We start from the raw sequence: 57,671 nt of genomic DNA, 5'->3' as shown, positions 1-57,671 counted from the left end.
CGTTGCTTCAATTTCAAATATATCTCGGCTGAATAAGCTGTTTCGCGTCTAAATTGTATTTTTCGGGCGGGCTTTCTGGCCCACCCCACAGAACTTTTTTTAAACTTGACTATACAATTTAAATGCACTTCAGCTTGTCTTGCTCGAATGTAACGATCGCCAATTGTAGGAAAACGGTACACCGTCGTGTCCTGACTGTGGGTAATCTCAAATCCGGTGGCATCGGATTTGAGATTAGCTGTGGAAAAACCTGTGGACAAATCACCGTAAGTTTGTGGAAAATATCACGGATGCTTTTAACCTGGACATTCTTCGATATCATCGACACCCTAAAGATCCTTAACTCTCTGGCTGAAAAAAGTTTTTGAGGATCGAGGGGCGGGCGATCGACTTTTTCCAGCTTTTCCACAAGTTTTCCACAGGCAAAAAGCAACTACAAGCCTTTTCAGACAAGCATTTAATTTTGTTTTCCACAGTTTACACAGAGCGAACCCCAGAAAAATAATTCAACAAATTAAAAATGAATCTGGTGCTGTGTGCACACCTACACACAGAAAAACCGAGCCACCGACTTTCTGTGATACGATTTGTTTCTATCTCAAATCCGGTTAATTAACCTTCATCTCATGAAATTGGTTTGCACCCAAAGTGACCTCAACGCCAACCTCTCGTTGGTAAGTCGGGCCGTTCCCTCCCGCCCGACACATCCCGTACTAGCCAACGTGCTCTTAGTAGCGGATGAGGAAAATCAGCGGGTTAGCTTAACAGCTTTCGATCTCAGTTTGGGTATTCGCACCAGCTTTGCAGCAGAAGTGACTGGCGGCGGTAGTTTTACCATACCCGCGAAATTGCTCAACGATATAGTTTCCAGACTCCCAAATGGAGAGATTACTTTAGAAGACGAAGCCGGAGATACCGTCGCTTGTCTCACTTGCAGTTCTGGCAGCTATCAAGTCAGAGGCATGGGCCCCGAAGAATTCCCAGAATTGCCGGCAATCGAAGCAGGAACAATCCTGAAATTGCCGCCCGAAGCCTTGATAGAAGGACTCAAAGGAACTTTATTTGCTACTAGCCCCGACGAAGCAAAACAGGTACTGGCAGGCGTGCATTTAAAGGTACTGAAAGATTGCCTAGAATTTGCAGCTACAGACGGCCACAGATTGGCAGTAGTTCAAACTGCCAACGAAAAAGCAGAAGGTGAAGAAACCGAAGAAGAATTTGAGGTGACTGTACCCGCTAAAGCATTGCGGGAAGTAGAAAGAATGCTGGTGATGCGACAGTGGACTGAACCAGTCACCCTACATTTTGAACACGGTCAAGTAGTGTTTGAATGGGCCGAGCAGCGCCTGACAACCCGCACCTTGGAAGGGCAATATCCCGCCTACCGACAGTTGATTCCGCCCTCTTTTGAGCGGCAAATTACTCTTGAGCGGCGATCGCTCTTAGCCGCAGTCGAAAGAATTGCTGTTTTTGCAGATCAAAAAAATAATATCCTCAAATGTAGCATCGACGAGGAAAATCAGGAAATTACTTTGTCAGTAGACGCCAAAGATGTCGGCTGCGGTAAAGAGTCAATGGCGGCACAGATTTCGGGAGAAAGCATAGATATTGCTTTCAACGTGAAATACTTAGTTGACATTTTGAAAACGGCTCAATCTCCCGAAATTCAACTGCAATTAAACGGTGCTCTTGCCCCTGTAATTTTTCAGCCTTTGGGCGGAGTCAATGCCACATTCTTAGTAATGCCTGTTCAGCTTCGACCTTAATTGCTGGAAGAAGATAGGATCCGGCGGTTGGAAACCGCGTCTACACAAACGATGTCCGCCTCCGCGGACTGAAGAATAAAACGTAATTTTAACAACTCGTTCTTCAACCCGCGGAGGCGGGTTTTGGTTGTATAGACGCGGTTTCAACCGCCGGGTATTCTTCATCCTCAACTGCCTTCAAATTAATGGCAACAATATCTCAAATTCCGTACCAGTACCGGGCGTTGAATGCAAGTTCAACTTACCTTTATGCTTCTCCGTAACAATTTGATGAGTAATTGCCAAACCCAAACCAGTACCTTTCCCCGCTGGTTTAGTAGTGAAAAATGTCTCAAAAATCCGCCGCTGAATTTCGGGCGCAATTCCCGGCCCGTTATCGGCAATTCTGATTGCTATCCAAGCATTATTGGGATTTTTTCCCGCTGCTTCTGGGCTGAAGTCTCCATTTTGGCTGGCGGACGATCGCAATTTTGCATTTTGTCGTAGCTTGCGGGGCGGGACGCCATCGCCCAAAACATAATTTTGCATTAATTCTGAACTTACGCAGTCTCCGTCAGCACTGTTTATTACCTCAGTTTGAATAGTAATCGCAGGTACAAAACCTTTGGTTCCTTTTAGCTCTTCCAAGGCGTCCATCGCATTGCTGACAATATTCATAAATACCTGGCTTAACTGACCAGAATAACACTTCACCAAAGGCAAATTTCCATAGCTTTTAACTACTTTAAACCCGTACTTGAGACGGTTTTTCATAATTAGTAGCGTACTGTCAATACACTCGTGGATATTAGATTCTTTCAAGTGGGTTTCGTCCATGTGAGAGAAGGTGTGCAGGCTGGTGACAAGTTCCGTCAGTCTCTCGGATGAAACCTTCATACTTTTGAGAATTTCCGCCCAATCTTCTTGTAAGAAATCAAATTCTATGTCTTCTTTGAGTTCGTCAATTTGTGCGCTAGGGCCGACAATTTGTTCGTAAGCAGTCAGCAATTGCAAGATGTCTTTTGAGTAGTTTGACAAAAAACCGAGATTTCCGCTGATGCAGGTGACGGGGTTTCTAATTTCGTGGGCAACTCCAGCAACCATCTGCCCCAAACTGGCTAGTTTTTCGGTTTGAATTAGTTGAGATTGAGTTTGCTGTCTCAGTAATTTTGTTGCTAGTTCGTGAATATTAGATTGGGCTACTAGCAGTTCGTGTACGTCTACCAAACTATAATTTTGAGGCGACACTTGAACGACAATTGGTTCATAAAGCAGTTCTTTCGATCGCAGCAGCGACTTCCGGGCTGCATCCACGATTAAAGTATTGCTGGGGAAAATTAAAGTCTCAGTTTGGGCAAAGCGGTACAAAGCCCTCACAGGTCGCTTTAAAAATAATTCTCGCCCAAAAGGACGGCTGAGAAATTCTAAAAATCTCCGCCTGGAAATCATCCCCGCAAATTCACCTCGATCGGTTAAAATGACTCCCGGTAACAGCGGATTGGCTTCTAACATCTGGGAAATTTGCATTCCCAAATCCGTAGCTTCTACGTTAAAAGCGTAAAGCGACAATTCCACGAGAGTAGAATCTAAAGAAAGTTCTCCTAAGTCAGCCTGGGAGAGCGGTTGGACTGGTCTTTCTATGCAGGAGGTATTTAACATAAATTCATCAGCACGCTTTTTTGGGGTTATATTTGCCAACAGATATTTAGCCACCAAAGCTCAGTCGATGAGTAGCTGAGTGCTTTGGCCGACATTCTCCTGGGAAACGGAATTTTAAATTACACAAAAAACTTACGGTGGTAAATGAGATTTTACCACTTCCAGTATTAGGCAAGTTCGAGTATGACCGAGATAGATGCGCCCTGGCAATTATGCCTGACTTTATTTTATATTGGCTTGAGGGGTATTAACGCTTTGTTCGAGTATTTAACTCTTAATTAACCTTGAGTTATAGTCTTAACCTATTGTTAACAATAACCTGAGAGGGCTGAAAAATAATTAATTAAATATGGGAACATAGAGATTGTAGGCGAGCATCTGTAGGGAAACGGCACTGCCGTGTCCTTACCAGAATCTGGAAATTCTAATGATTGCTATAAGATTGAGGACGATCGCAAAAAAGTTTTAACTGAATCTTAACTTAGCGCTGTGAAGAAGGTATGATCTACAGGGGCTCAGCCAAATACGTGTAACGAGATAGCAATTTACCAGTAGGCGATCGATGCAACCAGTCCTAACGAATCAGTTAAACAATGCTTTTACCCTGTTTCTCAGCTTGTTAGTAGAAGCAATACCTTTTCTGCTGCTGGGAGTTTTATTCTCAGGTTTGCTGCTGGGTTTTGTAGACGAACGCAAACTCGTATCCCGCATCCCGCGAAACCCGCTGCTGGCGGCTTTGATGGGTAGTTCGATCGGCTTTTTGTTTCCGGTGTGCGAGTGCGGTAACGTCCCCGTAGCCCGCAGGTTGCTAATGCAGGGAGTTCCCGCACCAGCCGCGATCGGCTTTTTACTCGCGGCCCCCACCATCAATCCCGTGGTAATTTGGGCGACTTGGACGGCATTTCGCGATCAGCCCGAAATTGTAGTTTTGCGGGTAGTCTTTTCTCTCTTGATAGCCACAATTATCGGCTGGGTGTTCAGCGTCCAAACAGATTTGCGACCTCTGTTACACCCTTCTGTAGCCCGCGCGATTCCTCTCCCAAAACCAGAGTTGTCCGAAACAGAACTCGCCCCAGCCGACACTCCGCTACTGTTGCAGTCGGGAACTTTTATGCTAGGTCAGGGCGGTGCAGTGCCGATCGAATCTTTGCTACAAGACCAGCGACAGCCCTTAAAAACAGGCAAAACTGACAAAACCTCGAAACGTTCCTCGATGTTCCACCGCGTTTCTAAAGAGCGTCTGCGCCTGCTTTTAGATACTATGGTACAGGAGTTGCGGGAATTGGGAGGAGTGTTGGTTGTCGGAAGTGCGATCGCCGCCATCATTCAAGTTGGCGCACCCCGCGAACTAATTCTCAACCTCGGCCAAGGCCCTGTTTCTTCGATTCTGGCGATGCTGCTATTAGGGGCAGTCGTATCGATTTGTTCTACAGTAGATGCTTTTTTTGCCCTTTCTTTTGCTTCCACATTTACCAGCGGTTCGCTGTTAGCATTTCTCATTTTCGGCCCGATGATTGACCTCAAAGGCATCGGTTTAATGCTATCTATTTTTAAAGGTCGCTCTGTAATTTACTTAATGGTCTTGGCAGCTCAGTTAACATTTTTAATGACCCTCGCTGTCAATTTGTATCTAGGTTAATAAATGAGCCTAGACGGAAAAATAACTAGAGATTCCCAATGACCAATAAACAATGACCAATAACCAATGACTAATGACCAATGACTAATGACCAATGACTAATGACTAATGACCAATGACTAATGACTCTTAAAAAATGAATTTCAAGAAAATTAGCCCCTGGCTGGACGCCCTAGCTATCTTAGCGTGGGGAATATTACTCCTCAAATATTGGATCACCGGGAAATTAAGCATTCTCATTCACCCGAATTACTTTGGGTTGACTGTAGCGGGAGGAATCGGCTTAATGATTATTGGCGGGTTAAAAACTTGGGAACTCTTAAAGGTCGATCGCGCCAAAAAGCAATCCCGGACATCGCCAGCAAATAAATCTCTCAGAAGTACAGAAGTTGAACACATTACTTTATTTCCCCCCAGTATCGGCAGCACCTTAATGTTGAGCGTCGCATTGATCGGTTTAGCAGTAACGCCACGCACATTTACCAGCCAGACAGCACTCGAACGAGGCCTCACCGAATCCCTGCCCATCACCAGACTGCAACCCCAAGAATTTCGCAATACTACAAAACCCGAAAGGCGATCGCTCATCGAATGGGTGCGGCTGTTAAATTTCAATCCCGAACCCGATACATATAGAGGTCAAAAAGTCAAGGTTCAAGGATTTGTGATTCACCCGCCCAAGGTAGCAGAACAATATATGTGGATCGGGCGTTTTATCATTACCTGCTGCGCGGCGGACGCCTATCCGATCGGGTTGCCGGTAAAATTACCGATCGGTCAAAGTCGCACCGCCTTCGCCCCAGACAGTTGGCTAGAAATAGAAGGAGAGACGATCGTAGAAGAACTGCAAGGCAAGCGCAAATTAATTATTCAAGCATCCTCCCTCCGATCGATTCCCGAGCCTAAAAACCCTTATGATTATTAGACAGCCAGCAAGTTGGAGATTAAATTTTACCTTGGCGATCGCGAGATGGGCATCCCGCCAGTGGGCAACTTTAATCTCGCGACTTGAAATCTGTTGTATTTGAGATTGTGGCATGGGCCAGAAGAGCCCGTCCTCCGTAGGACAATTAACATCAAGTAAAGTCAGCTATAAAAGTAGCAGCAACATCCTGTAGCAGTTGCCAACAGGAAATTCAGCAACTAGACTCGTAATTAGAAAATAAGTTCTCCCTATATGTCATCTGAATATGTCATCTGAAAAAAAATTAGCGCTTAAAGGTGCTTTCTGGACGATCGCCAGCTATGGAAGCAGTCAAATTATCCGATTCGGCAGCAACCTAATCCTGACGCGCCTGCTGTTACCAGAACTATTTGGTCTAATGGGTCTAGCCTACGTTTTTATCACAGGTGTCCACCTATTTACAGACATAGGTCTTGGCCCAAGTATCATCCAAAACAAGCGTGGAGAAGAACCAGAATTTCTCAACACCGCTTGGACAATGCAAGTTATTCGCAGTGTTTTTATTTGGTTTTGTTTAATTTTAATCACCTGGCCAGTCGCTACTTTTTATGGAGAACCCCGTCTCCTGTGGTTGATTCCGGTCATAAGTCTAACTACTCTCATAGGAGGATTTAAATCTACTTCCGTATCCATTCTCGAACGCAAAATGACAGTTAAGAACGTAGTAATGTTTGAATTGGCCATACAGGTCATTTCTACTACAGTCATGATTGTTTGGGCATGGTTCGATCGCAGTATCTGGGCTATCCTCGCAGGGGGTTTCGTAGGCTCTGTAGTGGAATTAGTATGGAGCCATTTTTTGATTCGCGGTCATAAAAACCGCTTTGCTTGGGAGCGAGAGGCAGTTAAAGAAATATTTTCGTATGGAAAATGGATATTTTTGTCTACAATTTTATATTTTCTGTGTTCTCAAGCCGATCGCCTAGTTCTCGGAAAAATATTTAGTTTAACAATGTTGGGCATTTACGGCATTGCTTTTACCCTCGGCGATATGCCCCGTCAAGTAATGATAGCCCTCGCAGGTAGGGTAATTTTTCCCTCGATTTCGATGCTAGCAGACTTACCTCGCGAGGAATTGCGCGCCAAAATCCTCAAAAACCGCAACTTGATTCTGATCCCTTTAGCCCTAGGCTTAGCAATTTTTGTGAGCTTTGGAGATCAGATAATTTTAACACTGTACAGGAAAGAGTATATGGCAGCATCTTGGATGATGCCAATCTTGGCTTTAGGTATTTGGCACACGACTATCCACAATTTGATGGGTTCTTGTTTGTTAGCTATCGGAAAATCTCAGTACGCAGCTATGGGCAATCTGGCAACTTTCTTGAGTATCGCTATCGGCATCCCAGTAGGATATCATTTTATGGGTAATTTAGGTGCTGTGATTGCTGTAGCTGTCGGTGACATTCCTACTTATTTAGTAGTTACCTACGGTCTTAGGAAAGAAGGGCTAACTTGTTTTTGGGAGGACATGAAGTTGACAGCAATGTTTTTAGGGACACTAGCAATCATACTTTTGGTGAGAAAGTCTCTGGGTGGCGGACTACCTATCGATAAAATATCACCCGAGGATCTGGTACGAACTCATGACATATTTAAATATAGGTAGATTTTTCATAGGTCTATTTTATTCAGTCCAAGACACACCACAACTTTCAAAAATGAGTTTTTTCTAACCAAAAAGAAGTAGCAGCCATTACTGTTGGTGAAAAAAATAGCTTTCTAAGAGTTGGAAGCGCGTCCTGGCCTGAATGAAATAGAAAAAATGGGCGGTTAATTTTACAGCAGGAAAAGGAGAGAAACATTTGTGAGTATTTTTAACAAAAAAATTAATCCTTCATCCTTCGCTATTGGGCAATTCAAACAGCCGATCGACCGGGTAGCGATTTTCCTCATCCTACTGCTGAGCGTCTTAATGGGACTGCTGCTGCTGAGTGGCGATCGCACAGCGCCCAGAGTGCGAGATTTTACTTGGGAGAACAAACAAATCGGCGCCGCAGATACCGGCTTTATTCTCAACTTCTTTCGGCCGATGAACCACTCCACCGTCGAGGAAAACTTAAAACTAGAACCGCCCCTCCCAGGTAAATTCAGTTGGGCCGGCAGGCGGATGGCTTACACCCTCAAAGATCCAGCACCCTACGGTGTTACCTACACCTTAAAACTCGCCGGCGCCACCGACAAGTATTTTGGAGAAAACAACCAAAACAAAGGAACGCCAATTCAACCGTTTAGCAGTTCCTTCCGCAGCCGCGATCGAGCTTTTGTTTACATCGGCGTTCAAGGCGAAACAGAAAGCAGATTAATGCTAGTCAATCTCAGCAGCAGCAACTCGAAACCGATACCGCTGACTCCCAAAGATTTAGTTGTCACCGATTTTAAACCGTATCCCGAGGGCGATCGCATTTTATTCTCCGCCACAGATCGATCGATCGCCCGCACAGGCGGCACCCTAAATCAAGAACTATTTACAGTCACCACCGGCCTCAATCCACAATCCCCCGGATCCCAAGCCCAACCAGCACAACCAGCAGGTAGAATCGACAAACTCTTAGACTCCAAAGACTACCAAAACCTCAAATTCGACCTCTCAGCCGACGGAAAAATCATCATTATCCAGCGCGTCAACCGCCGCAATCCCGGCGATTTCAGTCCTTGGATTTTGGAAGAAAAAGTCGCGCCCAAACCCTTGGAGAACCAACAAGGCGGAGATTTTATGATTCGCCCCGACAGCAAATCGATGGTAATATCTCAAAAACAAGGATTAGCGATCGTCCCCCTCAAACCAGAAGCAGATCCAGTAGAATTTTTGCCGAAATACGAACAAGTATTGGGGATGGCCCGCGACAACTCCGCCGCCGCCTACGTTAAATACAACAGCGACTACACTCGATCGCTCTTTATTTTAGACAACCAAGGCGCAGAACAAGAAATACTGCGGATTCCCGGTAGCATCATCGCCGTTTATTTCGATCCGCGCAAAGACAAAGACAACCAATTCCAGCGTCTCTACTGCTTGCTAGCCGAACGCCTCAAAACCGCAAGCTACAAAGAACAGCCTTTCATCGCCGCCATCGACCTCAAAAAAGAGGGCACTCGTTTGGTAGGAACCATCAAACCGCTGCTGGTTTTGCCAAACCAACTAGATACCCAAATCAGTTTATCTCCCGACGGGCTGGCATTAATTTTCGACCAATCAGTCACAACAGCAAAACCCACAGCAGCAGACACTCCCCGCAACGATAGCGGACAGTCGATCGCCACCAGTCGCCTCTGGCTGCTACCCTTATTAGAAATACCCGCAGACAACTCTCCCGCAAAAGTACAGCCAGAAGAACTTCCCTTTGCCGGCTATCACCCCCGCTGGCTGCCGTAAACAGATTTTAGATTTTAGATTTTAGATTTTAGATTCACTTGATACTAAGCCATACTTGAAGTATGTGGTAAACATCAAAAACTTTAAAAAGAACTCCCCAGCCTACAATCTCAAAGCTAAAATCTAAAATTACCATGACTCCCGAAGAAATTAGTAATACCCTTAAAGACTTATTTGGCGAAAATGTTGAGACGCCTGCTGCCACTTCTTGGCAAGTCCAAACCCCTAAATTTCGGCTTTTAGTCCTGCTTTCAGAAGACGGAAGTTGGTTGCGGATTTTGCTACCCATCGCCGATGCCCAAGAAGCTCAACCGTTTTTCGAGAAACTGCTAGAAGCTAACTTTGACACCACCCTCGAAACTCGCTACGCCATACATCAAAACGTTTTGTGGGGAGTGTTTCAGCACAGTTGCGCTACACTCGCCGCCGCCGATTTCTCGGCCGCCATCACCAGACTGCTAGCTTTGCAAGAACAAGGTTTGTCCGACTTTTTCGGCGGTTTAATCGAAAGCCGCATCCGTCAAATCATCAAAGCAGCCAAGATGCAGGGACAATCCATAGAAACCACCCTTCAGACTTTAGATCGTTTTTACGCAGAGGGATTGATGGGCGAAATGGAACTCGGGCGAGAGTCTCGCGAACAGACTCTCGGCGCTTGGCGCTATCAGCTAGAACGCCTCTGGCCCGAGGTGGAACCCTGAGAGGATTTTAGATTTTAGATTTTAGATTTTAGATTGCAGATTGCAGATTGCAGATTGCAGATTGTAAATTGCAAAAAATAAACGGTAGTAAGACGGTAATCGGAGTTGGGAAGTTCCCTAAAGTTGCATTTATTTAGAGTGGTAGGGCAGCAACGCCCGACGGTTAGGACTTTCTTAATTCCTGAAACCCTTGCATTTGATTGCTTCTTGTTTCTGGCTGATTCCGATTTTACCTTTGCCCTTAGGGCGCGGATTGGACGATCGCCATCCGCCCCCTAGATCCCTCGATCCATGCCCGTATATTCACCAATTGCCCGCTATCGCTGCTCTCCAATTCCCTACCATCACCCAAAAATGGTATAACGCATAACCAAAGTGCCTTAATGATTTTTTAAGATTTCCCAAAACAGGCGATCGCATGGTATATCATGGTAAAAAGTTAATAACAAAGCTCCGTAAGTTCCACAAAAGCTTCGATCGTTTAACATTGATTCAGAAACCAAATCTTTATAGCAATCCTAAATGATTCAGATAAATTTGTAGGGGTAGTGCCCCCGTGCATACCCCCTATCTATCGGGCAACCGGGATCTTAAAGATCCCCTACAAAAATTATGCAAATGATTTAGGATTGCTATAGCAGACAATGCCAGGGCGATCGAGTTTTCCCATCCGGTGCTGCTGTAATTTTTTAAATTAATAATTACCCACCACCAATTACCAGTTACCAATAAATAGCAACTAAAGTTATCCATCATACAAAATTTAACAGGAGTTTCATCTATGTTGGCTGTGCATCAGATTAGCTCGGAGTTATCAGTGTTACACATACCTGCAATTTGTACTTGGAACATCTCCTTAGAATCAACTCTCCTCGACTTGCCTCTCTACAACTGCCAAATAGAATTAACTCAACAGGCAAAAGAAGTAGCCCAGGCTTTTGAAGAAAATTCCATGCTTCCAGGCGTCATGTTGACAAATATGGGTACTTTTGTCGGCATCATATCCAGGCGTCAATTTTTTGAAAAAGTTAACCGTCGCTACGGGTTAGAAATGTTTTTCAAGCGACCGATAGAGGTATTGTACAGATTTTCCAGGCAAGAGCTACTGGTGCTTCCTAGCAGTAAATTAATAGTAGAAGCCGCCCAGGAATCGCTTTACAGATCAGTAGAATTAGTTTACGAACCTGTAGTAGTCGAAGTGGCACCCCAGACCTACAGACTGTTAGACGTACACCAATTAATGGTTGCTCAATCAATAATTCATCAATTGACAAATAAATTGCTCCACGAACAAACCCAAGCCAAACTTATCCAAACCGAAAAGATGGCGAGTCTGGGGAGGATTGTAGCAGGTGTAGCCCACGAAATTAGAAATCCGCTCAACTGTATTTGGGGAAATTTTACTTTTCTGCTGTCCTATTTTGAAAACTTGCTTCAGCTAATCTCGGTTTATGAAGCAGAATATCCGGAACCGTGTCCCCGAATTGATGCCCTCAAAGAAGAAATAGAATTTGATTTTTTACAAGAAGATTTGCCAGTCACCTTAGAAGGCATGAAGTGGGGAGCCTCACAATTACTAAAAATAGTCAACGGTTTGCACCACTTCTCTCACATGGATGAGACAAAGCCAGTAGAAATAGACATTCACGAATGCGTGGAGATTACAATGTTAATTCTGAAAAATCGCTTTAAAAATGGCATAGAAGTGGTAAGAAAATACGGCGAACTGCCGCTAGTTAACGGTTACTCGGGTCAATTGAGTCAGGTGTTTTTGAATTTGTTAGTTAACGCTCTAGACGCCGTGACAGAGTATGCAGCCGATCGCGAACTAGATACAGAGTGCGCGGATAACTGGCAGCCCCAAATCCAAATTACGACTAAAGTGGTAGAAACCGCAGAGGGCAAGTGGGCCGCCATTGGGATCGCCGATAACGGGCCCGGCGTTACCCCAGAAAATCAGCAGCACATATTTGACACATTTTTTACCACTAAACCAGCAGGCAAAGGCAGCGGTATGGGGCTGGCAATCAGCCATCAAATCATCACAGAAAAGCACGGCGGCAAACTAAAATTGCGATCGCAGCCCGGCCAGCACACCGAATTTGAAATACTCCTGCCGATCGTTGGCAAAACATGATTAACTCAAGAACAGCCTTCAGGTTCGGCCATCCAAGTTAAGCGCGATCGGCTAGCTTAGTAGTTAAGTCCTCATTTTGCTTTAAGAGCGTGTTTCGGCAACTAAAAGTTTCAGTGGCAAATACATTAAGTCCCAAACTCCTCGGCCCTTCACTCTCCGAAGGCAGCCATCAAGATCTTTCCCTAGAGTCTACCCTCCAAGATTTGCCCCTGTATCAATTTCAGGTTAAATCGAGCTGCTTGGCCGTAGTAGTTGCCGAAATCTTTGAACAGAATCGCCCAATCCCGGGAGCCGTATTGATAGAAGCAGGAAAATTGGTCGGGATGATATCCCGCAGACAACTGCTGGAATATTTGCTCAAACCCCAAGGCCCCGAGCTATTTTTGCACTTACCGCTGAAGGTTCTCTACAGTTACGCTCGCGTCGAAATATTATTGCTTGCAGAGAGTACAACCATTTTGGCAGCGGCTCAACAAGCTCTGCGTCGATCGCCCGAATTGCAGTCAGAACCAATCGTAGTCCAAATCGACTCCCAATCTTACCGGCTCTTAGATCCTCACGCACTAAACATCGCCTACTGGCAAATTCGTGGCATAGAAACTCAAGTCCGCTACGAAAGAGCCCAAACTCAAATGATTCAAAGCGAAAAAATGGCCAGCTTAGGTCGTTTAGTCACCGGAGTAGCCCACGAAATTTTAGATCCGGTAGGCTTCATTTGGGGCAATTTAACCTACATCAGCGAATACAGCAAAAACTTAATGCAGTTGCTCTCAGTTTACGACGCGCACTGTACCAATCCCCCGCCAGAAATAGCACAGCTAAAAGAAGATATAGACTATGACTTTTTGCAAAACGATTTCCTCCGAACAGTTACCAGCATCAAAGCCGGAGCCGAACGTTTGAGGAAATTAGCAAGCAGTTTGCAAAACTTTTGCCACATCGACGATGTTTATCCCAAACCAGCCGACTTGCACGCCAACATAGATAGCATACTTTTGCTGCTCAAAAGTCGTTTGACCAGGGAAATCAGAGTAGTCAAAAACTACGGATACCTGCCGCCAGTTCAGTGCTATGCAGGACAGCTAAACCAAGTATTTATGAATATCTTGACCAATTCTATTAATACATTAATTAACGCAGCAGTCGGTCAAGAATTGGCGAAAGAGTTCAAAGGTGGAGTAATAAAAGACTTCGAGCGCCAGCCTCAAATTGAAATCACAACTCAAGTCTGCTGTCCCGAACCTGCGAGTGATTTGGATAAATTACACGTTCGCTGGGTTTCGATTCGCATAGCAGATAACGGCCCAGGAATGTCACCTAACAAGTACAATAAAATCTTAGAATCCTTCTCTACCGAAAAACGCGCCCTCAAAGAAACGAGCTTAGCCGTTAGCTATCAAATAGTGACCGGCAAACACGGCGGCGCCTTCAGAATGCGATCGCAATTAGGCACCGGTACCGAATTTGAAATCTTGTTACCCTTAGCTTAAAGAAGTTATTAGTTATTAGTTATTAGTTATTAGTTATTGGTTATTGCTTGGTTCTAATAACCAATGCCCAAGGTCGGGAGCATCTCAGTTTTGTAAAAAGCATTTTTTTGATTATAGTGCGAGCGTCCCCGCTCGCGTATTATTATACAAATCGCGAGCGGGGACGCTCGCACTATGAATGCAAAACTGAGATGCTCCCACCAATGCCCAATGCCCAATGCCCAATGCCCAATGCCCAATGCCCCATTCGCAATTACCTCTTACCATTATCTAACTGAGTGCCGCATATTTTACAGAATTTAGCATTAGCATCATGTACAGACCAACCGCAACCCGTACAAACAGTTTCTACCTGATTAGCACTTTTAACTAACTGCTTGATCAAATCCCCCAATTGCCAAGGAATCAGAGCAATCCCCGTCACAATCATCAAAATAGTCAGAAAACGACCAGATTCCGAAATCGGAGTAACATCACCGAATCCCACCGTAGTCATCGTCACAACCGAGAAATAAACAGCGTCCAAAAAAGTCCCAAAACCTTCAGGATTTTCGGGATGTTCAACTTGATAAATCAAACCAGAATAAACAAAAATTATCGCCAGCAAAGTAAACAGAATTCTGGAAAAAATCACTCCATCTTCGCTGCTGATGCGAAAAACAGAATTTTTCAATTCCAGAAAGCGGATGAGTCTAAGAATTCTAAACCAGCGAAAAATCCGAATAAAACTGACATTGACAAATCCAAAAAAGAATGGTAAAATCACCAGCAAATCGACGATAGAGAAAAAACTAAAAATAAACTTAATTTTATAGTCAGCGCACCAAAGTCGCAGTAAATACTCGACAGCAAAAACAACTAAAAGGGCGGTGTCGAGAGTTTGTAATTTGATTCTAACGGATTGGGAAATCGGATAAGTTTCAGCGATAAAGCTGGCGGAAGAGAGGAGAATTAGTCCGGTAATAATTAAACTAACGGTTCTCCCTGTGGGCGTTTCAATATCTTCTAGATAAAATGCAATTTGTTTCCGGTTTAACATAAATAATCTGTATTGTAGGCTGGGTAGGGACACAATATTGTTGTATCCTCTCTAACTAATAGCTTAAAATATTTAAAGCGCTAATTTCAAATATCAGGTAATTATTGAAGATGACTATCGAATTAACGAAGGGTGACAGATTTAATCTTTCTAAGGAAGCTCCTGATTTCAATAAAGTTGCGATCGCCCTGGGGTGGCAAGTCAGCCAGACAGCACAAAATTACGACATTGACGCATCTGTTTTCATGTTAGGCGCTGACGGTCGAATTCCCGACGAAAAATATTTTGTATTTTACAACAATTTGACATCCCCAGACGGTGCAGTGCGACATTCGGGAGACAGTGCGACTGGACAAATCGAGGGAGATGACGAGACGGTTTATGTGGATTTGAGTCTGATCGATGCTGCTGTTGAGGAAATTGTGTTTGTTGTTACCATTCACGAGGGACAGGCAAATAATCAAAATTTTAGTCAAGTCAGAAATTCGTTTATCCGGCTTTACAATCTCAAGACTGGTAGCGAACTGGTTCGGTATAATTTAAAAGAGGTTTTTTTGCAAGAAACGGCTTTAGAGTTTGGACGTTTGTACAGAAAGAATGGTGAATGGAGATTTCAGGCTGTAGGACAAGGATATAATGCTGGATTGCAAAGTTTTGTGGACAAGTATCATGTTGAGAATGCGGTTGATAAAAGCTCGAATGCTGGTGGGAAGGTTGATGATGCTGAGGTTTTGAGGCGTTTTTGCGATCGGGTGGATAAGCAATTGCAGGAAGTGGCTGCGGGAGAGTCTGTTGCTAATCCTGTGAATGCGGATAATGTGGAAGTAGATGGGGATGTAGATAGTTCAGTTCAAGAAAGTCAGGAACCGGCACTGACTGCTGAGGAATTTTGGCGGCGGTGTAGAGACGGAGAACGAGATTTTACAGGGATTAACTTAGCAGGAGTAGACTTGAGCGGAAAAACTCTGGAATCTCCCATTAGTTTCAGTCAAGCAAACCTGAGTAATGCCAACCTGAGTAATGCCAACCTAGTCAAGGCAAACTTGATTGGAGCTAACCTGCAAGAGTCAAACTTAAGCTCAACCAATCTGCAACAAGCTGATTTGATAGAGGCAAAGTTAAGCAGTGCGAATCTAACTAAGGCAAAATTGGAGTATGCAAAACTGATTCAAGCGAATCTCCGTCAAGCAATATTAAGCGATGCAAACTTCACAGGAGCAAACCTCACAGGGGCAAATCTCAGTGGAGCAAACTTAACAGGGGCAAATTTTGCGGCTGCTAACCTAACTGCTACCAATCTAAATAGTGCTAACCTAACTTCTGCCAATCTAAATAGTGCTAATTTGGCAGGAGCAGATTTAAGCAAATCAAATCTAAACAACGCAAGCCTAAGTGCTACTAATCTGACAGGCGTTGAATTGACAGGTGTAAGTTTTATGGGAGTAGACCTTACGAACGTTAACTTGAAGGTCGCTAACCTCACAGGTGTAAGCTTTGTTGGAGCTAACTTGAAGAGAGCTAACCTCAGAGGTCTTGACCTGAGAGGTGTTAATCTTATTGGGGTAAGTTTGGTCGGATTAACCCTAGATAGCATCAACTTGAGCGGGCAAAACTTAAGGTGGTTCAATCTATGTGGAACTAGCTTGAGTGGTGTCAATTTGAGTGAAGCCGATCTAACTTCAGCAGACTTGCGCGGGGCAAACTTGACAATGGCAAACCTAGAGAAAGCTAATCTGAAGGAGGCTAATTTGGCGGGAGCAAACTTAACAGGAGCAAAGATGGAAGGTGCAAAACTAACGGGCGCAATTATGCCAGACGGCAGAACTTACAAGAGAACTCGCAAATAAATTAATGTGTGTAATAAAAACTTCAATCCTTATATTTCTGGAGTGACGCATTGCGACTAAAGAAACCGGGTTTTTTGCCGAATCTGTCGCCCCAAACCCATATTTTCGCGAAAAAACCCGGTTTCTGGCCCCTGTACTGGATTTAAGCACTGCGACTCTGAGAAACCGGGTTTTTTGCCGAATCTGCGGGCTGAAACGAAATATCTCGAAAAAACCCGGTTTCTGGGCCCTGGCGCGCAAGTCGTTCTAGTTGCCTTGTTCCATTAGTTCGGTGAGAGTTGTAAAAATACGATCGCACTCTGAAGAAGCCTTGCGAACTTTCTCAGCATCCAACATTTCTAACAGCTTGGAAGCGTGCTGTATCTTTTGATATTCGCCTTTCGATTTTGTGTCGCGGGTAGCTGCTTTCATACTTGGTTCTAACAAATCCTTTTCAATCATCTCTACATTCCTATTTTTAGGAATCGCATTTTCTTTAAATCCCTGCCCCTAAAATCTTTTCAAAGTATCAATATCAGCAATCAACCAAGCTTCCATCGCTTGAACCATCAGATAGCAATGAGTGTCATCCACCCCAGGCGAATCCCAATTATCCCTCGACTTCAAATGCTCCCAAGGCGACTGCTTTACAGGTGCTTCTGAGTCAACTAAAAGGATGACAAAGGCATTTGGGTGATCTTCCAAAGCATTCTTAAAATTCCTGAAAGCATGATTCCTAGAACCGCAGAGAATGATCTGCCACTTGATTTTCTTGCTTTGGGCAACCTGCACCAGTTCTTTGAAAAAACTGCTAAATCCTTGTCGGAGCAATTGCTTTGTATTCTTGCCATCGCCGCCACCTTCGATGTAAATGCGAACCTCCTTTACCATCGGTTTCCCCCGATTTCTCCCATCCGCCAGAGGTCTCCCAAACTGTAATTCTCAAGCCATTTTTTTAGTCGTTCTGGATCGAGACGGTTCAGGTGACTTCCTCTATCATCTCGATCGCATATTAACACAGACTCAGGACTCAGCGCCGACACTAAAGCATCGGAATGAGTTGTCACAATCAATTGCGTGCGCTGTGAAGCTTCGATTAGCATTTCAGCAATCGCAGGCAAAATGTCGGGATGCAAGCCAATCTCCGGTTCTTCAATACAGATAAGTGGCGGTGGAGTTGGATCTAGGAGTAAAGCTATTAAAAATAAATAACGCAGCGTACCGTCTGATAAACGGGTTGCGGGAATTGGCTGAATCAATCCGGTTTCGCGGATAAATATCTGGACAGTACCGCCATAAATCTTGATACTCAGTTCTTCGGCTGCATCGTAAAATAGTTTTAATTTTTCAATAATCTGCCTGCTTCCTAATTGATACTGTAAGTTGTTTAAAACCAGTCCTAAGTTGCCACCATCTTCTAAAAGTGGATGTTCCGGCAAATCAGTTTGTTGAGCTTTTCTCGATACTGAATCTCTCCCTGTCTGCCAGTTACGATATAAACCTATTTGGGAAAATGTATTACCCAGATATGATAGCTCTGGATATTGTTCTGGATCTTTTCTTTGAGATAAGATTGATTGATCGGGAATGATGTCTTCTCGCCGCAGAGTCCGCAACTTTCTTGTTTGCTCGTTGTCCTCTGTAACGTTGATAACTGGGCGCCCCCAATTATTATGACGGTAATAAAAAAATGGCTCGCTTTCTGAACTATAGCGCGGTTCCATATCTTCTATAGCTTCGTCCACTACCTCAAGTCTCTGACCGGATGTGGTAAAACTAATCTGATAGCGCAGTGGCATCGCTCGTTCTGGGTAATCTAAAATAGCCTCAATTTTTGCTGTAGGAATACCTTTTTCACCTTTCCACAAAAAATCGCTGATGCCTCCGCCTTGACGGATCGGAGCAGGTAAGTCTGTAGGTGTTGCCTTCAACACTCCCATCGCTTCGATTAAGTTAGACTTGCCCGATGCGTTAGTACCGATCAACACGTTTAATGGTTGCAGTTCAATTGTTTCCCCCTCACTTCCATAGGAAAGGAAGTTTTGCAGTTGCAGGGAGTGAATAAATTTCTTGCCTTCCACCTTGTCCTCCTAGGCGAATTCTCAACTATTATACATTGCGAATGCTTTCGTTTTTAGTGTTGAATTAAGTAAGTCTCAAAACTAAAATGTTTGTAGTAAGGACTGAAGTCCTTAAAAATAGAAGGACTGAAGTCCTCACTACGAACCTGACTGCGAACATGAAAATACGATCGCCCTTCCCCCCTTTCCCCCTCTTCCCCTCTCTCTTCCTTCGCGACAAGAGTGCTTACGCGCGGCGCAAGCCTAACACGTCTTCGCGGTTCAATCCTCGTCATCCCAGTCCTTCGCGCATCTCTGTGCCATTACAATAGGTTCAGGAAAAAATCTTTACAAATAAGAACTCATGCAGCTCAAGTCCACCACCCGCCATATTCGCATATACACCGCCATCCTCGAAGACAACGAACTCGTACCCAGCAACGACCTTTTGACGATCGACATTGACCCAGATAACGAACTCAACTGGAACGACGAGTCAGTCAAACAGGTATATGCCAAATTTGACCAACTCGTAGACTCATACGAGGGCGAAGACTTGACGGAATACAACCTCCGCCGCATCGGTTCGGAATTGGAACACTTGGTGCGATCGTTCTTACAAAAAGGCCAAATCAGCTACAACCTCAACAGCCGCGCTGTCAACTACAGCATGGGACTTCCTCAAGTTGATGCCAAAATTCACCTCTAAGGGGAGACGGGGAGACGGGGAGACGGGGAGATTAAAAAAATCTTCCCTCTTCCTTCTTCCTAATGACTAATGACTGCTGACTAATGACAACTGACAACTGACAACTGACAACCGACAACTGACCGAAATCATCCAGGATACAAGCCCCCGGATTCATCCGTGGAGAAATAAAAAACCTGTATCCGATGAAACTTGCCCCCCGAATTTATCCGTGGGGTCAATGCTTCAATCTAAAATTCTTCAATCTAAAATCTAAAATCGATTGACCGAAGAAATGGGTACAAGCCCCGTCCTTCCTGGACGGCTTTCAAGTCTTAGTCAAGCAGAATCAAAAGCTTCATCGAGGATTCTGAATAAATACATATCCGTTTATTCAGAGGAAGGCTAGAATGGTTTTATGCTGAATTTAACCTACGAGTACAAACTCATTCCGACCGACGCGCAGCGCGAAACCTTCGACCAGTGGCTTGATATTTGCCGCAAGGTCTACAACTTTGCATTGCGTGAGCGAAAAGATTGGGTTAACTCCCGTAAGTGCGATGTTGATTCATGCAGCATCAAGCAGGAGTACATCATCACGAATGATGCACCCCGACCCACTTTTGCTCGTCAGTGCAAAACACTCTTCGAGGCAAAGAAATCAATCCCTGAATTGAAGCTGCCTCATACCCATGTCTTGCAGCAAGTGTTGCGTCAACTCGAAGCAGCGTTTGTCGCAATGTGGGAACGGGGTCACGGTTTCCCTAGATTCAAAAAAAGGATGAGATCGTTTGTCTTTCCGCAACTGAATTTAGAATCCGTGAAACGATTCGATGGTGAGGATTGGGTCAATCTTCCTAAGATTGGTTTGGTCAAAATGCACTTGTCGCGTCCCATTCCTGATGGCTTTGAGGTCAAGCAAATTCGTGTTGTGAAACGCGCATCTGGCTACTATGCGATGCTCACGTTGCAGTGCGATGTCGAAGTCCCTCAAGTTTCACCATCAGGTCACGGACTAGGCATTGATTTGGGGTTGGAACATTTTCTAGCAACGTCTGATGGTGAGTTGATTGATAGACCTCGATTCTTTGTGGATGGACAACGCAAGCTGAAATTGCTGCAACGTCAACGGTCGCGCAAGAAAAAGGGTTCTAGAAAATTTCGTCAACTCCAACATCAAATTGCTAATCATCACGAATACATCTCGAATAGCCGCAAGGACTTTCATTTCAAAACCGCTCATCATCTATGCGACCAAGCGCAGACTGTGTTTGCTGAGGACTTGAATCTCAAAGCGATGTCAGCCGGAATGCTCCGCAAGCACACTCTGGATGCAGGGTTTGGACAGTTCCTCAACCTCTTGAATCATGTTTGTTTCAAGAGGGGTGCATACTTTGCTAAGGTCAATCCTAATGGAACAAGTCAAACTTGTCCTAGATGCCAGACGCACACAGGCAAGAAGGAACTGTCTGAACGGATGCACAAATGCCCTGAGTGTGGGTTTGAAACGAATCGAGATGTAGCAGCCGCGCAAGTGGTTTTGCAACGTGGATATACAGCGGTGGGACACATCGCAGTGAATTTTGGGGAGGGCAAGTAGCATGAGCTATCCTGATGAACCAAGAATCCCCAAGCTGCAAGGCAGGGGAGTTGTCAATAGATCAATCTTCCTCACTCCCCACCGTTTCTGCGTCTTTCCCGCTCTTCTTGGGAGTTACCGCACAATTGGGATCGCGCTGCAAAAACTGTTTTACCGCAACTTGGCGGTTGGTCATAAACTGACCCCAAGCGCCCGGAAATAGCCCATCCAAGGTTTCCACCAGCGCCCATACCTCAAGATTCATCACTTGGTAATAAAAACCGTGAGAATGCTTAATCTTAGTCAGCATTTCGTCTACCTCGACGGTCGGGAGCAGCTTCGGATCGGGCAAATTCTCGGGAATGGTACTGGACTCTTGTACGGGCATGGTTAGTAACTCAACAGCTTGCAGAGGCCGATCGATTTTAAATTTGAGATTTTAGATTTTAGATTGATACCACAGATGAATCTGGGGGCTTGAACTAATATCTAATTTTTTGTGCTGCTTGCGACTCCTGTCGGGGGCTGGCATCGGTATGCGGGTAACGTTAAATTTAACTAGACAGGCGAAACTCAGGCACTAGGCACCGATCGCCCTTCGCGACAAAAGTGAGAATTGATACTTATTTATACCTGCTGGCTCAGGGGACTTCTACGTACCTGCATCCTAGCATTACAGTCAGTTCAAAGTCTCTATTCCCGCTCAAAGTCGCGATTGCTTCGTCCATTGGCACGATCGGGAATATGCTAAAAACATCGCGCCCTTCAGCTTCCTGACTTCGGTTCCGTCGCGCCTGAGTCAAGCTATGAAAGCCGATCGCCAGATTTATCCGAGCGCCCACAAAATGGTAGACTGTTTTTGTCAGTACAAGACATTAAAACTAACTGCTGGACTGGGGGAAAGTCACGCCTAAAACATTATCTGGAGAAATCACAGAGCACCGAAAAGTGCTAGCTTGGTGAGCCTAGGAACCTGAAAAATCAGGAGATTAGCACTGTAAAGTCTTAAGAGTCCCCGCGTGCTGAGAAAGCGGGGGTGTAAAATAATCGCCACGTATCAACCCATCGAGGTTCAAGCGCTAGAATAGTTCAGATCAGCACTGGGCCCAAAGGCGTCAGGAACCCTTATGCAAAACTCTGTGCCAAAACACTATTTGTGGGCTGTAGGTGAAGGGATCAAAGCTTGTAAGCCGGGCGATCTGATCGCGGGTCGCTATTTGCTCAAGCGCGATCGACTTCTTGTCGATACTCAACCGGAACAGTTGCCGGAAATGCCCGAAGAGATTCCGAGTTCGATCGCTCCTTATCTGAGACTGTTTGCCTATCAGTTGCACGTACCTCAAGTATACGGACTGGTATCGTCCCGGCTCAGCAAGCTCTCGGGAGATATCTGGCTGCTGGAAAACGCACCTATTTTAAAGGTGACGGAATCATTAATGCCGGAATTGGCGGACACCTGGAAAGGGGCCGCCGCCATGCGACAGCTCAATTGGCTGTGGCAAATTGCCAAAGTTTGGCAGCCGTTTATCGCTCAGGGCGTGGCTGCGACGCTGCTGACTCCGGAACTGCTACGGGTGGAAGGGCAATTAGTTCGGTTTTTGGAATTGCAGCCCGATCCCAAACCGCCTAGTTTGTCGCAATTGGGCAAATTGTGGCAGCAGTGGATCGATGATGCTCACCCCGCAATCGCCAATTTTTTGCGACAGCTTTGCCAGCAAATGGTGGCCGGTCAAGTGCGCCACGGCGAACAACTGATGGGCCAATTGGATAAAGCTTTGGCAAAATGCGGCCGATTTTACGATCGGACTGTGGAAATTGCCACGGGCACGGATGTCGGTAGAGCGCGGGCTCACAACGAAGATGCTTGCTATCCGCCCGATGGTACGGTGTTTGCCGGAATTCCGGGATCGGAAGCTTGTGCGATCGTCTGTGACGGTATCGGCGGACAAGACGGCGGCGAAGTCGCTTCGGAATTGGCGATTACTGTGCTGCGGGACAAGTTGCTGCAAATGCCCCTGCATCAAGCTAATTGGGACCCGCTGAGCCTGACTTCCAAGCTGGAACGGGCAGCTTGTGCTGCTAACGACAAAATAGCGGGTCGCAACGACACGGAACACCGCCAAGGCCGCCAGCGCATGGGTACTACCCTGGTGATGGCTTTAGCGCACATTCACGAGCTCTATGTCGCCCACGTGGGAGACAGTCGGGCTTACTGGATTACCCGCACCGGCTGCTATCAAGTTACTCTCGATGACGATGTGGCTTGCCGCGAGGTGCGTTTGGGCTACTCCCTCTACCGGGATGCTTTGGAACAAGTGGCCGCCGGAGCTCTGATTCAAGCTTTGGGCATTACTTCTTCCAACACTCTGCACCCGACGGTGCAACGTTTTCCGGTGGATGAGGATTGCGTTTTGCTGCTGTGCTCCGACGGTTTGAGCGATAAAGACCGGGTTGAGCAATGTTGGGAAGAGGAGATTTTGCCGATTCTCGACGGTAGCATTACTGTGGCGAAGGCGCGCGATCGACTGATCGAGATTGCTAATACTAGAAACGGTCACGATAATGTCACTGTAGCTTTGATTCACTGTCAAGCACATTTGAGGGAAGAAAGCAATACTTTGACAGAATTGTCTGTCGCACCTTTAGAAGTGCCGATGGAACTAATTGCTGACAGCGAGGATATGCCAACCGATTTGACGGAAAGCCCCAGCCTTAGCGATACGAATTCTGAAGTGAAAACGCAGTTAGTACGATCGCCCGACAAAGGCAAAAGTCTATTTACGCTGCTGGTAAAAATAGTATTTTTGTTGGGTTTGGGGGGTGTATTTGCTTATTTTTTCATTCCTCCGGTGGGTCGGGCGATCGATACTGCCGGGGAGTCGCTTTTCGGTAAACGCCGTTTAACTAATCCTATAAACGGGTCGGGGAAAATAGTTGAATCTGCACCTACTGCGAGCAAGTCTTTAGAAAAAGGCACGTTTATAGAGATTAAAAGTTCTGGGACTGGGGAATTGGATCCATTGGGCGATCGCTTGAATTTGCGAGTCGCCATCGGTGACTCGCCCATTAAGGGAACAGTCCCCGCGGGCAGCATTTTGCAGGTAACAAACAAACAGCTTACGCCTCAAGGCAACTGGCTGGAATTGAAAGTTTGTTCTATTCCTGAAATAGGGCGATCGAACTCTCCCAAGCCCAAGTTAAATAAGGATTTTTCTAATGTTTCAACACCAGCAGTCAGTCCATCTCCGGCGGTAGCAAGTTCCTCGCCATCTCCGGCGGTAGCAAGTTCCTCGCCATCTCCGGCGGTAGCAAGTTCCTCGCCATCTCCCACGGTTAAACCAACAGTGGGAGTAGAAAGCGCCAAATTGCAAGCGGGGGAAATCGGATGGATTCAAGAACAAGATGCTGTTTCTCAGATAGCAACTAATCCGAGTCCCAACCCGAATCAACAGGGGAAATGCGCTGTTGCTTCTGACTCAAATCCCAAAACTAATTAAACTGTTAAGGCTGGAGTTTCAGTTGACAGTTGACAGTTGACAGTTGACAGTTGACAGCTTGAGGGCTACCTCTCCATAAAAGGAAGAGGATTGAAATAGTGAATAATTTTGTTTTATTTCCCACCTAAAAGGAGGAGGCTTTAAACCCATTCTTCTTGGTAATCTTTTTCTAAAAGATGAGGTGTTCGACGGTAATGCTAAATAGTAATTGGTAATTCGTAATTCCTTGTGCCTGTTAGCTTTGTCAGTTTTCTGGAGATAAAGACGCTCTTCGTACTATCAACCAGTCACAAAAATTGTCATACTTCATGGAGAGTGAGAAAAGCTATGTGTTGAGCAGATTTGATGAAGTTACCAATAAATATTACATGGATCGAGCCGATTTCACTAACAATCTTTCATTGATATCCACAATATCTATAAAGCGCCCCCAGCGAGCGAAAAAACTTTCTAACAGGCAATTGAACCGACATGATATGAAATAATTTTAGATTTTAGATTTTAGATTTAATTATGCCAAATCTAAAATCTAAAATACTTTTAAACTTCTTATCCTAATTTCTTAGAGACTTCTGCAAGTTTAGTTACCATTTGGGCTACGGCTTTGTCAACTGCTGCGCTCAAAAGTCCATCTTCATTGCTACTCCCGGAATTGCCGCCAACGCCTCTGACAGAAAAACTCGAATCGCTTTGATCTGCTTCTCCTAGTGCTTTTGCCGTGGCCAGAATATCTCCGGAAGCTGTTCCGATTAACCGCACGTCTATTTGCACAGTAGCTTTGGTTTTTTGGGAACCGCCACCGATACCCATGAAACTGCCGCCGCCGGATTGTTTGTCGATATTAAACTTGGTAATGGTGCCGATGAGTACGGCGTCAACTCCTAGTTTTTTGCCAATTTCGGCTGCGGTGCCGGCATCCATTGAACCGCTGCGATTTTCTTGTTTGAGGACTTGTTCGAGTTTGCTGCGATCGACTACTGTGTAAGTGCCATTGTTAACGAGTTCGTTGATTAGCAGTTCGCTGATGCCTTTGGCTGCGCCGACTCCTCTGTAGGAACTGTAATAGCTGTTGGTGGTGCCGTAGTCGAAGTCCATGACGACGAGGCGCTTTTTGGCGGTAGCTTGGGCTAGTTGGGTTGCGGGTTTGATGTTGGCTGGTGTGGCGATCGCATTTACTGAAACGCCGACTAGCATGAGCGTAGCTAGGGAAATGCTGGTTAAGCGAGATATGGTGGTTGTTTTCATAAAGCTTTCCTCACAATGGTTTTGTTCCGACTCTAGAATAGTGCACGGAACCGCCGGATGTCAGGGTTGCGGGTGATTAATGTTGGTGTGGGCGATCGGGTTTTACTTTATTCTGACGCTAAAAATCTTTAATTTTTGTTAATTAACGGCAGATAAAAATAGAAACTGAGCAAGACTTTGATCAATGTTTCAATCCCTAATATTCGATACTTTCTTAGGATCGCGAATTAAATAATTTACACAAGCTTGTGGGATGGGCGTGCCGCCCGTCTATAAAGAACGGGCGGGACGCCCATCCCACAATCATTAAAATTATAAGTTATTTAATTCTTATTTATTACCAGAAAGAATTGGTTTAAAGCCCGAAGCCCGATCGGGGAAAAATTAAAAGAAGACGATTCATTACTCCAATCCTCGGACTTCCATGTCAACTGTCAACTGTCAACTGTCAACTGTCAACTGTCAACTGAATGAAGCCCCAGCCTCCAAAAAACCCATCAACCAATTAGCCATCGTCGCCCTGCGAGTCTGTCTCGGCCCGAATTCCCCAATCTTATAGCCCTTAAATCCCAATTTTTCCTTCAGCAACTGCTTGTTTTCTGGAAGAGTCGATCGCGTCAATTTCACCGTCGCAGGCCTAGAATCAATAAAATCCGGCGGTTCCGGATAATCTTCGCGCCACTCGCTAGCAACATCAGCGCTATTCCACTTACCAGTCTCCGCATCAAAGCGGTAGCCTAGATACAGCCAAACTAATTGGTTGACAGCAGCATCGTCCATTTCTTCGTTGAGGATAGCCCAAATAGTTTCGTTGTTCAGCGGTGGCAGTTCAGACATAATTCGAGTTGGAGTGCGATCGACAATAACAACAATTTAACCCATGGCGGTCTACCCAGATGGTAGGTTCGGCGCGGGAAAATCTCGATTTATTCGTGTTCGCATTCGATCGCCCCGCCGAACCACCCTACAATACTACTTACCCAAAATTCCGTCCTTCTCGGCCATCGAGATCATCAAATCAATGACGCGGTTAGAATAACCCCACTCGTTGTCATACCAGGAAACGACCTTAAAAAACTTAGAATTCAGTTCAATACCCGCACCTGCATCAAAAATGCTCGATCGGGCATCGCCCTGAAAATCCGTCGAAACCACCGCATCCTCAGTATATCCAAGAATACCTTTCAGTTCGCCAAGAGAAGCTTTCTTCATAGCTTCGCAAATTTCTTTATAGCTAGTTTCCTTCCCCGTTTTGAAAGTAAGGTCAACCACAGACACATCTGGAGTCGGCACACGCAAAGCCATACCCGTCAATTTTCCTTTCAATTCCGGCAACACCAAACTAACAGCTTTCGCCGCACCAGTCGAAGAAGGAATAATATTTTGAGCCGCACCGCGTCCTCCCCGCCAATCTTTTTGGCTGGGCCCGTCTACAGTTGGCTGAGTAGAAGTCATCGCGTGAACAGTCGTCATCAAACCTTCTTCCAAACCAAAATTATCATTAATAACTTTGGCAATTGGTGCTAGACAATTAGTAGTGCAGCTAGCATTAGAAACAACAGTATCTGTGGCCGGGTCAAATTTGTGGTGGTTGACGCCTACTAGAAAAGTTGGAACTTTTTCTGGATCTTTAGTCGGTGCGGAAAGTATTACTCGTTTTGCTCCCGCCGTCAAATGTTTTGAACCGCCGTCAAAATCCGTAAACAATCCGGTAGATTCTACAACATAATCCGCACCAGCTTTACCCCACGGCAATTCAGTCGGATTTCTAATCGAAGTGCACGGAATAAAACGTCCGTCAACGACAATCCCGTCTGGTTTCCCTTCAACTTCGCCGTCATAAATACCGTGGGTAGAGTCGTATTTGAAAAGATAAGCCAGGTTTTCTGGCGAAACTAAGTCGTTAATACCGACAAATTCGATGTTCGGGTTTTTGATGCCGGCACGCATGACTAGCCGTCCGATGCGACCAAATCCGTTGATGCCGACTTTTAATGCAGCCATGTTTAAACTCCTATTGAAAATATCGCTAGTCGATCGCGCGATAGCCTGTTGTGGCTTAGAATTTACCACGCTAACGGATTTGGGCTACTGATTCTTTTCTATATCTTAAGAATTCTGAATTTGGTGCGGGCGGCGAAATGCAATTAATCCTGAAATGACCGCTGGCTAATGACCGATCGCTGATGATTTTAAAATTGTAAAATTGCTATAATCAACACAGATTTTTATCACATTATCGTTGATTAAATTACTCTAAATTAATTAAAAAAAACTTATGTAAAAGCTCAATCCGATTTTATGTAGGAGCAATGGCCGATTTTGATAATGTGAAATGGCTATATAGCGTTTCTCAGAAAGATGAGGTATGCCGAGGTATGCTGCAACCCTTATAGTATCAAGCTTTCGATCGCAAAATGGGCACCTCACTTTTCAGAGAAAGGCTATATAGCGGTTCTCAGAAAAATGAGGTATGTTGTTGGGCTTCAGCCCTCTTAGTTTAAGAGTTATGTGGGCTGTCAGTTATACCTCATCTTTTTGAGAAAGGCTATATATTCAGAAACCCGGTTTATTAAATAAACCGGGTTTCTAATGACAGTTGGTAGTTGGCAGTTGGCAATTGTTATTTGTTATTTTTGAATATAGCGATTCTCAGAAAAATGAGGTATGACTGGCGGCTTGTATAACCGCTTAGACGTATAGGGCCCAAGCCCAACAACGTACCTCATCTTTTTGACAAAGACTATATCTGCCAATAATCAGTAACTACTTACTAATAACTACTGACTACAGTCAACAGTCAACAGTCAACAGTCAACAGTCAACTGTCAACTGTCAACTGACTACCCAACGCACTTAGTAGTGAGCAATTCCACTGCATCCGAAATAAAACAAGCACCACCAAACTTATTTAGCACCGGTCTAATATTTTCTGCAACTGCCGATATTTTATCGGGCTCGCAGAAAGCCAGCACATAAATATTATCCAGCATACTCATTGCTAAATCGTCCGATTTGCGTCCCCTAGTGGTTTTGCCGGCGACACCGCGAATCACCGAATAACCAGGGACGCCAGCTTTGTCTAAACCGTCTAAAATCTTTGGGAGCTCCACCGAGTTCGCAAAAATTTCTATCCTTTTAACTGCGTCCATAAGTTCACATCCAAAACATATTGATTGCGTATAAATACATGGGAATGCCTACAACGATGTTAAACGGAAACGTCACTGCTAAGGCTGTTGAAATGTAAAGGCTGGGGTTAGCTTCGGGAACTGTCAGCCGCATTGCTGCTGGTACTGCGATGTAAGAAGCACTCGCACACAATACCGAAAATAACAGGCTATCTCCCTGCGGCATTCCGATTAATTTTGCTATCAGTAAACCAACTGCTGCATTAACTATAGGAATTAGGATTGCAAAGGCGATCAGGAAAATTCCTGTTTCTTGCAAATCTTTAATTCTGCTAGCAGCAACCAGACCCATGTCTAGCAAGAAAAAAGTCAGAACCCCGTAAAACAAATCTTGAGTAAACGGACTCATAACTTCCCAACCGTGTTCTCCTGTCAGAATGCCCATAATGAGGCTGCCGACTAGCAGAAAAACTGAACTGTTGAGGAAGGCTTCTTGCAGCACTTCTGACCAAACTATTTCGCGTTTTCCTTCCTCTCCACCGAAGACACTTACCAGAATTAGACCGACGATAATTGCAGGGGATTCCATTAATGCTAGCGCTGCTACCATGTAACCGTCAAAGTCGATTCCTAGTTCTTTGAGGAAGGAAGTTGCGGTGATAAAGGTGACGGCGCTGATGGAACCGTAGGTGGCTGCGATCGCCGCGGCATTGTAGGAGTCGAGTTTGATCTTCAGTATGAAGAAAGTATAAACTGGTACTAGCGCTGACATCAGCATCGCTGCGAAGATTGTCAGGGCGACTTGCTGGTTGATTCCGCTTCGGGACAGTTCGACGCCGCCTTTAAATCCGATCGCAAACAGCAGGTACAGCGAAAACAGTTTCGGGATGGGCGCAGGAATTTCTAAGTCAGATTTTAGGAAAATCGCCAGCATTCCCATGAAAAATGCTAATACTGGTGGATTTAAGATATTTGACGCTACGAGGCTTAAATCCACGATCGTTCACTCCCATTTCTGATTTTTTTAATATTACTTCACAAATAATTGTTACACGAGAATGGATCAATGGTGCGATCGAACTCTGGGAATGGCGATATATATTCCTAAAGACGGTTGCAGGTTGGCAGCGTACACCTACAACAACAGAGTAAGGTGTGCGCTGCCAACCCGCAGCCTAAGTATTTTTCCCTAACTAAGCAGTTGCCAAATAAGACTCTAGAGCTTCGGAACCGCCGATCAACTTGCCGTCGATAAACACTTGCGGCACGGTTGTAGCGCCAGTCACCGCCCGGAGCGATCGGGTTGTGACATCCCGGCCCAAGACGATTTCTTCATAATCCAAGCCCTTTTCAGTCAGCATTTTCTTAGCCTTGGCGCAGAAAGGACAGCCCATTTTTGTAAACAGCGAAACTACCTTCGGCTTAGCTGCTGCGGAGTTGATGTAGTGCAGCATCGTCTCGGCATCGGAAACCTTGAAAGGGTCGCCCGGTTCCTCCGGTTCAATAAACATTTTTTCAACCAAGCCATCTTTGACTACCATCGAATAACGCCAAGACCGCTTCCCAAAGCCTAAATCAGTTTTATCTACCAGCATTCCCATGCCTTCGGTAAACTCACCGTTACCGTCGGGAATTAACGTCACATTGTCTGATTCTTGGTCTTTTGCCCACTCGTTCATTACAAAAGTGTCGTTGACGGAAATACAAACGATTTCATCTACGCCATTTGCTTTGAAAACTTTGGCCAATTCGTTGTAGCCAGGGAGGTGCGTTGACGAACAAGTGGGAGTAAAAGCTCCCGGCAGAGAAAACACTGCTACAGTTTTGCCTGCAAACAAATCATCGGTGGTGACATCCACCCACTCGTTGTCCTTGCGAGTGCGAAACGTGACTTTGGGTACTCTTTGACCTTCGTGGTTCGTCAGCATGATTTTGAATCCTTCGGTACTTGGGTTAAATTCCTTTGCTTGTTATAGCGTACTCATAACGAGTATGACTTGTCAAGGGCAGTGGGTTTTTTCTTGGGACTGCTGGGTGCGCGCGAGTCAGTTGCTCGTCTTTGCGACAGCTTGGCGATCGAGCAGGGTGCATCTGGCTTTTGGCAAATATGTTTGTAGGGGCGAAGCATGACCGTAGTCAATATGGGATGATAACTAATAACTTATATGCGGTCATGCTTCGCCCTCTTCAAAGGTGAGATGCACCCATGGATAAGATTGAAAAATTGCTGTTTAGGAATGAAAATTAAATAACTTACATTTTTTATTGTTCTTGTGGGATGGGCGTCCCGCCCGTCCAGAAAGGACGGGCGGGACGCCCATCCCACAAATATGTGTAAATTATTTAATTCGCGATCCTTAGTTCGATCGCAAATTTCGCCTCCATGCCTTTGCTGCTGCTAGCGGGTGAGGATTTTTGACACATTCTGTCAACATCTCGATATCAAGTTCTGGTAGCAATTCGCTGTTTGCGATCAATTCATAACCGCAGTTTGATACAAACTCAACCGGAATCTCTTCTCGCAAATGGTAGATCGAAAATCTCTCATTTCGCCAGAACCAAACCTCTCGCACATTCAACCTTCTGTAGAGTTCTAGTTTATTGATGCTGCCACTGGTAACAATCACTTCAATTACCAAGTCGGGAAATTCTTTATCTGTGCCAATACAGTAAGCTTCATCCGGTTCCGTACCGCCACTTTTTTCCTCTTGCCGCAGAGTTGTAGACCCAAAAGGGAAATATTCAATGTCAGCTTCTACAAAATAAATTTCCAGCAAATTCCCAATGCGAGTTTTACCATTTTCATGGCGACGAGAAGGTGACATAATTTCTAAAAGCCCATCTAAATAAGTAACTCGATATCCCGCAGCATCTCCAATTCGATTTAGCACTGTATCGTATTCTTCCCAGTTCACCCTATCCGTGATGTAGCGCTCTTCAGGATCTTGGCGTTGGAGTGCTTGTTGTTTAAGTAATGTATCTAGCTCGATTGTCAGCATTAGTATTACCTCCTTACAAGTTGTTCTAATTTTAGCAGACGGCGGTTAAAACCGCATCTACACAAACGATGTCTGCCTCCGCAGACTGAAGAGAACAACCCAAATTTAATCGCCTTTTATTCAACCTGCGGAGGCAGGTTTTGTTTTTATAGACGCGGTTTCAACCGCCGTGTTATCTTATTTCCAATCAAATTTCCGCCCCAAATACTCCTCTAATTCCTGATTGTAAGGTTTAAAATAATCACTCAACAGTTTGCGAACTGACTCATTTACCCGCTGATAAGAACCAGGATTAGCATTTTGGTATTCAGACAATTGATATTCCGGTAAATCTAAAAATGCTAAAACTTGCTGTACAGTCGCCGCCGCACCTGCATACAAATCTTCGCTTTGCAAAACTAACAACTGTTCTCGGGGGAAGAAAGCCAGCCAATTTTTAATAAATTCTATATACCTACCGCGAGCTAAGTAATTCCCAGGCTCTTCGCCGATGATGTATTCTGGGTTTTGATTCAGCCGTTCGATTTCGTCGCTAATTGCCCGATCGAGCGATCGCCCTTCCCAGTTTAGGCCCTTTAAGCGGTAAAAATGAGAAATCGCGCGATCGACCGGATTTCGCAACAGCACAATCAGCTTTACCTCTGGACACGCGCTGTAGAGACGTTCCGGCGCTTCCCGAAAGTCAAAATAGCTCGGACTTGCCTCACCCGTTATAAATTCCCCTCCCTGTGGCATTGGGGGAAAATGGGCCCAATACCAATCAATCCCTCTGTGGAAGTGCCAGGAGAAAAAATCCATCTCCTTTTTAATTGGAGTCAAAATTTGCGGGTGTTCAGCTAAATAAGTGTACAGAGAAGTCGTCCCGCAGCGCTGAGAACCAATAATTATAAACTTAGGAAATTTGACTGGTTTTAAGTTCCAATTTTGTGGCACAGGCATCTTGCCTGTCTCTGTATTTTGTGGCACAGGCATCTTGCCTGTCTCCATATTTTGTGGCACAGGCATCTTGCCTGTCTCTGTATTTTCTGCCACAGCTACATTGCTTGTTCTTTTATTAATAACAGATGCAAAAATTTGTTTGTAACTGACAGTTTGATAACAGCTAATCGCCTCAGCAATTTTGCCTTGCCTCGTCAAAACTTCTCCCAAATTCAAATAAGGCCAAAAAGCCTCCGGTTGAGCATCAACAACTTCTCGGCAAAAGTTCTCAACTCGATCCAGCTTGTTTTGCTGAATCAAAACTTCCCACAAATTGTAATAAAACCACCAAGGAAGATCGGGATTTATTGCCATTGCTTGCAAAAATGCCGCCGCCGCTTCCTCCCCATATTTTTGCTGGCTCAAAACCGCACCTAAATTGTAATAAGACCAGCAATCATCCGGTTTTTGGGCGACTGTGGCGCGGGCTGAGGCTAAAGCGCGATCGCACTCGATGGCTTCGCTAACGCACTTTTGCTGCTCCTGTAACAACCGCTCCAAGTCTGCTGATGACACCCCACAATCTGGGATAATTGTCAAGATTGTTTGGTAAATAATTGTTGCGCTTTTTGGGCGATCGCGCTTTGCTAAATTCTTTCCTAACTGTAAATAAAACTGCAAATTTTCCGGTGTAACTTGCAATTGAAATTGTTGTGATAATGACTTTGAGTCAGACTTTGTTTGTCCGAGAGCATATCCAAGCTTCTCGTAAATTCCCGGCAAATTTCCGTCAATTTGAATAGCTTTTAAATACGCGACAATAGCTTCATCCCACTGTTTTAGTTTGGTCAAAGCGTCGGCTAAATTGTAAAAAGACCAAGCAAAATCTGAGTTGAGTGCAATCTCGCAGCGGTAAGCAGCGACAGCATTCTCCCAGCATTCGAGTTTCAGTAAAGCATCACCCAAATTATGATAAGACCACGAAAAATCTGGATTTAACTCAACAGCTTTTTTGTACGCCGCGACAGCATCCTCCCAGCGTTCTAGTTTCAACAAAACATCGCCCAAACTGTGATGAGACCACGAAAAATCTGGATTTAATTCAACAGCTTTGCGGTAAGCAGCAACAGCATCATTAAACTCACCGCTTTCTTGCAAGGAATTACCCAACTTGTGGTAATCGTGACTATTCATGCACAACTCCTGCAATATTCATTAACTTCTCTAGCGAGTTCATATCCACCCGCATATCTTTATGTCCCGAATATTTATGAGTTTGGTCATCAAACAATTCAGCAATTAAATAGTAATGTTCCAACTCACACAAATTACTAATAGTCCAAAAACAAGTTGGCACATAAATCGGAGAAAAAATCTCAATTACTTTAGTTCCCGGAGTGCAGAAAACTAAATTAGTCAATCCACCTCCGTGGGGTGCGACAACTACCTCAGCCGCAGCCAAACAGGCTGCTTGTTCCGCTACCGACATCATTTCTAACTTAACTGTACTAAACCCAATTTTTTCTAGATAGGCGACAACCTCTTCGTCATTGACTATTCGCCGATAGGATGCTCGATTTCGACTGATATAAATTCGTTTTGAATATTTTGTATTTTGGGAATTATCTTGATTTAAAAATATTCGTTTCAGATATTCGCATTTCCATTTAGAGGTTCCCGAACCACCATCACAAATTGAAGGAACTATTAATTTGTCCGCTGTAAAGTGAGGCAGGTAGCGACTTTCTAAAATTTTATCTAGTGGAATTCCTAAAGTATTTAAACTTTCTTTTTCATAAGACAAATCGCAAGCATTGATAACAAACTTATCAATAGTGTCTATCAATCCGCAGCGCTGCAAAAGCTCGAACCGTGTAACCACATCAAACATCCAGTGAAAATAAGCTGCGCCTCCCCAGCGAGCGGATAAAAAAGCTACATTTCCCTCGATGTGTTCGACGGGAGACAATTTGTCGGATGTTATTACCAACTCAGGACAACCCATTGAAATATCGGTGACAAGTTTATTGTCTGAAGTGATGACGGCGGTAGTAGCAATATCTGCCCAAGCTCGTCCTTTTGGTATGGTAGCAACAAAAGATTTTTTGATATAAAAGATTTCATCTTGCCAACATTTGCTGTTGCTATGGATTGTTCTGGAATCGGATAAATTGATTTCACTTGCAGGATAGATGTCAATGCAAGTAATGTTCGGTTCTGACTCTGCTGTAACTGCTAAGTCGTCAGTAAATCCACAGTGTTTTTGGAGAAAACTCAACGGTAGCATTTTATAGCCTAATCTGATGATGTCAGCTTGATCGACTTCTCCTTGTTGTTCCAAAGTATAAGCGATATGATAGTAAATTCCAAACAAATCTGGTTTGATTTGCAGGGTTTGAACCAAGTTAGATATTGCCTTGTCCCACTGCTGTTGTGCAATAAATATCAAACCCAATCCTTCGTAACACCAACAGGAATTTGGATCTACATTGATGCCTTGCTCGTAAATTGCGATCGCCCTTTCGAGCTCCCCTTGCTCCCGCAGAGCATCGCCCAGCTTCTTGTACAGCCAACTGTGCTCGGGTTCTAGCTCAACAGCACGACCAAAAGCAACGGCAGCTTCTGGCCAATTTTCTTGTTTTTCCAGAACTTCTGCCAAACTATTGTACAGCCAACCATCGGGATTTAATTCAACAGCTTTGCGGTAAGCCGCGGCCGCCTCTTCCCAATTTTTCACTGCAATTAAAGCCTTGCCCAACCTGTCGTAAGACCAACAAAAATCGGGATTTAACTCAATTAACTTGCGGTAACTAACAACAGCCTCCTCCCACTCAGAAAGCTCCATCAGCACATCGCCTAAATTGTTGTAAGTCCAACAAAAATTTGGATTTAATTCAATGGCTTTGCGGTAAGCAGCAGCAGCTTCGCCGTATTGCTCAATCACCTGCCAAGTTTCGCCCAAAAAGTGGTAAGACCAGCTAAAATTAGGGTTGAGTGCGATCGCCTGTTGGTAAGCCGCCGCACCTCGCTCGAACATTTCTTTTTCTTGCAAACTTTTGCCCAACTTGTGGTAAGTTGAGTAGTTGCCAGACTTAATTTTAATAGCTGTTTGATACCGTTCGATCGCCTCATCCACATAACCTGCATCTGCCGCAATATTCCCCAACTTTTCCCAACCCAGAGACAAAAGAGTTTGCTCCTCGCCCAAACTTTCATTGCCGATTTTTTTAACAATCAGTTGATAGCCTTTGTGGACTAATTTTAACTGACTTCCAAACATCTCCAGAAAAACATCAATGCCGATTTTAGTATCTTGCTCCGGGCTGTCGGGAAACGTAAACTGATAATCGTCAAAAATCATCAATCCCCCAACTTTCACCAACCTCCAAGATAAAATCGCATCTTGCAGAGCGCTGGTGGGTTTGTGACAGCCGTCAACGTAAGCAATATCGTAAAATTCTGAATCCAAGTTTACTAATAAATCTTGAGAGTAACCTTCCAATTCAATTACCTTCTCACCAACCCCCGTTTTAACAATATTGCCCTTAAAAGTTTCTTGAAAATATAAATCGATGCAAGTGATTTTGGCAGTCTGATGAGTTAAAATATTATCTAGCAGCCAGCAAGCCGACATTCCTTGAAAACTACCGATTTCCACCACTTGAAAATCTGCAATTCCTGTAAGCGGCTGCAAGTGCCGTTGCCAAATAGGAATATTGTGGGTAAACCAATCTTGAGTAAATTGATAATCTTTCTGTGCACACTCAGGCCAACCCCTCAATGCGCTCGCTTGTTGATGGCAAACGATCGCTTCTTCCAATTCCCCTAATTGCGGTAAAATATTGCCTAAATCATTGTAAGCCTTAGAATTAGTCGGATCGATCGCAATTTGGCTGCGGTAATTAGCAATTTGTACGTATAACTCCTGTTGTTGCGCGCGAACTTCCTTGAGTTGCGCGACAACTTCCGCAGCATTGGGTTCAATCTGCACGGCCATGCTATAAAATACGATCGCACCTTCGAGCTGCTTCTGTTTCGCTAAACTATTGCCTAAATTTATAAAAAAATCAGCTCCATCTAACTCAATTTTTAGCAATTTATGGAAAAATTCCCCGCTACCAAGTGCCTCAATACCTTGACAGAAAGTTGCGATTGTGCTGTCTAACCCCGATTCACTGCGCTTCCGCAAAACATATCCCAACCTCTGATTAATTCCTCTCAAATTAGGTTCAAGTTGAATCGCGCGCAGGAAAGCAGCAACAGCTTCATCCCAGGATTTTTCGCAGGTTAAGGCAATTCCCAAATTGCAATAAAACCAAGGAATATCTGAATTTAGTTCGATCGCTTTGCGGTAGGAAATAACAGCTTCTTGCCACAGCTTTTTGTGAGCAAAAGCTTCTCCTAGATAATTATGCGCCCAATAGGAATTATTATTAATTGCCAGAGTCTGGCGGTAACATTGAATAGCTTCATCAAACTCACCTTTCTGCACAAAAACATTGCCCAAACCAAGGTAAGCACGAGCATAATTAGGATTGAGTTCAATGCTTTTGCGGTAACAGGCGATCGCCCGATCGCCTTCTCCTCGCTCTGCCCAAGTTTGACCCAAGCTGTGGTAAGATTCAAAAGAATCTGGATTGATGGCAATGGCTTGTCGGTAATTGGCGATCGCCTCATCCCACCGTTTCTGTGCGACCAGCATTTCGCCCATATTGTGATAAGCTGTTGCCAGTTGCGGGTCTAGTTCAATTGCCTGCGAATAACACTCAGTAGCGCGATCGAGCTTTCCCAATTCAACTAAACTATTTCCCAGAGTGACGTATTCCTCAGCCGTTGCCCAATTTGGCTCGATCTTGAAAGCTTGATACCAACAGTCTGCCGCCTGTGCTCGCCGATCCAACTGCATCCAAATTTTCGCCAACAGCCGATAAGCCGCGGCAAAATTCGGTGCTAGGGCGATCGCTTTTTCACAACTTGCGATCGCCTTTTCCCACTGTTTTCCTTGAGAATACAAACTGCCTAGATTAGCATACACTTCCGGCAAATTCGGATTGCGATCCAGTGCCGCTTCATACCACTGTTTAGCCTGCTCGACTTCACCTTGAACCTGCATTACCTTCCCAAGTGTCTGACAAGCCACCGCCAAATTCGGTTCAATTTTCAGCGCTGACTCGCAAGCAGCAACTGCCTCATTCAACCTTCCTTCAACCAAATAAACTTCTGCTTGCCGATTCAAATCAACCGCTGCTTTTTCCATCTTCTCAATCGAGGGCATAAATAAACTTACTCCAGACGCCAGCTAACGCAAACCAACTACTTCAACCATCCTTTTCAGCGAACTCAAGTTCACCAAAATATCCTCAGTCAGCGAATTTTGATACATTAACTGTCTAATAGGATAACATTCAAAAGCCTCACCAGCTAAAAAGTAATGTTCCAACTGCAAATATTGACTAATTCCCCAGTAATAATGACTGATATAATGAGGCGACACCAACTCAATTACTTTAGTTCCAGATTTACCAAAAATCGTATTTGTTAACCCGCTACCGTGGGCAGCAACTATCACCTCAGCATGGTAAAAATGAGCAATTTGCTCTGCCAAAGACATCGACTCAGGTAAAATAGAAACAAAGCCCGATCGTGCCAAAACCTCAACCACATCTTCCTCGTTCAAAACTCTGCGATATCTGGCTTTGCTGCGACTGATGTAAATGCGCTTTGGATAACTTGAACCAGGTATAATTCCCTTGAGAAACTCCCGCCTCAAAAAATCGATCGCCCATCCGGACGGCCAGCCCAAATATCCCGCAAAAGAAGGTACAATTAACTCTGTTGCTTGCAGGTGAGGAATGCGATCGCTCTCCAAGACCTTTTCCTCGGGAATTCCCAGAATCCGGAGACTTTCCCGTTGAAATTCGTGCTGACAACTATTCACCAAAAACCAATCAATTTCCGCCAAATCCCTACCGCTGCGCCGCAGCAATTCTATCCTCGGCAAAACGTCCACCATCCAATGAAAATAGACATTTCCCGATAAACCAGAAAGCACCGCCACGCTGCCGTCTATCTGCTTTAAAGGTGGAAAGGATTCTAACTTAAAAACGCTATGTTTTCTGATATCATGCTTCTCGCATCCCGGCAACAAACCCGGATAATCTCTCGACACATCAGCCAGCAAATAATTATCAGGAGTCATGACAGCAATCGCCTTGCAAATCAGCCAATAATTTTGCTGCGGCACAATCCAAACTCGCCCGTTGGGAATCTGTGCGACAAAAGTTTTTGGGGAATCCACAGGTATCGGCTGCGAGTTAGACAAACGGCAAACTCCCCAACCCAAATGCACCGGATCGAACCACTTAGAAATTCTGTGCAAACACAGCCCGCAAGTTAAACCGGCACAATCGGAATTTGCCAACTGCGAATTAACAGAAAATTTAGAAGTCTGAATATTTTCTACCCTGGCTTCTGTTGCAGATTCCCAAACAATTTCCACATAATTGCCAGCATCCAACTTAGCATTAACCAGCCAATCCCAACTCGATAAATAAATACCGCGCGGACGTTCTAAATAATTGCTTTCTGAGGATATAAAAGTCTGTTTCTCCCACTGTTTGGGGTCTCCATACCCGTGCAATTGCAACTCTAAAACCTGTTGATAATAATCGATCGCCCTTTCCAAGCGTCCCTGTTTTTCCAGCAGTTTCGCTAACTCAAAATAAACATGAGGTAAAGCTGGTTGAATTTTCAAAGCCATGCGGTAAACGACAATTGCCGGGCCGAATCGGTGCTGCTGGGCCAAGCAATTTCCCAGCCGCCAGTAAAGCTCTGCATTTTTGGGCTGAATTTGCAAAGCTTTTTGATAATAAGCAGCGGCTGATTCATATCCGCCATACTCTGTTAAAGCATTCCCTAAATGCAGGTAAATTTCTGCTAAATAATCGCATATTTCACCAATCGGTAATTGGGCATCGGGAATTGGGAATTGGGCATCGGGAATTGGGAATTGGGCATCGGGAATTGGGAATTGAGCATCGGGAATTGGGAATTGGGCATCGGTAATAAATCTTCCTTCTTCCTTGTTCGCTTTTCCTTGTTCCTTGTTCCTTGTTCCTTCTTCCTTCTTGCTTCCAGTTAGCGCTTTCAGAAATCGATCGCACGCAGCGATCGCCCTTGACAACTCATCATCCTCTACAGTGGCAACTTGCCTCGTTTCTCCCAAACGGCAGTAAGCCTCAACAAATTCTGGCTTGAGAGCTACCGCCTGCTGAAAATAAGGCATGGCTTCGGCAATTTTGCCCAAAAACATCAAAGAAAATCCGGCGTCTGTATAGCCGGAAATATGTTGGGGATTGAGTTCGATTACCCGATCGAAACAAGCAACCGCCGCCAAATGTTCCCCCTGCAATTGCCAAGCTTTCCCTAGATTGTAGTGAGCCAAAACCATCTCCGGCGCTAGCTCGATCGCGCGACGGTAAGATGCGATCGCCTTTTCGGGACTTTTTTCGTGGAACACCTGGCCCAAATTATTGTGCGGCGTTGCCCACTCCGGCTTAATCTCGATCGCCCGCTGGTAAATCTCGATCGCCTCAGCAGGGCGATCTTCCTTCAGCAAAATCACGCCCAAATTGCTGTAAGCTTCTACATAATCGGGCCCGAGGGCGATCGCCTGACGGTAGCTATCAATTGCCGCTTCTAGCTGATTATTTTCATTTAAAACCACAGCCAGATTGAATACAGCAAGTAAATAATCGGGTTTTTGGGCGATCGCCTTTCGATAACAGTCGATCGCCCCCAACAAATTACCCTGATTGTGAAAAACATTTCCCAAGTTATAATTTAACTCCGGCCAGTCTGGCTTCAACTCCAGAGCTTTGCCGTAGTGAAAAGCCGCCTCATCCAGCCAGCAATACTCACTGTAAAGTTGACCCAAGTAAGCATGGGCCAGCACAAACGTTGGCGAAATCTCCAAAGCTTGCACAAAAGCATCTCTTGCTGCCGTCGGATCTCCGCTCGCTTCGAGGATTTCGCCTAAAGTGGTGTAAGCTAGCGGCGAAAATGGCTGTAGTTCGATCGCCTGATGGCAAAAATCGATCGCCTGACTTAACTTTCCCTGCTTCAAATAAACTTGGGCTTGCCGGATGTATTCTTGAGTGGTCATTGCTTGCCGTGCAGTTGCGGTTGCTTTACCGCTTCAGGAAAACTTATAAATTCTGATTTGAAAGTTTGATATTTTCAGACTATCTATATTTTAGGCGATCGGGTTCACAATTTTTATTACCCGGAGATCCTCGTAAATCCCCCTTAAAAAGGGGGACTTTGATGAAGTTCTTGTCCCCCCCTTTTTTAAGGGGGGCTAGGCAGGGTGGTTTTATTGTCGGGAAAAGAAATCTGAAACTACCAAAATTATCGCTCAAAGATTGGCTCACGCTTGGGCGAAGGTACGTAGTTGCGCTTCAGCGCTCTTTATAAGATTAGGAAAGAGCGCCCAAGCGCAACTACGTACCTAATTTGTGTGACCACAATAAAACCACCCTGCTTTTTAAGGGGGAGTAGCGGGCAAGCTAAGGGGGGATCTGGCTTAACCCAAGGGTCTTGATTTATATTTTGTGCGATCGGGCAAAATATTAATTCGGTCGATCGGTGTTGGTCGATTTTTTTTAAATGATCTTGCTTCACTTGAGCCCTTGAATATTTCAACCTCACCCCGCTGTTGGCAGAATGAGGTTGAAATCCTTTCAAACTATCAGCTTTTGTGAGAACAGCCCCGGATAAAATCCGGTGTCGCCCCACAACCGCCAGTTGTTTTAGAACAGCTCGAAGTTGTTCGAGGTAATAGTCAGGCCAGGCTGCAACTGAGCAACCTGTAACACTCCGTTGCCACCGTTGAAGAACAACGCACCGTTTGTCGGGTCGTAGATCAACTTGTTACTGGTGGATCCTGGGCTGCTGGCGCTGAAACCAGAAACGACGACAAACTCGCTCGCCTCGAAGCTGCTGCCCAAACCAGCGAACACACCGCCCTGCTTCAAGCGAATCTTATCTTCACCCGGTGTAAAGTCAGTGATCGTGTCTATGCCCTCTAATGTACCGGTAACGACGGAGGTGGCGAAGTAGAACGTGTCGCTACCAGCACCGCCAGTCAGGACATCGCTGCCTCTGTCGCCAGAGATAAAGTCGTTGCCAGCGCCACCATCGACAGTATCGCTGCCTTTACCGCCCCAGAGGGTATCGTTGCCATCGCCACCGCTGACAGTATCGCTGCCTTCGCCGCCGAACAGGGTATCGTTACCAGTTCCGCCGAGTACGAGATCGTTGCCTTTGTCTCCAGAAACCAAGTCATTGCCAGCACCGCCGTCGAGCTGGTCATTCCCTTTGCCGCCAAAGATTCTATCATCGCCGTCACCACCAGAGACAGCATCGTTGCCACTGCCTGAAACGAGGGCATCGTTACCGCTGCCGCCGCCGAGACTGTCATTGCCGCCACCGGAAAAAATGATGTCGTCCCCACCGTTACCGGCGATGACATCATCGCCCCCAAAGGTCAGGATGATATCGTTGAGATTGCCTGCACTTAATCTGTTTGCGCCTGTGGTGCCGACAACACTGGAGCCGCCAGCTCCTGGCAAAGAAACTGCTGGTTGTGTTGGATTAGTTACCTGTGTCATTTACACTCCTCCTAAAAGATGAATCACTTTTCTACAATACACTTTTCCCTCCAAAGGGATTCAATAAATCGAACCGGACATCGGTTGAGACCCTAATTGACCCGGCTGCTATAAGCTGTCATGTAATTTAATTTTTGACATACTCACCGCCCTAAAAGTGCGGTGATTCTTGACGCTTCATCGACTGATGCTGGTCGTAGTCTTACTCTGTCTCTGCGTCCGTTTAGAGTCTCCCAATGCCCTATGGCGACTTTTTACTCTGCTATCCTACGGTTGGAGCTAACCATTGCCCTTATAGCCGTCTCTAAGTTTGCCCGCATCGTAGCTGTTTCAACGCGTCTTGGGCCTAGAAATCTTTTGAGTGTTGTTATATTACAGGCTTTGCCAATAAAATTAGGAACAATTAAAACCGTCCTAAAAGGACGGGGCTTGTATCCCAAATTTTTGGTCAGCAGGGAGCCGGGAACCGCGAGTTGAATCTTGTATTCGTTGAGCAGCAAGTATCAGTTGTTTTCTGCCTTGGACTCTCGGCTCCATCACTCCCTCCTCTAGCACGAAAATATTCCACTTAAACGTTTGTGAGTCTACCATACGTACCTTGGGTGCGGCTACTTATTTTTTACAAGTCTAGACATTTGCTTCTTACTTCATCGGGAGCATGGGAGCGGTTATCCCTCGGTAAGCTTTCACGATGAAAGCCAAGCGCGATAAATTAATTGCTCTCAAGATTGAGAAATTGCACCGCAGTCCTTGGCAACTGTCGATCGCCCGAAAGTTCGATCGCCCGCAATCGAGCTTAAACTGAGTTGCGATTTTTCAGTAGACTCTGAATCACGAGACTTTTAAGTTCCGCCCAGAGTTCCCGAAAAATAAAATTTGTTGAGCAGCACATTATTCCCTGGAAATTCAGCCCATCGGCGTGAACCCCCAGAGTTATGATTTGAGATTTTTATACTCTAAGATTATTTATATTTTGGCGATCGATTTGGCGATCGATTACTTAAGCACATAGCATCACTTTCTTAAGATTGAAGCCTTCAAAATTGTCAGACTGCCGCGTGAGAACAGCCCCGGAATCTGTCCGGTGCTGTTCTGGCAAGAGCTAGTTTTTCTAGAACAGCTCGAAGTTGTTCTTGCTGACAGCAGTGGAGCTAAGATTGAGCCCCGGTTGCAGTTGAGCCACAGTCTTCACTCCGCCGTTACCTGGATTGTAGTACAACAAACCGTTTTGCGGGTCGTAGACGATCTTGTTCAAAGTATTTGCTGGTGCGCTTCCGGGAGCAAAACCAGCAACCACGATAAAGTCGGTAGCATCGAAAGAGCCACCCAAACCAGAGAAAGCATTGCGATCGAAACTGAGTTTATCTTCACCGGGGTTAAAGTCGGTAATTGTGTCAATTCCATAATCGCCACCAACACCAGCAAAGTAGAACGTATCGCTACCGGCGCCGCCAGTCAGAAGGTCAGATCCTCTGTCGCCAGAGATAAAGTCATCCCCTCTCCCACCATCGACAGTATCGTTCCCTCGACCGCCGAACAGACTGTCGTTGCCGTCACCGCCCAAGACGATATCATTGCCGTCACCGCCCAAAGCAGTATCGTTACCCGATCCGCCAAGTACCGTGTCATTGCCCCGATCTCCGGAGACGAAATCAGCACCATCACCGCCGTTGACGAGATCGAAACCTTTACCGCCGAAGAGTGTGTCGTTGCCGTTACCACCATCGACTACATCGTTGCCTGTACCAGCGTAGATAGTATCATTGTCGCTGCCACCACCCACACTATCATTGCCACCTCCTGAAAAAATCAGGTCATTCTCACTGCCACCAGCAATGATATCGTTGCCCCCAAAAGTTAGGATGATATCCTCTTCGATCGTTCCACGTATCCTGTTATCGCCTTGGGTGCCGATAATATCAAGTCCACCCCCACGATTTTCAACTGCCGATTGTGGCTGAGTTGGATTAGTTACCTGTGTCATTTACATTCCCCCCCTAAATTATTTTTTCTACTTGTTCCCTTCAACGGGATTTCATCAATTAAACGGGACATCGGTTGAGACCCAGATTGACCCGGCTGCTATAGGCTTTCATGTACCATTTTTAATGGGACTATGCTCTTTGATAGAACTTGCACGCCAGATGGCAAATAATGATCGATCGCACAAATTGCGATCGTCAGGATTGCGTAATAATTAACAGAGTGCCATTTCTTAGTACGCTTCAATCAACCTGACTGTTCAGTTAAAATATTAGTTCCCCAAAAAAACAAAAACACTAGATTTATCTCCAAAGCATTAAGCAGCAAGGTTTTAGAGGCCGAAATGAGTTATCCCCACAAGTTATCTGTGGGAATGGCCCGTGCATAAGATATTTTCTGTCATGGGAAGCACGTCAACGCAGCCTTCCACAACAAATCAATAGCAGCCCTTTGTAAAAGTGTCAGTGCTGCCTAAGTCTTAGGTAAGTTGGAATACAGCTATATTTAAAAAATTAATTTTATAAATTATAGTTTTCAGCAATTATTTATTGCTAATTGCTAATTCCGACGCGCTCGAACACAATAAATTAACAATTAGCAATTTCCCGAAAAAATCGTTGGCATTCATAGACAAGCTGTACTATTTACCCGCTCAGTGTGATTCTAAGTCTGCTGGTGACCCGTTGACATAGCTCTGGCTGTCGTAGCTGTAGATGTGAGCGTCAGTTTGGAAAAGATAATTGATTGAACTAGCTGCATAGTAGGTCAGCACTAGCAGCGACACTGCGTTAAGAATTCCATAAATTCGCTTCTCAGACATTTCGTTCATTTTCACTCCTAGGGTTTGTGCAAATAGTGAATTTTGATACTGTGACGGCACTTTTTTGGGGAAGTTCCCAAAAATGCAGCACCAGATCAAAATTCCATCGCTCGCCTTATAAACTCACTCGTTATTCCTCCCATAAAACAAGTCCTGCTTGAGACAAGCAAGAGTTTTGTTGGCTATTTCATATTGAAGTCTCTGCCTTTAATTGTGTATCTAACTGTGGTAAGAGTTTCGGACTTGTGGCGATCTCGAACTCTACAATTTTCTGTTGGAAAGCTGCTACAATCTGTCAATATCTAACATCAAAAGCTTACAGGGTAAAAAGTATAGCTTTTTATCAAAAACCAGCAATGATTTTCGCCAATTCGATTAATGGTACGCAGAAGCCGGAAATAATAAAAATCATTAAGTTGTCAGCCGAACGCTAAAATATGTCTGAAGTTATACTCTTGCCAGCAAGAGAACGTGTTAAATTTCCTGTTAAGTTTGAGCTTGGTGGAGGTGGCAAGATAATTTATGACTGAAAAAATTTTGCGGTCGCTGTCCAAAATCGGGGTCTCACACTTTTGACCAATAATTTCATCAATCCCAAATCGAAAATCGAAAATCCTCTCTTCCCCCGAATTTATCCGTGGGGTCGCCTCTAAAATCTAAAATCTAAAATCTAAAATCGATTGACTGAGTGGCAGCCTTAAATCACAATCTCACCAAATAACAGCAGGCATCAAAAAACAGAAGGCAGAATTTGATAGCGGTAAAAACATACTGTTTTAGGATTCAGTATTTTTATTATCTGATTCCACCTTCTAGATGCCACGTTTTGTAATAAAACAAGATGATTTACTCGATGGGAGGAGCGAGGAATGATGATTCAGGCAAGATGACTAACTATGTTTGAGTCAGTTACTTCCACAATTTACTATAATTTTTGCTCTGCTTTAGCTTCTTGTTCAACCGACTTTCTGCTACTAATTTGAAACAGGGATAAGGGTAGAACAATAGGCCAAACCAGGGGGCCGAGTAGTAAGGCCACCCAAGAGAGCAAGTCTTTTTTGGATGTTGAAGTATCGTTCCAAAAAACAATGAACCAAACCACAAAAACGATTAAGGAAACCGAAAAGTAGCCAATAATGAGCATTCTTTTACCTGCCTGCCTATAGATGGGGTCGAAGTATTGATAATTTATTGTATCTCAGGCTGCGGCTCGCCGATCGCAACTGGAGGCCTTGGTGAGGAGTGTTGAAAACGAACAGTTTTACCAGTCTGGGAGTCCACAGCCTAGGATGTCGGAGGCACACCGACGAAACCACCAACAATCGCGCTCAAAGTCTTGCCATCAGGAGTTTTTGAGGTTTCGTCTAACCTGGAGGCTACCGCCACAATCACAGCCAATGCGATCGAGGTCTCTCCTTTTAAGTGATTTGACTCACGTACACTTAGAGATTTAGATCACAAGCAGATCTCAGAAAGATCACAGAGCTTACCCGACGGCCATCACCCTACTCTGTTCTCAAATGCTGGATATTAGAATAGCCGAGTTCAACGAGATTTCATGCAAACTCTGACTTTAAAATCCGATCGCACGATCGCTGAACTATTTTATCAAGTCACGCATTCGGGCAATCTGAGTCGTACCGAAAGTCACGGACTGCGTACACTTTGTGAAAGCGCTCTGTGCGAAGACGATCGAGATGCAGTCAACCGCCTACTTCACGCTATCCGCCGCGGATGGGTCAGAATTTCCGATTAGTACCCTCAGACAGTAAGTTTAGATTGGTAGTTCTACTCTGTCTGGTGTAAAGCTTTGCCCGCAAGTAAGATTTCCGTGAGTAGGTCTCTCCATTAACCCTCTCAAAAATATTTTTTGTTGCGATCGTGGCGATCGCACCCGGTTTCTTGAAGATGCCGGGATTTTTGATGCAAAACCGTTAACAGTCCTTAGTGCTGTCCCCGCACGCGGACAGTAGTCAGTAGTCAGCAGCGGGCACTCATTAAGTATATCTACGGAAAAAAAAACTACACAAAGATACCCAGTAAATGCAAGCAAAGTGGGTTTCCCAACACCGTAAAAGTTTTACGTTTAATATCGGTTGATTTAGTTAGGAGTAATTACTTAGTAGTCATCGCAAAAAAAAGGCAGTACATTGTAGGTGTTTTTCAGCGTCAAGATCGCTCATATACAAAAGAGTAAATGAGTGTTCTCACCCCTCAACGCATCTATGTTTATTGGTAAGGACATACTTAGTGATTTGTTAAATTAATATTAATTTGTTTGTCAGCAGCTTTTAACAAAAAACACAGATTTTGGAGTTACTAAAAAGGAGGAATCGGGACGGGGTTTGTGTTTCGAGATGCTCTCTCGATCGAGGAAACATCCGCTCCCCAAGTCCGATTGACACAAATCACCAATCAAGACAGAATCGATCACATTTACTGGCGTATTTGAATCACATAAATATTTGGAAAATCAGTCAATAATGTCAAAAGTGATTTCAAAAAAAACCAATGATGACCCAAACGTTTTTACCTCAATTTACGATTGCAGAGCTAGTGTTTCAGGTATATCACTCCGGTCTGCTGACTCCCACTCACCGACAACAGCTCAAGAGTGCGCTATTAAATGACTGTCTTACCGAAGAAGATCAAACAGCCATCAACCGCTTGCTCCACGCGGTTCGCCGGGGCTGGCTGAAAGTTGTAGATTAAACTGTTACCCAAAATTTTGCCACTTCTCTTTAAATGCACTGTCAATCAATTTGAGATTTGAGATTTGAGATTTGAGATTTGAGATTTGAGATTTGAGATTGTCTCAACAGATAAATCTGGAGATTGAACTTTGATCTAAAATTTTTGACTCTCCACTAGGCGAGTCTCGGAGGCCTGTCTCCGTTTTTGGGCGGGGTAACCTGAAGATCGAATTAAATCCCCTCAATAAAATCTGGAATTAAGCTAAATGTAGGGTGCGCCACCAGCACCCTGCGGTTTTAAATTCTGTGTTGCAAGCTTATTTACTCCGAGATTGTGCCGTCAGGCATCATAGCTTCTCTCAGATTCGCCTCCTTCCAATTTGTCCCGCGCAAAGAAGCTTGATGCAAGTTTGCTCCCCTGAAATTTGCTCCCTTAAGGGAAACTCCGCTCAAATCTGCTAGATGCAGATTTGCACAAATCAGGTTAGCTCCGCTCAAATCTGCTCCCTTCAAATTAGCTTTTTCGAGATTTGCTTCTGTCAAATTAGCCCAACTCAAATTTGCTTGAGTGAGATTAGCATGGCTGAGATCGGCTTGTGTTAAGTTGGCGTCAGTTAAATTTGCTTGAGTCAGGTTGATTCCGCAAAGTTTTACTTCTGTCAAATTGGCACCTTGCAAGTTAGCGTTAACTGCATAAACTTGAATCAAAATTGCCCGTTGAAGGTTGGCATCTCTGATGTCTGCACCCCTCAGACTCGCCCCCGTTAAATCTGCCCCGCTGAGTACGGCACTCCGCAAGATAGCTCCGCTCAAGTTCGCTCCCACTGCATTGCATTCGCCAAAATTAGCCGACTTGACATCCACCCCGGCGTAAACGCACGGGGATTCCTAAGACTCACGACTTAGGTTTCTGCTTCCGTCCACTAGGGGTTTTCGCACCTGCCTTAACAGATTTACTCTGTTCGGGTCTTACAGTCGCTCCACAGACTGACACGGCAAGCCCTGCCGCCAAAATGTTATGAGCTGCATTGATATCTCGGTCATGGTGAGTACCGCACTGAGGGCAATCCCATTCCCGGATATTCAACGGCATCTTTTCAACGATGTGACCGCAATTGCCACATCGTTTAGAACTCGGAAACCAGCGATCGATCTTAATTAAAGTGCGACCGTACCAATCGCACTTGTAGTCAAGTTGTCTGACCAATTCCCCCCAACTTGCATCACTTATAGAAGCAGCAAGTTTCCGATTTTTAACCATATTTTTCACAGCTAAATCTTCTACGGCGATGGTTTGGTTTTCACGCACCAACCGCGTTGTTAACTTGTGAAGATTATCTTTCCTTGCATCAGTGATTTCTTGATGCACTTTCGCTACTTTAAGCCGTGCCTTTTGACGGTTGTTTGACCCTTTTTGCTTGCGACTTAAAGATTTCTGCGCTCTTCTAAGCTTGTGATACTTGGCCTTGAATCCTTTGGGATTGGCAATCTTTTCGCCGTTGCTCAGTGCAAGCAAGCTTGTGATTCCTAAATCGATGCCGACTTGACTGTCTGTTTTAGGTAGTGCTTCAATTTCAACATCTACCAACAGAGAAACTGACCACCTACCTGATGGTGCAAGCTTCACGCTTAAGGTTGATGGTGTTGCACCATCAGGTAGTGTCCGGCTCCAGCGAATCGGTAACGCTTGGGTATTTTTTGCTAGGTAAACTTGTCCATCTCTGAACTTAAATGCTGACTTGGTAAATTCTGCACTACCACCATTGCGTTTCTTTTTGAAGTTGGGGTATTTCGCCCGCCCGTCAAAAAAGTTAGTATAAGCTGTTTGTAAATGTCTCAAACACTGCTGCAATGGCACACAGCTAACGTCATTGAGGAAATCTAATTCCTCAGTTTTTTTCCAATCTGTCAGCATACTAGAAGTTTCAGCATACGCTACCCGTTTTTGGTCTTTGTACCAAGCTTCAGTCCTCGCTGCCAAAGCGCGGTTGTAGACCAAACGGATACAGCCCAAAGTACGTCGCAACAAACTTTCTTGTTCCGGCGTTGGGTAGAATCGATAGCTGAAGGCTTTTAGTGTCATGCTTACCTTGAGTGCGCTATTTTCACATACTAGCACGTCTTATGTGAAATAATAAGTCTTAACAAAAATTTAAGTAAAGCCGTCCTATAAGGCGATGCACTGAGCGTAGCCGAAGTGACGGGGTTTCTAACCCAATTTTATGATGAACGACCTTTACATTTCTTGGTCTGAGTACCACCGAAAAATTGAGGATTTGGCTGTAAAAATTGATGAATCTCAATGGAAATTCGATCGCATTGTCTGTTTGGCGAGGGGAGGGCTGCGCGTCGGCGATACTCTGTCGCGGATTTTCGACAAACCTCTGGCGATTTTAGCGGCCTCGTCCTATGGTGGGGCGGAGGGAAAAGTCCGGCGGGCGATCGAATTTGCGCGGGATTTGACAATGGTGGGCGATAATTTGGGCAGCCGGATTCTGCTAGTTGACGATTTGGTGGATTCGGGAATTAGTTTAGAGCAAGCTATTGTTTGGCTGAAGAGTCGTTACGGCGAGGATATTCAGGAAATTCGGACTGCTGTGCTTTGGTACAAGGCTTGTTCTGTGGCAGTGCCCGATTATTATGTAGATTATTTGGCTGACAATCCTTGGATTCATCAACCTTTTGAAATGTACGAAAAGATGAGTGCGGCTGATTTGGCGGCGAATGTGGGGAGTTACTGAAATCCGCCCCTAGGCGTGTTTTGTTTGAAGTTGCTCTTTTACCCAAGCTCGAAATGCTCTGATTGTTGGGCTTCTTCCTTGGGTGTTGCTGCGATCGACATATTGGGGAATTATATCAATAATGGGAAAATATAAGACGGCGGTTGAAACCGCGTCTACAAAAACGAATTCCGCCTCCGCGGAATGAAGAAATAAATGAAGAAAATCGCGTAATTTTCACCATCTTATCTTCAACCCGCGCACCATCCGGGTTTTGTTTGTATAGACGCGGTTTCAACCGCTCCATCTAAGAATCAGCGAACCGAAAGAATACGATCGCCCAATTCCATGCTTTTTGTCAAAACTTCCTGCCGCGCCCACCGATCCGCAGCCAAAATATCATCTAAAGCCGGACTTTCACAGTTATCAGCTTGATGTTTGTCGCACACCTTTTCAATCAACTTCGGAATATCCAAAAATGTAATCTTTTCCTCCAAAAATAGCGCTACGGCCTGTTCGTTTGCCGCATTCAGCACCGCCGGCATCGAACCACCGGCACGTCCCGCCGCATAGGCTAACTGCATACAAGGATACTTTTCGTGATCTGGTTCTCGGAAAGTTAAATCACCGGATTTTACTAAATCTAGCTGCGGCCAATCTGTCTGAATTCTTTCCGGCCAAGACAAAGCGTAAAGTAGGGGCAAACGCATATCCGGCCAGCCCAATTGTGCCAAAACCGATGTATCTTGTAGCTCAATTAACGAGTGAATGATACTCTGGGGATGGATGACAATATCAATGTCATCATAATCCATGCCGAACAGGTAATGAGCCTCAATTACTTCTAATCCTTTATTCATCAAAGTAGCAGAATCAATGGTGATTTTCTGCCCCATCGACCAATTCGGATGTTTCAAGGCATCGGCGACTGTTACTTGTGCTAATTTGTCGATCGGCAAATCTCGAAAAGAACCGCCCGAAGCTGTGAGAATAATTCGGCGCAACCCTCCCGCCGGTATGCCTTGGAGGCATTGAAAAATTGCCGAATGTTCCGAGTCTGCCGGCAATATTTTAACCCCGTATTTTTCGATCAGGGGGTTGACAACGGGGCCGCCGGCGATTAATGTTTCTTTATTGGCTAAGGCGATATCTTTGCCTGCTTTGATAGCGGCAATTGTTGGCAGCAAACCGGCACAGCCAACTATGCCGGTGACGACGGCTTCAGCATCGCCATATTGGGCAACTTCGACAACGCCTGACTCGCCAGCAAGTAAAATAGGTTGAGGGTCGAGATCTGCGATCGCGCTTTGCAATTCCTCTAATTTATCTTCGTCGCAAATCGCGACAATTTCTGGTTTAAACTGGCGAATTTGTTGTGCGAGTAACGTTACATTTCGTCCGGCGGTTAACCCGACAATCCGAAATTGTTCCGGGTATTGAGCTACAATATCCAGAGTCTGAGTGCCGATGGAGCCTGTGGAGCCGAGAAGAGTTATTGCTTTCACAATTTTTTAAGGTTTTGTGGATTATTCTAATATTACGATTACCGGAACTAAAATTAGCGGTTAACTATGCCGCAATACGGTTCAATTAAGACAGATCCCCCCTAACCCCCCTTAAAAAAGGGGAGTAGGGGGTGGGACAAGAATGCTCTCAAAGTCAACCCCTACTCCCCTTCTTAAGGGGGATTTAGGGGGATCTCCGGCGCATAAATAGTTTTAAGTGAACCGTATTGAACTATGGCGTGGTAAGCATATTTGAAGGAATCATATTTTGAGTCGTCAGTTAGTGCCAGATTTCATGGAAAATGGGGAAAATTTTGCTGATGACCATGAGGATATCGGCGTTGGAATCGGGGAAAATATAGAAGAAGGTCGATCGCGCTTACCGTCGAGTTTGGTTTGGGCGATCGCCATTGCTGCTACAATTTTCTTTGCCTGTAGCAGTTTGCGGCACGCTTTATTCCAATCCACAGCCTTCGATTTGGGAATTTTTGACCAAGCAATTTACTTGCTGAGTCAAAACCAAACGCCGTTTTCTTCCTTGATGGGTATTCATATTTTGGGAGATCACGCTGCGGTAATCTATTATCCGCTGGCTTTGCTGTACAAAATTTACCCGGATGTGCATTGGCTGCTGTTGGTACAAGCAGTTGCTTTATCGCTGGGAGCCTGGCCTAGCTGGAGTTTAGCGCGTTTGGCGGGTTTAAATCAAGAAGAGTCTCGTGCGATCGCCCTAATTTATTTGCTCTATCCGGTGGTATTCAACATCAACTTATTTGATTTTCACCCGGAAGTAATCGCTTTACCCGCACTGTTAGCAGCAATTTTAGCAGCGCGCTTAAATAAACTGGTGTGGTTTTGTACCGCAATTCTGCTGGTGTTAAGTTGCAAGGCAGTTTTGTCTATAACCGTTGCTGCTATTGGCTTCTGGTTATTTGTTTGCGAGAAAAAACAACGATTTGGGGCGATCGCACTTTTACTCGGTGTAGCATGGTTTTTGATAGCTTCCCAAAAAATCATCCCCTACTTTAGCGGTAGCGAAGTCGCCGGAGTCGGGCGTTACAGCTATTTAGGCAAATCAGTCCTAGAAATCATCATCAACCTCATATTAAAACCACAGCTAGTATTAGGAAAAATCCTTTCCTTCGACACATTCAAATACTTATTTGTCCTCACCTTACCCGTAATTTGGCTGTTGCTGCCATTCTCCCGCAAAAGCAACCTCAAATATTTAACATCCCTAATTCCAGCCATCCCTACATTAATTATCAATATCCTCTCCGATTTACCATTTCAACGCAGTTTAGCTTATCAATATTCAGTGCCAATTGTCCCATTTTTAATCTTAGCAATTATCGCCAAAGAACAAGCAATAAAAAATACAAACATACTCAATCAACCGTTATCTAGCGCACCAAATACCGCAAAGCTACAATTTAAAAACATCCAAATTCGGCAACTTTGGCTGGGAATGCAATTACCCAAAGCAATGATAATTTGGTCATTAATAATATTCCTATTGCTGGGAGAATCCAAAGACTTTATTCTGTACGCAAATAGACTAGATACCTGGCAAGCCACACGAGAAGCAATCGCCAAAGTTCAACCCCAAAGCAGTATTTTAACAGATAATAGACTTGCTCCTCACTTTGCCCATCGCCCCACAGTCAAACTACTTTCACAAACTTCACCTCAAACAAATCTAGCTGAATTTAAATACATATTATTAAATCTCCGCCATCCCTGGCCAGATACTGAAAAAATTGGTAACACCTTAGCAAATCAACTTAAAAACGATCGCGCTTTTCAATTAACTTATCAAAAAAACGAAGTTCTACTATTTAAACGCATCGCCGATTAAACCAAGAAAATGCTAACCTTACAATCCCCAAAATCCCATCCAGTATTGTTAATGATTGTCGTAACAACGATAATTTTATTTGTAGCCAGCAGCGCCCGCCACGCTTTATTTCATTCCACTGCCTACGACTTAGCCATTTTTGACCAAGCAATTTACTTAATCTCCCAAAATCAAACACCATTTTCCTCATTAATGGAAATCAATATTTTAGGAGATCATGCTGCCTTTATCTTCTATCCCCTAGCCTTACTCTACAAAATATATCCCGATGTTCACTGGCTGTTATTCGTGCAAGCTTTTGCCCTAGCCTTAGGTGCTTGGCCTAGTTGGAGTTTAGCACGTCAAGCGGGATTAACTGAACCAAAGGCGATCGCCATTTCAGCCATGTATCTGCTATATCCCGCAGTATTTAACGTCAATCTCTTCGACTTCCACCCCGAAGTCATAGCAATGTCCGCCATTTTAGCAGCAATCCTAGCCGCCAGACTGAATAAAACATTGTGGTTTTGTGCAGCCATCCTCTTAATCTTAAGCTGCAAAGCCGTGCTATCTTTGACAGTCTTGATGATGGGAGTTTGGTTATTCTTCTTTGAGAAAACCCGCAAGTGCGGACTCATTGCTATATTTCTCGGTGCAGCCTGGTTTTTGATAGCTACTCAAGCAATCGTACCATATTTCAATCAAGGCAAACAACACGCAGGTGTCGGGCGATATCAATATTTAGGAAACTCAGTTTTGGAAATTGCGATTAATTTAATCTTGAAACCAAATCTCATTTTAGGCCGTTTGTTTTCGACTGATACTTTCGGATATTTGATTTTGTTGTTTTTCCCTGTAATTTGGTGGCTTTCCCCGCGCCACCTGTCACCATTAATAGGTGCTTTTCCCATGCTAGTGATGAATATTCTTTCGGATATTGACGCCCAGCGAGATTTGATTCACCAGTATTCAGTACCGATATTTCCTTTTGTATTAACCGTGGTAATCTCTACCATAGCAGACAGACAGCAAAGAGGCAATAATTTTTGGAAAAATGCCGGAAATTATCTATGGAATCACCGCAATTTGATGCCGCGAATTTGGAAGCCAGTCTCGAAACGCATTTCGATTAAATCTGTCAAACATATCTGGATGCGCCGCCTGTGGATTCACCGCAGTTGGAGGTGGGGAAAATTGCTATTTGCTAATGTGTCTAAATTGTTAATTTTGTGGTCGTTTTTGAGTTTCTTAATTTTAGCAAAGTATGGATATTTTGGGACAATTTATTTAGAGTCTCTCGATACTTGGCAAGCGACGCGGCAGGCAATTAATAGAGTGCAAACTCAAGGCAATGTCTTAACGGATAATTCCCTAGCAACTCATCTCGCTCATCGTGCAACAATTAAATTGTTGCATCAAGTTGCCAACGGACAAAGTTTGAATGAATTTGAGTATGTGCTATTAAATATGCGCCATCCTTGGCACGATACTGCGGATACTGCTGCGAGTGTCGTGACTCAACTGAAACAATCTCCTGCATTTAAAATTAGCTTTCAGCAAGATGATGTTTTTTTGTTTCAGAAAATCAGCAATTAGTAGACTTATTGCAATTATTCATTGATAAACCAACCGCAGATTTAAGGCAAATGCAACACAGACAGACGCAGATAATTTTAAGATAATTTGGGAATGAATACAATATGAACAATTTTAAGCTAAAATATCATCCAGTAAGTTGGCAAATCGCCCTTTTCGCCCTAATATTTTTTCTATGCAGCAGTGTACGCCACGCCCTGCTTGAATCCAACGCCTTTGAGCTCGGAATTTACGATCAAGTAGCGTATCTCATCAGTCAAGGAGAAACGCCATTTTCCTCATTTCTGGAAATTCACCACCTGGGAAATCACGCCGCTGGGGTGATGTATCCCGTGGCTTGGCTGTACAAAATATATCCCGATGTTCATTGGCTGTTGTTAGTGCAAGCAGTCGCCCTGACATCCGGGGCTTGGCCGGCTTGGGGTTTGGCCATTCAAGCTGGGTTAAAGAATAGTATAGCTTGGGCGATCGCCTGTATCTACCTTTTTTACCCCTTAGTCTTCAATGTCAACCTCTTCGACTTCCACCCCGAAGTCATTGCTTTACCCGCACTGCTAGCAGCAATCCTCGCCGCGCGGCTGAATAAAACTCTGTGGTTTTGTGCTGCCATCGTCTTAGTTTTGAGCTGCAAAGCCGTGTTATCTTTAACTGTAGCTGCGATGGGATTGTGGCTCTTATGTTTTGACAAAAAACGCAATTGCGGGCTGATAGCTCTATTTCTTGGCGTAGGTTGGTTTCTGGTAGTTACTCAGGGAATTATACCATATTTCAATCAGGGAAGAGAACACGCGGGAATCGGGCGATATCAATATTTGGGAAACTCGGTTTTAGAAATAGCTGTTAATTTAATCTTGAAACCAAATCTAATTTTAGGGCGTTTGTTTTCTGCTGACACTTTTGAATATTTAGCCTTATTAATATTACCTGTAATTTGGTGGATTTCGCCACGGCATCTGACACCTTTAATTAGCGCTGTACCAATGTTGGCGATGAATATTCTTTCGGATATCCCCGCTCAACGAGACTTGATTCATCAATATTCTATTCCGATATTGCCGTTTTTGTTGGTTGCGGTAATTTCTAGTTTAGCAGATAGGAATCAGCACCAGGGAAATACAATCTTTGATAAATTGCCAATTCCTAAATATCAATTACCGAGAGTGATTGTAATTTGGTCGTTAATTGGTTTCTTAGCTTTAGCGAAATACGGCTATTTTTGGACTATTTATGTAGATTCCCTCGACACTTTGTCGGCTAGCAGAGAAGCGATCGCCCTCGTCAACACAAAAGGCAGTGTTTTAACCACTTCTCACATGGCTCCGCACTTAACGCACCGCCCTGTAGTACGCTTAACTCAGGCTCAGACGCCTCCTGGAAATCTCGCAGAGTTTGAGTATGTCTTGCTAAATCTGAGGTATCCTGGCTGGATGAGCGATCGAGCTTTTGTGCAAAACCTCATAACTCAACTCGCCAACCATCCCCAATTTACACTCAAATATCAGCGGGATGACATTTATCTATTTGTCCAAAACGCTAATAAATGATTTTATATCATCTCATATCGAGCGACATAATATTTTACCTGGTCAAATTGACGCTTAATAGCTGGTAAAAGTATAGTCATCTATTACATGACATGGGAGGCTTCAATTCCCTCCCCTTTCACTTTTACTTCGAGCGGATTAACCCGCCTCGGCTGAGCTACGCAGCTCTCTATCCCATCGCCAAAGGCATTTGGGATTGCTTTTCTCAAAATATTATAAGATCCATTAACATCAGCATTAATCAATCGACCGTCTGATGTTTTGTACAATCCTCTCTTAATTCGCTTTCCACTAAATTTGGCATCCTGGGCGCCAATATTCCCATAGACAGGAATTGGATCTAAATTTAAAAAATTCGATTTGGAAGTATAGGATTCTTCTTGTTCTATCACTTTTATTCCCATCAATTCAGCTTTGTATTTCAACATTTCAATTAGTCGAGCATGAGGAATGCTGACAAAGTTTTGATTTGTTTTCTTGCCTAAATTGATCTCATTTTTCCATTGTACGTTTTTGCCAATTACTAGCGTCCCTATCTTTTGTGATGCGAGCAGATTGACTATCTGCCGACTGGCGTGGTGCAAGTAATTATCCACTTTTTGATGGCGA

41 protein-coding genes and 1 pseudogene are annotated in these 57,671 nt (G+C 44.6%); 18 read left to right on the top strand and 24 right to left on the bottom strand.

Going from position 1 to position 57,671, the window contains the following annotated elements; genetic code table 11:
- Positions 1 to 118: 118 nt before the first annotated feature.
- Positions 119 to 409, bottom strand: a complete 291-nt coding sequence (locus JGK16_RS02135; protein WP_293175400.1) for a hypothetical protein — start codon at positions 407 to 409, stop codon at positions 119 to 121.
- 217 nt (positions 410 to 626) lie between these two features.
- Between JGK16_RS02135 and dnaN the strand changes: the two genes are divergently transcribed.
- Positions 627 to 1,766 carry a DNA polymerase III subunit beta gene (gene dnaN, locus JGK16_RS02130; RefSeq protein ID WP_293175402.1) on the top strand — a complete coding sequence of 380 codons (1,140 nt, stop codon included), beginning with the start codon at positions 627 to 629 and terminating at the stop codon, positions 1,764 to 1,766.
- 177 nt (positions 1,767 to 1,943) lie between these two features.
- Here the strand turns inward: dnaN and JGK16_RS02125 are convergent, their stop codons facing one another.
- Positions 1,944 to 3,404, bottom strand: a complete 1,461-nt coding sequence (locus JGK16_RS02125) for an ATP-binding protein (protein WP_293189490.1) — start codon at positions 3,402 to 3,404, stop codon at positions 1,944 to 1,946.
- A 562-nt stretch (positions 3,405 to 3,966) separates the two neighbouring features.
- Here JGK16_RS02125 and JGK16_RS02120 point away from each other — a divergent pair.
- The 7 genes from JGK16_RS02120 to JGK16_RS02090 all read left to right on the top strand — a co-directional run bounded on the left by JGK16_RS02120 (position 3,967) and on the right by JGK16_RS02090 (position 13,711).
- Positions 3,967 to 5,043 (top strand): permease, encoded by a 1,077-nt coding sequence (locus JGK16_RS02120; protein WP_293189491.1) that lies wholly within the window; start codon positions 3,967 to 3,969, stop codon positions 5,041 to 5,043.
- Between the two features lie 136 nt (positions 5,044 to 5,179).
- A complete protein-coding gene (locus JGK16_RS02115) occupies positions 5,180 to 5,968 on the top strand; it encodes a TIGR03943 family protein (protein ID WP_293175408.1) in 789 nt (262 codons plus the stop codon).
- Between the two features lie 265 nt (positions 5,969 to 6,233).
- Positions 6,234 to 7,616 carry an oligosaccharide flippase family protein gene (locus tag JGK16_RS02110; protein WP_293189492.1) on the top strand — a complete coding sequence of 461 codons (1,383 nt, stop codon included), beginning with the start codon at positions 6,234 to 6,236 and terminating at the stop codon, positions 7,614 to 7,616.
- A gap of 198 nt (positions 7,617 to 7,814) precedes the next feature.
- Positions 7,815 to 9,383 carry a hypothetical protein gene (locus JGK16_RS02105; RefSeq protein ID WP_293189493.1) on the top strand — a complete coding sequence of 523 codons (1,569 nt, stop codon included), beginning with the start codon at positions 7,815 to 7,817 and terminating at the stop codon, positions 9,381 to 9,383.
- A gap of 134 nt (positions 9,384 to 9,517) precedes the next feature.
- The gene (locus JGK16_RS02100; protein ID WP_293175414.1) at positions 9,518 to 10,084 is read left to right on the top strand and encodes a hypothetical protein; all 567 of its coding nucleotides are present in this window, start codon (positions 9,518 to 9,520) and stop codon (positions 10,082 to 10,084) included.
- Between the two features lie 781 nt (positions 10,085 to 10,865).
- Positions 10,866 to 12,221: an ATP-binding protein gene (locus JGK16_RS02095; RefSeq protein ID WP_293175416.1), complete on the top strand. Its 1,356-nt coding sequence runs from the start codon at positions 10,866 to 10,868 to the stop codon at positions 12,219 to 12,221.
- Between the two features lie 113 nt (positions 12,222 to 12,334).
- Entirely contained in the window at positions 12,335 to 13,711 is a 1,377-nt protein-coding gene (locus JGK16_RS02090) for an ATP-binding protein (RefSeq protein WP_293175418.1), read from the top strand.
- Between the two features lie 253 nt (positions 13,712 to 13,964).
- Here JGK16_RS02090 and JGK16_RS02085 read toward each other — a convergent pair whose 3' ends face one another.
- Positions 13,965 to 14,750, bottom strand: a complete 786-nt coding sequence (locus JGK16_RS02085) for an ion transporter (RefSeq protein WP_293175420.1) — start codon at positions 14,748 to 14,750, stop codon at positions 13,965 to 13,967.
- Positions 14,751 to 14,860: 110 nt separating this feature from the next.
- Here JGK16_RS02085 and JGK16_RS02080 point away from each other — a divergent pair, with 110 nt between their 5' ends.
- On the top strand, positions 14,861 to 16,597 hold the full coding sequence (locus JGK16_RS02080; protein WP_293189494.1) for a pentapeptide repeat-containing protein: 1,737 nt from the start codon (positions 14,861 to 14,863) through the stop codon (positions 16,595 to 16,597).
- Positions 16,598 to 16,843: 246 nt separating this feature from the next.
- Here the strand turns inward: JGK16_RS02080 and JGK16_RS02075 are convergent.
- Together JGK16_RS02075 and JGK16_RS02070 are read right to left on the bottom strand one after the other, a co-directional pair.
- Positions 16,844 to 17,467 (bottom strand): annotated as a pseudogene (locus JGK16_RS02075) (DUF4276 family protein).
- Entirely contained in the window at positions 17,461 to 18,657 is a 1,197-nt protein-coding gene (locus JGK16_RS02070) for an AAA family ATPase (RefSeq protein WP_293189495.1), read from the bottom strand. The pseudogene JGK16_RS02075 and the gene JGK16_RS02070 overlap by 7 nt, the downstream one beginning before the upstream one ends.
- A 343-nt stretch (positions 18,658 to 19,000) precedes the next feature.
- Here JGK16_RS02070 and JGK16_RS02065 point away from each other — a divergent pair, with 343 nt between their 5' ends.
- Positions 19,001 to 19,345 (top strand): NAD(P)H-quinone oxidoreductase subunit M, encoded by a 345-nt coding sequence (locus JGK16_RS02065; RefSeq protein ID WP_293175428.1) that lies wholly within the window; start codon positions 19,001 to 19,003, stop codon positions 19,343 to 19,345.
- A gap of 397 nt (positions 19,346 to 19,742) precedes the next feature.
- Complete coding sequence (locus JGK16_RS02060) at positions 19,743 to 20,924, top strand: transposase (protein ID WP_293175430.1); 1,182 nt, start codon at positions 19,743 to 19,745, stop codon at positions 20,922 to 20,924.
- A 61-nt stretch (positions 20,925 to 20,985) separates the two neighbouring features.
- On the opposite strand, the gene JGK16_RS02055 is transcribed toward JGK16_RS02060, so the two are convergent.
- Positions 20,986 to 21,291, bottom strand: a complete 306-nt coding sequence (locus tag JGK16_RS02055) for a hypothetical protein (RefSeq protein ID WP_293189496.1) — start codon at positions 21,289 to 21,291, stop codon at positions 20,986 to 20,988.
- Positions 21,292 to 21,544: 253 nt separating this feature from the next.
- The gene (locus tag JGK16_RS02050; RefSeq protein ID WP_293175434.1) at positions 21,545 to 21,745 is read right to left on the bottom strand and encodes a hypothetical protein; all 201 of its coding nucleotides are present in this window, start codon (positions 21,743 to 21,745) and stop codon (positions 21,545 to 21,547) included.
- 285 nt (positions 21,746 to 22,030) lie between these two features.
- On the opposite strand from JGK16_RS02050, the gene JGK16_RS02045 reads away from it, so the two are divergent.
- Positions 22,031 to 24,400, top strand: coding sequence for a protein phosphatase 2C domain-containing protein (locus JGK16_RS02045; protein WP_293189497.1), 2,370 nt, complete (start codon positions 22,031 to 22,033; stop codon positions 24,398 to 24,400).
- 549 nt (positions 24,401 to 24,949) lie between these two features.
- Here the strand turns inward: JGK16_RS02045 and JGK16_RS02040 are convergent.
- The 13 genes from JGK16_RS02040 to JGK16_RS01980 all read right to left on the bottom strand — a co-directional run bounded on the left by JGK16_RS02040 (position 24,950) and on the right by JGK16_RS01980 (position 45,176).
- Positions 24,950 to 25,645, bottom strand: coding sequence for a CsgG/HfaB family protein (locus JGK16_RS02040; RefSeq protein WP_293175438.1), 696 nt, complete (start codon positions 25,643 to 25,645; stop codon positions 24,950 to 24,952).
- 462 nt (positions 25,646 to 26,107) lie between these two features.
- Positions 26,108 to 26,482, bottom strand: a complete 375-nt coding sequence (locus tag JGK16_RS02035) for a DUF1823 family protein (protein ID WP_293189498.1) — start codon at positions 26,480 to 26,482, stop codon at positions 26,108 to 26,110.
- A gap of 135 nt (positions 26,483 to 26,617) precedes the next feature.
- Entirely contained in the window at positions 26,618 to 27,649 is a 1,032-nt protein-coding gene (gene gap / locus JGK16_RS02030) for a type I glyceraldehyde-3-phosphate dehydrogenase (RefSeq protein ID WP_293175471.1), read from the bottom strand.
- A gap of 839 nt (positions 27,650 to 28,488) precedes the next feature.
- Positions 28,489 to 28,797 carry a P-II family nitrogen regulator gene (locus tag JGK16_RS02025; protein ID WP_293153759.1) on the bottom strand — a complete coding sequence of 103 codons (309 nt, stop codon included), beginning with the start codon at positions 28,795 to 28,797 and terminating at the stop codon, positions 28,489 to 28,491.
- A 4-nt stretch (positions 28,798 to 28,801) separates the two neighbouring features.
- Positions 28,802 to 29,773, bottom strand: coding sequence for a sodium-dependent bicarbonate transport family permease (locus JGK16_RS02020; RefSeq protein WP_293153762.1), 972 nt, complete (start codon positions 29,771 to 29,773; stop codon positions 28,802 to 28,804).
- A gap of 196 nt (positions 29,774 to 29,969) precedes the next feature.
- The gene (locus tag JGK16_RS02015) at positions 29,970 to 30,704 is read right to left on the bottom strand and encodes a glutathione peroxidase (protein ID WP_293175442.1); all 735 of its coding nucleotides are present in this window, start codon (positions 30,702 to 30,704) and stop codon (positions 29,970 to 29,972) included.
- A gap of 429 nt (positions 30,705 to 31,133) precedes the next feature.
- Positions 31,134 to 31,775, bottom strand: coding sequence for a Uma2 family endonuclease (locus JGK16_RS02010; RefSeq protein ID WP_293175444.1), 642 nt, complete (start codon positions 31,773 to 31,775; stop codon positions 31,134 to 31,136).
- 177 nt (positions 31,776 to 31,952) lie between these two features.
- On the bottom strand, positions 31,953 to 33,887 hold the full coding sequence (locus JGK16_RS02005) for a tetratricopeptide repeat-containing sulfotransferase family protein (protein WP_293175446.1): 1,935 nt from the start codon (positions 33,885 to 33,887) through the stop codon (positions 31,953 to 31,955).
- Complete coding sequence (locus tag JGK16_RS02000; protein ID WP_293189499.1) at positions 33,880 to 37,968, bottom strand: tetratricopeptide repeat protein; 4,089 nt, start codon at positions 37,966 to 37,968, stop codon at positions 33,880 to 33,882. Before JGK16_RS02000 ends, JGK16_RS02005 begins: the two co-directional genes overlap by 8 nt.
- A 24-nt stretch (positions 37,969 to 37,992) precedes the next feature.
- The gene (locus JGK16_RS01995) at positions 37,993 to 40,857 is read right to left on the bottom strand and encodes a tetratricopeptide repeat protein (RefSeq protein WP_293189501.1); all 2,865 of its coding nucleotides are present in this window, start codon (positions 40,855 to 40,857) and stop codon (positions 37,993 to 37,995) included.
- Positions 40,858 to 41,503: 646 nt separating this feature from the next.
- A complete protein-coding gene (locus JGK16_RS01990; RefSeq protein WP_293189503.1) occupies positions 41,504 to 42,364 on the bottom strand; it encodes a calcium-binding protein in 861 nt (286 codons plus the stop codon).
- Positions 42,365 to 43,475: 1,111 nt separating this feature from the next.
- Entirely contained in the window at positions 43,476 to 44,348 is an 873-nt protein-coding gene (locus tag JGK16_RS01985) for a calcium-binding protein (RefSeq protein WP_293175453.1), read from the bottom strand.
- Between the two features lie 651 nt (positions 44,349 to 44,999).
- Positions 45,000 to 45,176 (bottom strand): hypothetical protein, encoded by a 177-nt coding sequence (locus tag JGK16_RS01980; RefSeq protein ID WP_293189505.1) that lies wholly within the window; start codon positions 45,174 to 45,176, stop codon positions 45,000 to 45,002.
- 1,549 nt (positions 45,177 to 46,725) lie between these two features.
- Between JGK16_RS01980 and JGK16_RS01975 the strand changes: the two genes are divergently transcribed.
- Both JGK16_RS01975 and JGK16_RS01970 read left to right on the top strand, forming a co-directional pair.
- Positions 46,726 to 46,923, top strand: coding sequence for a hypothetical protein (locus JGK16_RS01975; protein ID WP_293175455.1), 198 nt, complete (start codon positions 46,726 to 46,728; stop codon positions 46,921 to 46,923).
- Between the two features lie 755 nt (positions 46,924 to 47,678).
- Positions 47,679 to 47,879, top strand: coding sequence for a hypothetical protein (locus JGK16_RS01970; RefSeq protein WP_293175457.1), 201 nt, complete (start codon positions 47,679 to 47,681; stop codon positions 47,877 to 47,879).
- Between the two features lie 302 nt (positions 47,880 to 48,181).
- On the opposite strand, the gene JGK16_RS01965 is transcribed toward JGK16_RS01970, so the two are convergent.
- Both JGK16_RS01965 and JGK16_RS01960 read right to left on the bottom strand, forming a co-directional pair.
- The gene (locus JGK16_RS01965; RefSeq protein WP_293189507.1) at positions 48,182 to 48,724 is read right to left on the bottom strand and encodes a pentapeptide repeat-containing protein; all 543 of its coding nucleotides are present in this window, start codon (positions 48,722 to 48,724) and stop codon (positions 48,182 to 48,184) included.
- A gap of 31 nt (positions 48,725 to 48,755) precedes the next feature.
- The gene (locus tag JGK16_RS01960; RefSeq protein ID WP_293189509.1) at positions 48,756 to 49,943 is read right to left on the bottom strand and encodes an RNA-guided endonuclease TnpB family protein; all 1,188 of its coding nucleotides are present in this window, start codon (positions 49,941 to 49,943) and stop codon (positions 48,756 to 48,758) included.
- A 142-nt stretch (positions 49,944 to 50,085) separates the two neighbouring features.
- Between JGK16_RS01960 and JGK16_RS01955 the strand changes: the two genes are divergently transcribed.
- Positions 50,086 to 50,601, top strand: coding sequence for a phosphoribosyltransferase family protein (locus JGK16_RS01955; protein ID WP_293189517.1), 516 nt, complete (start codon positions 50,086 to 50,088; stop codon positions 50,599 to 50,601).
- 293 nt (positions 50,602 to 50,894) lie between these two features.
- Here the strand turns inward: JGK16_RS01955 and dxr are convergent, their stop codons facing one another.
- Complete coding sequence (dxr, locus tag JGK16_RS01950; protein WP_293189511.1) at positions 50,895 to 52,085, bottom strand: 1-deoxy-D-xylulose-5-phosphate reductoisomerase; 1,191 nt, start codon at positions 52,083 to 52,085, stop codon at positions 50,895 to 50,897.
- Between the two features lie 295 nt (positions 52,086 to 52,380).
- Between dxr and JGK16_RS01945 the strand changes: the two genes are divergently transcribed.
- The 3 genes from JGK16_RS01945 (at position 52,381) to JGK16_RS01935 (ending at position 57,062) form a co-directional block, all read left to right on the top strand.
- Positions 52,381 to 53,943 carry a DUF2079 domain-containing protein gene (locus JGK16_RS01945; RefSeq protein WP_293189519.1) on the top strand — a complete coding sequence of 521 codons (1,563 nt, stop codon included), beginning with the start codon at positions 52,381 to 52,383 and terminating at the stop codon, positions 53,941 to 53,943.
- Between the two features lie 51 nt (positions 53,944 to 53,994).
- Positions 53,995 to 55,518: a DUF2079 domain-containing protein gene (locus JGK16_RS01940; protein ID WP_293189513.1), complete on the top strand. Its 1,524-nt coding sequence runs from the start codon at positions 53,995 to 53,997 to the stop codon at positions 55,516 to 55,518.
- Between the two features lie 104 nt (positions 55,519 to 55,622).
- A complete protein-coding gene (locus tag JGK16_RS01935) occupies positions 55,623 to 57,062 on the top strand; it encodes a DUF2079 domain-containing protein (protein ID WP_293189515.1) in 1,440 nt (479 codons plus the stop codon).
- Positions 57,063 to 57,145: 83 nt separating this feature from the next.
- On the opposite strand, the gene JGK16_RS01930 is transcribed toward JGK16_RS01935, so the two are convergent.
- A partial coding sequence (locus tag JGK16_RS01930; RefSeq protein ID WP_293175469.1) for a transposase occupies positions 57,146 to 57,671 on the bottom strand: 526 nt, incomplete at its 5' end.

The sequence above is a fragment of the Microcoleus sp. PH2017_09_SFU_O_A genome, from assembly GCF_020738625.1.
Lineage (GTDB): Bacteria > Cyanobacteriota > Cyanobacteriia > Cyanobacteriales > Microcoleaceae > Microcoleus.
This window is presented reverse-complemented; position numbering and strand designations above follow the sequence as displayed.

Bases quoted from the DNA above. Each gene is read 5' to 3' on its own strand.
- JGK16_RS02110 (WP_293189492.1), top strand. From the start codon at position 6,234: ATGTCATCTGAAAAAAAATTAGCGCTTAAAGGTGCTTTCTGGACGATC.
- JGK16_RS02015 (WP_293175442.1), bottom strand. From the start codon at position 30,704: ATGCTGACGAACCACGAAGGTCAAAGAGTACCCAAAGTCACGTTTCGC.
- JGK16_RS02080 (WP_293189494.1), top strand. From the start codon at position 14,861: ATGACTATCGAATTAACGAAGGGTGACAGATTTAATCTTTCTAAGGAA.
- gap (WP_293175471.1), bottom strand. From the start codon at position 27,649: ATGGCTGCATTAAAAGTCGGCATCAACGGATTTGGTCGCATCGGACGG.
- JGK16_RS02000 (WP_293189499.1), bottom strand. From the start codon at position 37,968: ATGCCCTCGATTGAGAAGATGGAAAAAGCAGCGGTTGATTTGAATCGG.
- JGK16_RS02115 (WP_293175408.1), top strand. From the start codon at position 5,180: ATGAATTTCAAGAAAATTAGCCCCTGGCTGGACGCCCTAGCTATCTTA.
- JGK16_RS01975 (WP_293175455.1), top strand. From the start codon at position 46,726: ATGCAAACTCTGACTTTAAAATCCGATCGCACGATCGCTGAACTATTT.
- JGK16_RS02040 (WP_293175438.1), bottom strand. From the start codon at position 25,645: ATGAAAACAACCACCATATCTCGCTTAACCAGCATTTCCCTAGCTACG.
- JGK16_RS02035 (WP_293189498.1), bottom strand. From the start codon at position 26,482: ATGTCTGAACTGCCACCGCTGAACAACGAAACTATTTGGGCTATCCTC.
- JGK16_RS01990 (WP_293189503.1), bottom strand. From the start codon at position 42,364: ATGACACAGGTAACTAATCCAACACAACCAGCAGTTTCTTTGCCAGGA.
- JGK16_RS02085 (WP_293175420.1), bottom strand. From the start codon at position 14,750: ATGTTAAACCGGAAACAAATTGCATTTTATCTAGAAGATATTGAAACG.
- JGK16_RS01935 (WP_293189515.1), top strand. From the start codon at position 55,623: ATGAACAATTTTAAGCTAAAATATCATCCAGTAAGTTGGCAAATCGCC.
- JGK16_RS02095 (WP_293175416.1), top strand. From the start codon at position 10,866: ATGTTGGCTGTGCATCAGATTAGCTCGGAGTTATCAGTGTTACACATA.
- JGK16_RS01955 (WP_293189517.1), top strand. From the start codon at position 50,086: ATGAACGACCTTTACATTTCTTGGTCTGAGTACCACCGAAAAATTGAG.
- JGK16_RS02055 (WP_293189496.1), bottom strand. From the start codon at position 21,291: ATGCCCGTACAAGAGTCCAGTACCATTCCCGAGAATTTGCCCGATCCG.
- JGK16_RS01970 (WP_293175457.1), top strand. From the start codon at position 47,679: ATGATGACCCAAACGTTTTTACCTCAATTTACGATTGCAGAGCTAGTG.
- JGK16_RS02120 (WP_293189491.1), top strand. From the start codon at position 3,967: ATGCAACCAGTCCTAACGAATCAGTTAAACAATGCTTTTACCCTGTTT.
- JGK16_RS01995 (WP_293189501.1), bottom strand. From the start codon at position 40,857: ATGACCACTCAAGAATACATCCGGCAAGCCCAAGTTTATTTGAAGCAG.
- JGK16_RS02045 (WP_293189497.1), top strand. From the start codon at position 22,031: ATGCAAAACTCTGTGCCAAAACACTATTTGTGGGCTGTAGGTGAAGGG.
- JGK16_RS02005 (WP_293175446.1), bottom strand. From the start codon at position 33,887: ATGAATAGTCACGATTACCACAAGTTGGGTAATTCCTTGCAAGAAAGC.
- JGK16_RS02125 (WP_293189490.1), bottom strand. From the start codon at position 3,404: ATGTTAAATACCTCCTGCATAGAAAGACCAGTCCAACCGCTCTCCCAG.
- JGK16_RS02010 (WP_293175444.1), bottom strand. From the start codon at position 31,775: ATGCTGACAATCGAGCTAGATACATTACTTAAACAACAAGCACTCCAA.
- JGK16_RS01985 (WP_293175453.1), bottom strand. From the start codon at position 44,348: ATGACACAGGTAACTAATCCAACTCAGCCACAATCGGCAGTTGAAAAT.
- JGK16_RS01960 (WP_293189509.1), bottom strand. From the start codon at position 49,943: ATGACACTAAAAGCCTTCAGCTATCGATTCTACCCAACGCCGGAACAA.
- JGK16_RS02100 (WP_293175414.1), top strand. From the start codon at position 9,518: ATGACTCCCGAAGAAATTAGTAATACCCTTAAAGACTTATTTGGCGAA.
- JGK16_RS01945 (WP_293189519.1), top strand. From the start codon at position 52,381: ATGGAAAATGGGGAAAATTTTGCTGATGACCATGAGGATATCGGCGTT.
- JGK16_RS01940 (WP_293189513.1), top strand. From the start codon at position 53,995: ATGATTGTCGTAACAACGATAATTTTATTTGTAGCCAGCAGCGCCCGC.
- JGK16_RS01980 (WP_293189505.1), bottom strand. From the start codon at position 45,176: ATGAACGAAATGTCTGAGAAGCGAATTTATGGAATTCTTAACGCAGTG.
- JGK16_RS02060 (WP_293175430.1), top strand. From the start codon at position 19,743: ATGCTGAATTTAACCTACGAGTACAAACTCATTCCGACCGACGCGCAG.
- dnaN (WP_293175402.1), top strand. From the start codon at position 627: ATGAAATTGGTTTGCACCCAAAGTGACCTCAACGCCAACCTCTCGTTG.
- JGK16_RS02025 (WP_293153759.1), bottom strand. From the start codon at position 28,797: ATGGACGCAGTTAAAAGGATAGAAATTTTTGCGAACTCGGTGGAGCTC.
- JGK16_RS02065 (WP_293175428.1), top strand. From the start codon at position 19,001: ATGCAGCTCAAGTCCACCACCCGCCATATTCGCATATACACCGCCATC.